The following is a 57386-nucleotide window of genomic DNA, read 5'->3' on the forward strand; positions in this document are numbered from 1 at the left end:
AGGACACCACCAATGCACAACTTATTCCACGTACTTCAGAGACAGGACACTAGCTGTCCTTGACAAAGTGGACGACGCCGAGCAAAGCGGCTAGCCGATCCTTGTCACGTTTTCCGGCACTATGTTAAAATTCGCTGTCATTTCTCTCCGTTTCTGATTCCCTGAGGAGGGGTTGGATGAATTCTCGTGTCAAGAACCTCTTGTTCTGGGTCGTCGTCGGCCTGTTCATGATCCTGCTGTTCAATTTGTTCAGCGTGCCGACGCATGCGCCGGAGGAAGAGGTGATTTTCAGTGACTTCATGGGCCAACTCGACAAGGGCGAAGTCACGAAAGTCACAATCAAAGCCAATCATATCAGCGCGATTCTCAAAGACGGCACCCGAATACGCACGTATTCCGCCGATTATCCCGATCTCGTCAAGCTGCTTCGTGAACGAAACGTCCAGATCGAGGCGAAGCCACCCGATGAAAGCCCCTGGTACATCACGTTTCTCGTGACCTGGGGACCGTTCATCCTGTTCCTCGGGCTTTGGTTCTTCCTGATGCGTCAAATGCAGATCGGCGGGAACAAGGCCTTGTCGTTCGGGAAGAGCCGGGCGCGGCTTTTGACCGAGGAGCGCAAGAAGGTCACCTTCAGCGACGTGGCGGGCATCGACGAAGCCAAGGAGGAAGTCTCGGAGATCATCGAGTTTTTGAAAGACCCGAGAAAATTTCAGAAGCTCGGCGGGCGTATTCCCAAGGGGGTGCTGATCGTCGGCCCACCGGGAACCGGGAAGACGCTGCTCGCGAAAGCGATCGCCGGTGAGGCGGGCGTGCCCTTCTTCAGCATCAGCGGCTCGGATTTCGTGGAAATGTTCGTCGGCGTGGGCGCCTCGCGAGTCCGGGATCTCTTCGAACAGGGCAAGAAGCATGCGCCGTGCATCATCTTCATCGATGAGATCGACGCCGTGGGCCGGCTTCGCGGGGCGGGGTTGGGCGGAGGCCACGATGAGCGTGAGCAGACATTGAACCAACTGCTCGTCGAGATGGATGGCTTCGACACGACCGAAGGGGTGATTCTGATTGCGGCGACGAACCGACCGGATGTGCTCGATCCCGCTCTCCTGCGGCCGGGCCGGTTCGATCGGCAGATCGTCGTCAATCGTCCGGACCTGCGCGGTCGGACCGAGATCTTGAAGGTTCACACGAAAAAGGTTCCCATCGCCGCCGACGTCGAATTGGAGAAGATCGCGCGCGGTACTCCGGGGTTCTCAGGCGCCGATTTGGAGAATCTGGTGAACGAAGCGGCGCTCTGGGCCGCGCGCCAGGACAAGAAGGTGGTCGAGTTGATCGACTTCGAGAACGCGAAGGACAAGGTCCTGATGGGCGCCGAGCGCAAGAGCATGGTCTTGACCGAGTCCGAAAAGCGCACAACGGCTTATCACGAGGCCGGTCATGCGTTGATGGCCAAGCTCCTGCCCGGCACCGATCCGGTCCACAAGGTGACGATCATTCCGCGCGGGCGCGCGCTGGGCGTCACCATGCAGTTGCCGACCGACGACCGCCACAACTACTCCAAGGAATTCCTGTACAACAACCTCGCCATCCTGTTGGGCGGCCGCGTGGCCGAAGAGCTGGTCTTGAATCACATCACGACGGGTGCGGGCAACGACATCGAGCGGGCCACCGATCTCGCCCGGAAAATGGTCTGTGAGTGGGGGATGAGCGAGAAACTCGGCCCGCTGACGTTTGGCAAGAAGGACGAAGAGATTTTCCTCGGCCGCGAGATCGCGACCCGGCGCGATTTCAGTGAACAGGTGGCGCTCGAGATCGACCACGAGGTCAAGCGGTTGGTCATCGAGAACTACGAGCGCGCGAAGAAGATGCTCACCGACCACATGGCGACGCTCAAGGCGCTCGCCGAGGCTTTGCTCGAGAAGGAAGTCTTGGACGCGCCGGAAATCGACGAGATCATCCGGCAAACGGCGCCCCAGGCGATTCCGGTCTGACATCACAGCGGGCACCGTCCGGCCCGTCTCGTCGGCCCTCTACCGTGGCACAGCACCCTGCCGGCGTTCAGTCTCTTCACATCCCTTGGCCCTTCTCCACACCCGCTTCTTCCTGGCGGATTCGCCACCAAGCGTATGATGTGACACAGCCGCGGCTCATGGGCATTCTCAACGTGACGCCCGATTCATTTTCGGATGGAGGACAGTTTGCCGAGCCGTCGGCTGCGGTCGATCGCGCCGTCGCGATGGTGGAGCAAGGTGCGGATTTCCTCGACATCGGCGCCGAATCGTCGAGGCCCGGCGCGTCGCCGATCAGCGAGGACGAGGAGCTGTCCCGATTGCTTCCCGTCGTTCGGGCTGTCTGTCCACGCGTGCGCGTGCCGGTCTCCATCGATACGACGAAAGCCGCGGTTGCTGAGCAAGCCCTTGATCTCGGTGCGTCGATCATCAACGATATTACCGCCTTGCGAGGCGATCCTGGGATGGCTGCGGTCGTGGCCCGGGCCGGCGCGAGCCTTGTCCTCATGCACATGCACGGCACGCCGGCGACGATGCAAGTCGATCCGCACTATGATGATGTCGTCCAGGAAGTGGCCGGGGTGTTGCGGGCGCGACTCAGGGTTGCGATCGAAGCCGGGATCCCGGCGGAGAGAATTGTACTTGACCCCGGCATTGGTTTCGGAAAGAATTTGAACCACAACTTAACCCTCCTTGCGAACCTGAATGCGTTTCGGGAACTCGGCCGCCCGGTGTTGATCGGGGTGTCACGGAAGGGGTTCATTGGGACGCTCGTGAGCCGGCCGGTCGGGGATCGTGTGATTGGGACAGCCGCGGCCGTCGCAGTGGCCGTTGTCAACGGGGCCCGGATCATTCGCGTTCATGACGTCAGTGAGATGCGGGATGTCGTCACGGTGGTTGGCGCGATCTTGGCCCGTGAGGCATTGAATGACGGCAAGCCCGCAGGCGGAGAGGCGAATCACTAAAAGGGAAGCCAATCGAGGAACCTATGCGAAAGCTATTCGGTACGGACGGCGTGCGTGGTGTGGCGAATCTCGAGCCGATGACGAGCGAGACGGCGATGAAGCTCGGCCGAGCCGTCGCCTATCTGTTCAAGCGACGCTCGGGCCGGCACCAGATTGTGATCGGGAAGGATACGCGCCTGTCGGGGTACATGCTCGAATCCGCGCTCACATCCGGCATCTGTTCCATGGGCGTCGATGTGCTCCTGGTCGGGCCGCTCCCCACCCCGGCGATCGCCTTCTTGACGCGCAGCTTGCGTGCGGACGCCGGCGTGATGATCTCCGCCTCGCACAATCCATATCAGGACAATGGGATCAAGTTTTTTTCAAGCGATGGCTTTAAGTTGCCCGATGAACTTGAAGCGCGAATTGAACAACTGCTGATGTCGAATGAGATCGAGCACCTCCGGCCTACGGCGAACGAAGTCGGCAAGGCCTTCCGGATCGACGACGCCGAAGGCCGTTATATCGAATTTGTGAAGCGGTCGTTGCCCCGCGACCTCGATTTTCAAGGGCTGAAGGTCGTCGTCGATTGCGCGAACGGCGCTGCATACAAAGTGGCGCCGAAGGTCTTGCGGGAGTTGGGCGCCACCGTCTGGGTGATCGGCGACAAGCCCGACGGCACGAATATCAACGACGGGTGCGGCGCCGTCTATCCCCAGTCGCTCCAACAAGCGGTGCTCGAACACGGTGCCGACATCGGGATCGCGCACGATGGGGACGCGGATCGAGCCGTCTTCGTCTGCGAGCGGGGGAGGATCATCGACGGCGATCACGCCATCGCGGCGCTTGCCCTTGATTTACACGAACGGGGCCAGCTCAAGCGGCGGACGGTCGTCGGCACGGTCATGAGTAACTTTGGACTCGACCTCGCGATGGCGAATGCTGGCATTACATTGATTCGCACGCCGGTGGGCGATCGGTATATTCTTGAACGCATGGTGGCCGACGGGTTTAATTTGGGTGGCGAGCAGTCCGGCCATCTGATTTTCCTTGACCACAATACGACCGGCGATGGGCTCATTTCCGCCTTGCAGATCCTCTCGCTGATGAAACGAACGGGCCGACCGTTGTCGGCACTGGCCGGCTGTATGACGGCGGTGCCTCAAGTCCTGTTGGGCGTTCCCGTCAAATCGAAGCCCGATCTCGCCTCCCTCCCTCAAGTCCAAGATGCCATCTCTGTCGCGGAGCGGCGACTGAACGGGGCCGGGCGAGTCCTCGTCCGATATTCCGGGACCGAGCCGCTGCTGCGCATCATGGTCGAGGGGCGGGAAGATGCGGTGATTCAATCGGTCGCACACGATCTCGCCGGCATCGTCCGCGCCTGCCTCGGGTGAACGGCTTCGGCTGTTCGCTCGCCGCGGCTACCCCATGTTGCTCCCGCTGACGCTGGCCTTCCTGTTCGGCCTCCTGCTTGGATCCTACGTTCCGTTCCTCCCGCTGACGATCACAGGGATTCTGCTGCTCGTCGCCATGCTGTGCACGCTGCTCGAACGATCTGGGAAGCTGGAGGTGCGACAGGGAGGCACGCTGTTCGGTGTGTTGCTCGCGGGAGTGCTGTACTGGAATGTATTTGCCTGGGCGACGAATGATTCCAGTCTGCTGCGATTTATCGGCGCGCAACCCGTCATGATGAAAGGGATGGTCGTCGAACCGGTTCGTGGTGGGCCTGAGCGGACGGTGTTGGTCGTCTCCGTATCCGAGATACGAAACGAATCAGGAGCGAATCCGGTTCGTGGACGGGTGCGGCTGACCTGGCGTGGTCGCGATCGGGAAGTGTTCCAGGGAGACATCATCGTGATGACGGCGCGCCTGCGGCCGCCCACCGGGATGATGAATCCGGGCGGCTTCGACTACGCCGCCTATTTGGAGCGCCAGGGCATCGAGGCGGTGGCGTCCGTGTCGGGACCAGGACGCATCACAGTCGAGGAACGCCGGGCCGGCCCGCTTTGGTCGGTCCTTCGTTCGATCGACGAGTGGCGGGATCGGATCAGGCGAGCGGCCCTTGTCACGCTGCCTCAACCGGCGGCCGGTATCCTCTTGGGCATGATCATCGGCGAGGCGGATGATGTCCCCCCCGCTATCCGCGATCTCTTCATGGCGACCGGGACCGTCCACATCCTCTCGATATCGGGTTCGCACCTAGGCTTGATCGCGGTGTCCGTTTTTTTCGTGATTCGGGCAGTCACGCGCCGCCTTCCGGAGCGCTGGCTCTTGACCTTGTCACTGTATGTGACGCCCACACGACTCGCGGTCCTCCTCACCGTCCCCGTGCTCGTGTTCTACACCGTGCTGGCTGGCGCGCAAGTGGCCACCGTACGGTCGCTCGTGATGATCCTGCTCTTTCTCCTTGCGGTATGGCTCGGCCGCGACAACAAACTGTTATGGACGCTCGCGACGGCCGCGTGGGTGATTCTCTTGGCCGACCCAAAGGCGCTGTTCGATATTTCCTTTCAGCTCTCCTTCACGTCCGTGTTGGCGATTGCGCTGCTGGCTCCCCGGCATGATGACGACGAATTGCCGGAGCGTGGTCGAGACGAGCGGTGGTGGCTGCGGGGCTGGGCATGGTCGAAGGAGTATCTGTGGCTCTCGATCGGGATCACGCTCGCAACCGTGCCCCTGGTGGCGTATTACTTCAACCAAATGGCGTGGCTTGGCGTGCTCGCCAATTTGCTCGTGGTCCCGTTGGCCGGCTTTGTCCTCGTGCCGCTCGGCCTCGCGTCCGCGATCTGGGCCCTCATCATCGGAAGCACGACCTTCCCGCTTGCCGGCTGGAATCAAGCGGTGAGCGACCTCATCGTCGGCCTCGTCCGGTTGTTTGCCGCCTTGCCGGGAGCGGAGTGGCACGTGGCATCACCAAGCGTGTGTGCCATCCTTCTGTTCTATCTCATCCTGCTCGTCGTCACGTACGCCCGCCGTCCTCGCTGGCTTCGACCGGCGCTCGCGCCGGTCCTCGGTGTCATGCTTCTCTGGTGGGCCTGGTCTCCGCGCCTCTCTGATGGGCATGATCTTCATGTGACGTTTCTCGACGTCGGTCAGGGCGATGCATCCGTGATCGAGTTGCCAGACGGGCAGACGATCCTCATCGATGGCGGTGCGGCTTATGACCGACTTGATATGGGGCGTGCGGTCGTGGCGCCGTATCTGTGGGACCGGGGCATCCGCCGGATCGATCACATCATCGCGACACATCCGCAGCTCGACCACGTGGGTGGTCTGGCCAGCCTCGTGGAGAAATTCGAGGTCGGTGAGTACTGGAGCAACGGCACGGCGCGGGAGGAAGCGTTCTACCAACGGCTGACCTCCGCATTGCAGGCGCATCAGGTGACGGATGGACGGGTCTGGCAGGACATGTTGCTCGTCGAGTCGGGCGGCTGTCGGCTCCGGGTGCTGAATCCACCCCGCGGGGGCAATGTGTTGTTCGTCGCGTCCGCGCATGCCGGCGGGAGCGACCTCAACAATCAGTCCGTCGTCACACGACTTGATTGCGGTCCGCATTCGATTCTCTTTCCCGGCGACATCGAGACACCATCCATCGACCGCTTGCGAAAAACCGACGACGTCTTCAACGCGCGAATCATGAAGGTTCCTCATCACGGCGCGCGGAGTTCCCTCGATCCGGTCTGGATTGCCGAAGCCCACCCCGAGTTGGCCGTGATCTCGGTCGGTCGGACGAATCCCTATGGCCATCCGGCTGGGTCGGTGCTGGCCGCGTTCCAACACCAGCACGTCCGCATCCTGCGGACTGATGAAGATGGAGCGATCCGCATTCATGCGAATCTCGGCTCCCGTGAGTTCATCGTCGAGCGGACGCGGGACGGCGTCATCCGCCGACTGCGGGGCGGCCCGTTTGACGCGCAAGCCTGGGATGTAGAGCGTGACAATCTGACGAAGCTGTGGCGACAATGGGCTTCGCCGGCTTGACAAGGGATTCGTCGAGCCGGTATTGCAGGTTGCAAGAGGTGAACATGGTTCCGACGGTGGAATGGCGAGACGGAGCGGTGCGGCTGTTGGATCAAAGCCGGTTGCCGGAGCACGTCGAATTTCTCGACTGCCGTGATGACCGCGCCGTGGCCGAGGCGATCCGCGAGCTACGCGTGCGAGGCGCGCCTGCGATTGGCGTCACGGCAGCCATGGGTGTCGCGCTTGGCGCGGCCCAGTTGCCGGATGCGAGCGCCGAGGAGTTTGACAAACGCGTGTTGGAGATCTGTGATCAGCTCGCCGCCACACGGCCGACCGCAGTAAATCTCTTCTGGGCCATCGAGCGAATGAAACGGGCCTTAGCCTCCCTCACCAGCGTGCCGGTGCCCGAGCGCAAGCGCCGGCTTGTGGAGGAAGCGCAGCGGATCTTGGAGGAAGATATTGCGATCAACAAAGCGATCGGCCGGCACGGCGCCGCCCTGATTGCCGACGGTCAGACCATCTTGACCCACTGTAATGCCGGGGCGCTGGCGACGGCCGGTTATGGTACTGCGCTCGGCGTGGTTCGGGCCGCCTGGGAGCAGGGAAAGAAGATCCACGTCATTGCCGATGAAACGAGGCCCGTCTTGCAAGGCGCGCGGCTGACCGTCTGGGAGTTGATGCAGGATCACATTCCGGTCACCTTGATTACCGACAACATGGCGGGCGCAATGATGCGGCAACGCCGGATTCATCTGTGCATCGTCGGAGCCGACCGCGTAGCGGCCAATGGCGATGTGGCGAACAAGATCGGCACGTATTCGGTGGCCGTGTTGGCCAAAGCACATGGCATTCCGTTCTACGTCGCCGCGCCGCTCTCGACGATCGATCTTGCCACCGGGTCCGGCGACGACATCCCGATCGAGCAACGCGGCCGCGACGAAGTTCTTTCAATCTTTGGAGGACCACGGATTGCGCCGTCCAACGTCGCGGTCTTGAATCCCGCGTTCGATGTGACACCCGCCGAATACGTCACCGGCATCATTACCGAACGCGGCGTCTTCCGACCGGAAGATCTCGCGCGACAATTCCCCAAGTGAGCATTTCGCATAGGCTGCCTTGAACCGCCGCTCTGCGTATCACTATAATGACCAGTTTTTCCGGCAGAGGAGAAGGAGGATGCGCATCCCATGACTGAGCATACATTGGCCATCATCAAGCCGGACGCGGTGAAGAAGGATGCCGTCGGCGATATCATCCGGCGGTATGAAGCGGCGGGGCTGCGGCCGGTCGCGATGAAAATGATGCGGCTGACCAAACAGGCGGCCGAGGGATTTTACGCGGTGCACCGACAGCGACCGTTCTTTGACAGCCTGACGACGTTCATGGCGTCCGGTCCCGTTGTGGTGCTCGTCCTCGAAGGTAAAGACGCGATCAAGCGCAACCGCGAGCTGATGGGCGCCACCGACCCCGCGAAAGCCGCGCCCGGGACGATCCGCGCGGCGTACGGCACCAACATCGAGTACAACGCGGTGCATGGGTCCGATTCGCCGGACACGGCAAAATTCGAGATTGGGTATTTCTTCTCAGGGATGGAGTTGGGAGGATAGGTTGCACGCCTGCCCGGCAGGTCGGCCACGATGGGCTTCAATCGCGGCAGTCCTGTTTGGGATGGTGCTCTCCTGGCTCGGTGGCTGTGCCGGCCCTGAGCCGTCGGTTGTCCCACCTCGAGAGACCCGCTCAGTCAAGGCGGTCTCACCGCCGAAGGTCATCATTCCCGAGTCCCCCCGCCGGACCCTCGATGGCGAGCCACCGCTCAGCCGTGTCAACGCGCTGGCGATCGCTCCATCACTGATCCCGACGTCCGATCTGGACGCGTGGGCGCAGCGGTTGGCTCGCCGAGGCGTGACCCTCATCCTGCTCGACATCGGGACACAGGGCCGCGCCAATGGCATGACGAGACACGCTGCCGTCACGCAGCAACCCCGGCACGGAGTCTATTTTCACACGGGGTGGGCCGAGACGGTCCGCGATCTGTTCGGGACGCTCGTGCCGGCTGCGCATCAGCATCGGATCGCCGTGTTTGCTCGCGTGTCACTCCGCGACATGCCGTGGGTTGATTCGGCCCTGGGATGGCTGGACCGCGCCTTCGATCCGCCGTCGCGTCGTCTCACCGTCTCTCCTGCCCTTGATGTCTTTCATCCCGCGTATCAGGAGTATCTGGTCGGCCTCTTGACCGACCTTGCAGCCACCGGGCTCGACGGCGTGCTGTTCAGTGATGAGCCGCCGATCGGCATTTACGACGGCCTGACCCCGTTCGCGCTCCGCGGATTCGAACGAGACTTTCATCTGCCGCTCGATTCGCAACGATTGTTTACGGCGGCGGACGCATCGGCTCACGGGCAGTCACGATACCGTCCCGAGTTTTGGCAATGGGTCGGCTGGAGGACCCGGGAACGACTGCGGCTTCTCGATCGTCTCATGCGGGCGATGCGGATGAAGACGCCCGCGATTGATTGTGCCGTGGAGCTCCATCCCGAGGCCGTCACGGATCCCGTCGGGGCGCTCGCGATGTACAGCGAAGATCTGTTGGAGACCAAGCGACGATGCCGGTATGAGGTGCTGACCGTTGCGCCACGCGCGAATCGCCACCTGGTCCTTGCCCCGGTCGTCGAGCAGATGGCGTCGTTAATGGGAAGACCGGAGCGCGTCTGGGTCATGATCGCGCCCGGCTTGACGACGCAACTCGTGCCTGCTGTCTCGCAACCGGATCAACCGGCCGGCCTGCCGGCCGGGGTCGGCCTCGTGTATCTCGACGCCGTGCCGGACGTTCCTTGACAAAGGCGACGAGGTCCCCCTAAGCTCAGATTCTTTGAGACGGCCGCGCGGCCGACCCTTTCTCTATCCCTCTGAGAGGATCCGATGGAACCAGCCGATCTTCGGTATCATAAAGAACATGAATGGATTCGAGTGGACGGCAAGCAGGCCATGATGGGAATCAGTGATTTCGCACAAGACGCACTGGGCGATATCGTGTTCATCGATATGCCGAAGGTCGGCAGCGTGATCACGGCCGGTCAGCAGATCGGGGAAGTGGAATCGACCAAGACCACATCGAGTCTCTATACGCCGGTCAGCGGAAAAATTGTGAAGGTCAATACCGATCTCAAGGATCACCCCGAACTCGTCAATACCGATCCATACGGCAAAGGCTGGATCGCGGTGATTGACCTCTCCGCGCCATCGGAAGTCGACGAGTTGATGACTGCCGAGCAGTACCGCGCCTTTCTGGCGTCAGAGAAAAAATGACGACAGGCAAGCACGTTGCCATCATCGGAGCCGGACCAGGCGGCTATGTGGCGGCCATTCGCGCCGCGCAGTTGGGCGGCCGCGTCACCGTCGTCGAGCAGCAGCGGCTGGGCGGCGTGTGTTTGAATTGCGGCTGCATTCCCAGCAAGGCGCTCTTGTCCGTGGTCGAGCTCGGCGACAAAGCGAAGAAGGCTGCGGAGCTTGGTCTCAAGCTTGGGGGCAGCGTCAGCTACGACCTCGCGCAGATGGTGGCGCGCAAAAACAAGGTCGTGGACGGCTTGGTCAAAGGCATTGGGACGCTGTTCAAGACGTGGTCGATTGAATCGATCACGGGGACGGGACGCCTCGCCGATCCGCATACGGTCGTCGTGTCCTCTGCCGAGGGCGGGGAGCGGCGCGTCGAGGCCGATGCGGTCGTGATCGCCACGGGATCGTCCTGGCCGAATCTCCCGCTCTTTCCAATTGACGGGCGACAGATTATCACGAGCAAGGAAGCGCTCGATGCGACCGAGATTCCAAGACGGCTGTTGATCGTCGGTGCCGGCGTCGAGGGCTGCGAGTTCGCGTCGCTCTATAGCGGCGTGGGGACGCAGGTCACGATGGTGGAACTGATGCCGCGGGTCCTACCGCTCGAAGATGAAGAGGTGTCGGCCTTGATCGCCAGGGAGCTGACCAAGCGCGGCGTGACCGTGCAGACCGGGACGACGGTGGAGAAGGTTGACCGGCGCGGTGGAGCGATCGTCTCAACGTTGAAGGATGGCACGAGCATCGAGACAGATGTGGTCTTGGTCTCCGTCGGGCGCGGATTGAATTCCAAGGGGTTGGGGCTCGAGCAGATTGGCGTGCAGGTCGGGCGGCGCGGGGAAATCATCGTGAACGAGCGCCTCGAAACAAACGTGCCGGGGGTCTACGCGATCGGGGACGTGACGGGAAAAGCCATGCTCGCCCATGTGGCCTTTGCTCAGGGAAAGATCGTGGTCGAGAACATTTTGCTGGGCCCGCGCGAGATCGATTATCGTGTCATTCCTGCCGGCATCTTTACGCTTCCCGAAGTCGGCCGCGTCGGGCTTACCGAGCAACAGGCACGCGAACAGGCGCAGGCGCGGGGAGAAGATCCGGCCACGGCCGTGAAGGTGGGCCGGTTCCGCCACGTTGGATTGGGCAAAGCCCAAGCGACGGGCGACACCACGGGATTCTATAAGGTGATTGCCGATGGGACGACGGGCAGTGTCCTCGGCGTGCACATTGTCGGCTCGCATGCGGCGGACTTGATCCACGAGGCGGCCGCGGCCATGGAGATGGGGGCGGTGGCATCAGACATCGCCGAGATGATCCATGCGCATCCGACGCTCGCGGAAGGGCTGATGGAAGCGGCCGAGGACGTGGACGGGCTTGCGATCCATCTGGCGAGGAAAAAAGAGCCCAGACGGTAGGCGGGGCGGATGGTGGGATGGCACGTGTGGCGATCGTTGCTGTTGAAAATGGGAATGATCGCTCTCGCGGTGTCGGTGCTCGGGTGGATGGGCTGGCAGGAACACGAACAGCCAAGCCCGGAACAGGCCATCACGGTACCTGCTCAGTCGCCTGCCGCTGAACCCGTGACCGCATCAAGAGCCGCTGCCCCGCAGATTGAGAAAGTGGCGGCGCCGCGTGGGCCGGCAAAGCAGGTCATCGGACCCCGGACATCGAAGAAGGTCGATCTGAATCGTGCGACGCTCGAGGAGTTGCAAGCGCTACCGGGGATCGGGCCGGTGCTTGCCGAGCGGATGATCGAGCATCGGCGACAGGCGCGGTACCGGACCGTTGATGATTTGATGGACGTGAAGGGTATCGGCAAGAAACGGTTGGAGCAGCTGCGACCGCTGGTCATCGTAGACGTTGGGCAGGGCGGCGGTGCCCAACCGGCACCGACGTTGGACGCTGGTCCCCGGCACAAAAAGCTATGAGCGAGCTTGCGCGACAAACGGAGCTGATCCTCCGCGGTGCGGTGGAAGTCATCCAGCCTGCCGAGCTGGAGGCCAAGATCAGCCGCTCGTTGAAAGAGCACCGGCCCCTTCGGGTCAAGGCGGGATTCGATCCGACGGCGCCTGATCTCCATCTCGGTCATACCGTCCTGATCCACAAGCTCAAACACTTTCAAGACCTCGGACATCAAGTCATCTTCTTGATCGGCGACTTTACGGGCATGATCGGCGACCCGACCGGTGTCTCCGAGACGCGAGTTGCGCTGACCAAGGAGAAAGTCCAGGAGAACGCCAAGACCTACGAGCGGCAAATCTTCAAGATTCTCGACCCTCAGCGAACCATCGTCGAGTTCAACAGCCGGTGGATGAGTACCATGCGGGCCGAAGAATTGATTCACGTCGCGGCGCATTACAATGTCGCCCGTATGTTAGAACGCGAGGATTTTCACAAGCGCTATCACGAACAGAAGCCGATCAGCATTCATGAGTTTTTGTATCCATTGGTCCAGGGCTACGACTCGGTAGCGTTGAACGCCGACGTGGAGCTGGGTGGCACCGATCAAAAATTCAACTTGCTGGTCGGGCGAGACCTGCAGCGGGATTTCGGGCAAGAGGCGCAAGTGGTGTTGACGATGCCGCTGCTCGAGGGTACCGACGGCGTGCGAAAAATGAGCAAGAGCCTTGGCAACTACATCGCGCTCGAAGATGCGCCCGAGGACATGTTCGGGAAAATCATGTCGATCAGCGACGCGCTGATGCTTCGCTACTATGAGCTCCTGACGATGGAAGACTTGAGTCAGGTCAAGGCGAAGCATCCCATGGAGGCGAAACAGTCGCTCGCCGAAATGATCGTCACTCGCTACCACGGTGTCGAGGCGGCGGGCCGTGCGAGGCAGGTCTTTCAGCAGAAGTTCCGCGAACGCGAGTTTCCAGCCGAGCCGGATGCGCGGGTGACGCTGAGCGCCCAGGACGTCGGCGGCTCGGTCTCACCGATCATTAACATCGTGGAATTGGTCGCGCGGACAAAGTTGGTGTCGAGCAAAAGCGAGGCCCGGCGGCTCGTGGTCCAGGGCGGCATCGAAATCGATGACGTGAAGCAGAGCGATCCGAACGGCGCCCTCGTGCTCGAACCTGGACATGAGTATCGGCTGCGCATTGGCCGTCGAAAATTCGCAACCGTGACGCTGAAGACATGAGACACGTTCGCGTGTAGCTCACCACCGTACGTCCCTTCGTCTTTCTCCTGTTGGAGCCACCGCCATCCGTTTTGGTGTCGCTCGTCCGCCGGTCATGATGCCGCAACCTGCATCGAGGGCTCTGCGGGAGCGGTCCAGAGACCCCCTCGTGCGCATCCTCAGGTTTGCCGAACCGTCTCGACATCCCTCCGCAGGGGCCGCCCCGCACTGACCTGTGCTCGGCCGCTTGGCTGGCTTGCTCTAGCTTCTTGAACGCCCGGCACGAAACGTTCCAACTCGCCGACGGCACCGACCAAGCAGGGATGACTACGCTGAAGAAGCTAAGAAACGTCATCCCAATAGAAAACGGGAGGCCCCAATGCGGTACTACCCACTTGTTCCGGCCCTTCTGCTGGTTCTGTCCGGTTGCGCCACGACTCCTGCCTCCTCCATGGGCGATCCCTCGTTTCGGTCATTAGCTGATGCACAGGCGTACTATGATCGATTGGAGCAACAACAAAAAAGATGTTGACGAATTTTCCAAGCATCAAGCGCGCCGCCTGCCCCCCGGAGCCCGGCCAAGTGCCGGAGGTGCGTTCCAGCGATCAGTCGCGCTTGAGCCAATGACGTGCCGGCCGGTGGGGCGCCGACGCGCATCGATGGCAAAGAAGAAACGGCCGCCCTCTTCATAGGGAAGGTGGTTTCAACGGTAGGGCCAAGGATCAGGCCAACAGCGACCTGATTGCTTTCAGTTCCCTCTTCATAGGGAAGGTGGTTTCAACCATATACGCGTGAGATCGTCCGGTAGTCCCGATACTGCTTTCAGTTCCCTCTTCATAGGGAAGGTGGTTTCAACCTGCTGACGGGGTGAACTACCTGGTAATCCCCGCGCTTTCAGTTCCCTCTTCATAGGGAAGGTGGTTTCAACCAGACGCACGAGCCCACTCAAATCGATATCTACCTCTTTCAGTTCCCTCTTCATAGGGAAGGTGGTTTCAACCTTGACTCGCATACGCTCTCGGTCATGATTCATCTCATTTTCAGTTCCCTCTTCATAGGGAAGGTGGTTTCAACGCGGTGTCTGCTCGCCTTCGCCCTGAATGGCCAGCTTTTTCAGTTCCCTCTTCATAGGGAAGGTGGTTTCAACATTCCGGGCTACGGACTCTGCACCGTCCATGATCGTTTTTCAGTTCCCTCTTCATAGGGAAGGTGGTTTCAACTGTGACACCACGGACCGGCCGTCCGGTTTAGATAGATTTTCAGTTCCCTCTTCATAGGGAAGGTGGTTTCAACTACGTTTCGTCCCCCACGCCCTGGCTGCGTGAACATCTTTTCAGTTCCCTCTTCATAGGGAAGGTGGTTTCAACTGTCGTTGTCATACAGCCACCGCCTGTTCGACGATCTTTTCAGTTCCCTCTTCATAGGGAAGGTGGTTTCAACGCCCAGGTCGATGCCTTGATGGTCAAGGCCGAAGAGCTTTTTCAGTTCCCTCTTCATAGGGAAGGTGGTTTCAACTCTTGACGGTCCAATGCCCTTGGGACACGTAGTCACTTTCAGTTCCCTCTTCATAGGGAAGGTGGTTTCAACTATTCTGGAGATCAAACCACACATACGGGTGGATAACTTTCAGTTCCCTCTTCATAGGGAAGGTGGTTTCAACACGCCGAATCCGCTGTTCCCGTACGCGGATAAAGTCTTTCAGTTCCCTCTTCATAGGGAAGGTGGTTTCAACGATTCGCGTTGGTGGCGAGACGTTGCTCAGCCGACCTTTCAGTTCCCTCTTCATAGGGAAGGTGGTTTCAACTTGGTCCGGAGTCGTGCACTCGTATTTTTCCAACCCACTTTCAGTTCCCTCTTCATAGGGAAGGTGGTTTCAACGGTTTTCCTGCGGCCATGTGCATGGCAAGGTGGAGCCTTTCAGTTCCCTCTTCATAGGGAAGGTGGTTTCAACTACGGAAAAGCCCACCGTTTTATGTGGGAATTTATTAACACTTTCAGTTCCCTCTTCATAGGGAAGGTGGTTTCAACAGCGTATTCCGACGTATGCACGCGGTGTGCTTTTCTTTCAGTTCCCTCTTCATAGGGAAGGTGGTTTCAACTGGACGGGGCGATCGACACGCACGCTGTCGGGGCCCGGCTTTCAGTTCCCTCTTCATAGGGAAGGTGGTTTCAACCGCCATAGGCAAGCACGGTCGGGGTGGCATCCTTCACTTTCAGTTCCCTCTTCATAGGGAAGGTGGTTTCAACTGATGCGCAATTGCGTGCGGCAGAGTTAGCGTACACTTTCAGTTCCCTCTTCATAGGGAAGGTGGTTTCAACGGTGACACGATGGGCCGATAGCCGGCTTTTCGTGTCTTTCAGTTCCCTCTTCATAGGGAAGGTGGTTTCAACGTTTGATCGCGAGACGGGGCAGTGTGACGTACCGGGCTTTCAGTTCCCTCTTCATAGGGAAGGTGGTTTCAACGGGCGATCGACACGCACGCTGTCGAATACTCAGATCCTTTCAGTTCCCTCTTCATAGGGAAGGTGGTTTCAACTGTCTTGCTGTCAGCCCGCCGTTTGATCGCGAGACGCTTTCAGTTCCCTCTTCATAGGGAAGGTGGTTTCAACTTCCATGCGGCCGTTCAGGCGTTTCGCAAGCGCAGAGCTTTCAGTTCCCTCTTCATAGGGAAGGTGGTTTCAACTAAGCTCGTCGCATTTCGTCAGTCCAGACTTGCCTCTTTCAGTTCCCTCTTCATAGGGAAGGTGGTTTCAACACCGTGGTCGCCGGCGCGTGCGTGGACAGCTTGGTGCTTTCAGTTCCCTCTTCATAGGGAAGGTGGTTTCAACAATTGGTTGCCGATCCCGGTAAAGTCGAGCAGAAAGTCTTTCAGTTCCCTCTTCATAGGGAAGGTGGTTTCAACGGCGCTAACATGCCACCGGCTGTGGCGAGCCACATCCCTTTCAGTTCCCTCTTCATAGGGAAGGTGGTTTCAACGGTGTGCGCACGCTCATAGCGAGGATCCTCCTCAACCTTTCAGTTCCCTCTTCATAGGGAAGGTGGTTTCAACGCGTATGACTCCTTGCTGTCCAGTTTCTCCGCGTTCCTTTCAGTTCCCTCTTCATAGGGAAGGTGGTTTCAACAATCCAACTGACGACCAGTGACGCCAAGTTACTCACTTTCAGTTCCCTCTTCATAGGGAAGGTGGTTTCAACTGTAGCCCGTGGTGACCATGGTGAGCGGTTCCCACATCTTTCAGTTCCCTCTTCATAGGGAAGGTGGTTTCAACTGAGGAAATTTTTTCACGCACAGGCTTTTTTTTTACCTCTTTCAGTTCCCTCTTCATAGGGAAGGTGGTTTCAACATTCTGGCATGCCAACAGCCATTGTCATAAATCACTTTCAGTTCCCTCTTCATAGGGAAGGTGGTTTCAACGACCAAACGGCACAGGGTTTCCAGGATAATGACGTCTCTTTCAGTTCCCTCTTCATAGGGAAGGTGGTTTCAACTCAGATCCTTCATCGCGACCGCAAAGTACGCCTTGCCTTTCAGTTCCCTCTTCATAGGGAAGGTGGTTTCAACGGGTTGGACAAAAGAACCGGGCGCCGAAGGATGTCGCTTTCAGTTCCCTCTTCATAGGGAAGGTGGTTTCAACGGCCTGGTGCGCCGATACGGCGACGATTTATCTGCCTTTCAGTTCCCTCTTCATAGGGAAGGTGGTTTCAACACGGAATTGTGGGCCTGTAACAAGGCGGATCATTTCCCTTTCAGTTCCCTCTTCATAGGGAAGGTGGTTTCAACGCCGCCATAGACTGGGCCGCGCGTCGACGCAACGGACTTTCAGTTCCCTCTTCATAGGGAAGGTGGTTTCAACGCTTCGCCAAGTACGTATCAAATTGGCCTTGCAAGACTTTCAGTTCCCTCTTCATAGGGAAGGTGGTTTCAACTTGAAACCGTCCTCGGGAGTGGAACCGGACTGATCCTTTCAGTTCCCTCTTCATAGGGAAGGTGGTTTCAACACATTGAGAATCCCTGCGCGTTCTCGTCCGTCAAGACTTTCAGTTCCCTCTTCATAGGGAAGGTGGTTTCAACTGAGCGTGCGCACGCCTAAAGATCGGGTGGGGTGCTTTCAGTTCCCTCTTCATAGGGAAGGTGGTTTCAACGCGGAAGGAGATTGCGGAAGACTTCAATTTTACAACCTTTCAGTTCCCTCTTCATAGGGAAGGTGGTTTCAACTACCAACTGTACCAAGCCTCCACGTATGATGGCCAGCCTTTCAGTTCCCTCTTCATAGGGAAGGTGGTTTCAACCCCGTTCTCGCGATACTCATCCACCACGGCAAACACTTTCAGTTCCCTCTTCATAGGGAAGGTGGTTTCAACCCGGCGGGAGTGGATCACGCCGCCGATGATTCTCACCTTTCAGTTCCCTCTTCATAGGGAAGGTGGTTTCAACGCAGTCGGGGAAAACCGGTCACGAATCGCCCCAAACTTTCAGTTCCCTCTTCATAGGGAAGGTGGTTTCAACCGCTATCGGGCTATGATCGACTTGGTCTATAACCTCTTTCAGTTCCCTCTTCATAGGGAAGGTGGTTTCAACAATGTGTACGCCGGCCTTGGGTTCAGCCAACGCGCTTTCAGTTCCCTCTTCATAGGGAAGGTGGTTTCAACTACCGTGAGATCGCGGCACGCGACCCGACCGCGAGCCCCTTTCAGTTCCCTCTTCATAGGGAAGGTGGTTTCAACATCAAGGCCCATCTCCCTAGCGACCTCTTCACAATCTTTCAGTTCCCTCTTCATAGGGAAGGTGGTTTCAACGACCCAGAGTTCTTTATGGTTTTGGGCGGTCTGCTCTTTCAGTTCCCTCTTCATAGGGAAGGTGGTTTCAACTGCGTCACACAATCCTCAAACTCATCAGTGCCGCACTTTCAGTTCCCTCTTCATAGGGAAGGTGGTTTCAACGTTCACCGCGAATCAGGGCATGATTTTAGATCTCCGCTTTCAGTTCCCTCTTCATAGGGAAGGTGGTTTCAACTGGGTGTCGCGGTCGGCTGTCCGTGTGGTCGTCAGATCTTTCAGTTCCCTCTTCATAGGGAAGGTGGTTTCAACAGGCTCCAGAAAATAGCGCCTGGCGCGACACGCATCTTTCAGTTCCCTCTTCATAGGGAAGGTGGTTTCAACATTCTCCAACCCTCTCATGAAGGCCAGTCGTGCAGCAGGCTTTCAGTTCCCTCTTCATAGGGAAGGTGGTTTCAACGCTGTACGCGCCTGGGCCAGGAATGCATACAGCTTCCTTTCAGTTCCCTCTTCATAGGGAAGGTGGTTTCAACAATTGGTTTGTCGCGATAAATGGCATCCTGTATCTCTTTCAGTTCCCTCTTCATAGGGAAGGTGGTTTCAACGATACATTCACTAATCGCTGTAAGTATGCGAGACTACACTTTCAGTTCCCTCTTCATAGGGAAGGTGGTTTCAACACACAGTGGCGAGCCACATCCTTCATTTATGACAACTTTCAGTTCCCTCTTCATAGGGAAGGTGGTTTCAACTGTTGACAATGCGCCACCCGTACACATCAGATGTCTTCTTTCAGTTCCCTCTTCATAGGGAAGGTGGTTTCAACTCCTTGCACACGCGGGGAGTCACCACGTGGCACACTTTCAGTTCCCTCTTCATAGGGAAGGTGGTTTCAACCACGTCTTGCGAAAATATGCGTCGGATATTCAGCAACTTTCAGTTCCCTCTTCATAGGGAAGGTGGTTTCAACTGCGCATGAAGCGTATTCCGGTGTATGCGCGCGAGGTGCTTTTCTTTCAGTTCCCTCTTCATAGGGAAGGTGGTTTCAACTCAGAGCGGGCAGGTCAATAACATTCTGTTGTCCGCCTTTCAGTTCCCTCTTCATAGGGAAGGTGGTTTCAACCAACGTGGATGTCCTACTAACGAGTCGTTGATGCACTTTCAGTTCCCTCTTCATAGGGAAGGTGGTTTCAACGACCAAGACGTCATCCCAGAGAAAAAGTCTATTCCTCTTTCAGTTCCCTCTTCATAGGGAAGGTGGTTTCAACAATCCCCAGTGCCAATCCATACTCCGACATCAACCACCTTTCAGTTCCCTCTTCATAGGGAAGGTGGTTTCAACATTCGATGCCGACTGGGAAGCGAATAATCCCCCAACCGCTTTCAGTTCCCTCTTCATAGGGAAGGTGGTTTCAACTCGGAACTGATCGCGGAAGGGCCGCGCCCCACCGGTCTTTCAGTTCCCTCTTCATAGGGAAGGTGGTTTCAACGGAGCGAGGCCAAGGCTTCGCGTTGGCTGAACCCACTTTCAGTTCCCTCTTCATAGGGAAGGTGGTTTCAACAAGGCCGTGCCAACTACGTGCCATGTGACCAACACTTTCAGTTCCCTCTTCATAGGGAAGGTGGTTTCAACGACGAAGAGAAATGGGAGTACGTCCCGTATATGCCTTTCAGTTCCCTCTTCATAGGGAAGGTGGTTTCAACTAAGTTTGCCGGCGATATTCCCGGCGCCAGACAATTGCTTTCAGTTCCCTCTTCATAGGGAAGGTGGTTTCAACTTGTACTCGGTGGCCGCCCGGTACCCAGTAATATTCCTTTCAGTTCCCTCTTCATAGGGAAGGTGGTTTCAACATAGTTGCCAATCTGGCGTGAACGGCTGTGCCAAACTTTCAGTTCCCTCTTCATAGGGAAGGTGGTTTCAACGGAAAGCTGTTCGTCACGCATGATATCGGGTACGCCTTTCAGTTCCCTCTTCATAGGGAAGGTGGTTTCAACTGCCGCACAGTCTCAATTTCTTGTTGTTTCTCTTCGCTTTCAGTTCCCTCTTCATAGGGAAGGTGGTTTCAACGCAAGCCCAAAAATTTGAGGAATGGCGAATTCAGCCTTTCAGTTCCCTCTTCATAGGGAAGGTGGTTTCAACCGCTCGGGAACCCATCAAAATCGTGTAGGAAAATGCATCCCGGCCGGACCGACATTTCGAAAATAGGAGTTCTGCGTAAAACCGGCTTGGGTTTGCGAAACCGCCTATCGGGCCCGCTCTCGGACGCTACACCGATTCGGAGAGTCAAAAGATATCTCCACAATAATTGCGATACTCGCATTCGTGGCACCGGGTACGAACGGGCGTCGGTTCCGGCACACGCTGGGAGACAATCATGTCCCGAATCCTATCAAGAGCGTGTAGGGTGTCGGTTCGGCACGCATCATCAAACGTGATCGGCTCAATCCGCTGCCCGGGAATCAAGTAAATAAACCCCTGACCGACCGCCGTCCCATAGATATTCTCGACCAGCAGGGCGTATCCGCAAAGCTGCCGCACGTGATTCGATCGAACCGGCCCCGTTGATTCCTTGAAATCGACCGGATACCAGCCGGTGGAGGATTCGATCAATAAATCAAGCTTGCCGGAGAGGGCCAGGGATTCCGACACGAGCCACATGTGAAAGTGTCGCCGGCCGTCCGGCAATCGGTACCGCTTGACGGTCCGCCGCTGCTCCAATGTGTCGATCCTTGCTTCGGCGGATCGGCCGTGCTCCATCTTAAATGTGGCCTTGCGATCTGCCGGCATGACGTACTGGTAGTACACGACGCGCGGGCAATACTCATACTGCTTCAGGTCGTTGACCCGCAGCATCAATTTCGGCGGTGCTGCCACCATCTCCCTCGGCATTGTCGATCTCTCGCTGGTCTCGAATATCTTTTTCACAGACCGGCTGCAACAGAATTTTCCCCGGGCCGCGGCCCAGTGTCTCGTCCAACCGAAGGAACAATTCTTCACGGCGGTTTCGCGTGAGGTACCCGGCAAAAGCGCTGAATTGAATGCGCGTTAGCCCATAGTCCTTGCACACCTCGGCGATCCGGGTGCGGACGGCATCGTCCGGGATGTCATACAGGACGTACGTCTGAACTTCATCCAACGGTCATCACCACTTAAAGGTGAACGGCGTATAGGATCCCTCCCGGCGCAGAAAGCTGCACAAGGATCGTGCCTGCATTTGAATGATCGACTTGATCTGGTACTTCTTGCCTTTCACCGACTCGGTCGACTCCAGCCGTTCCAAAATCTTGGCGGCGTAGCGTGCGCGGGTGTCCTCATCCAGCATCCCATCTTTTATCGTGACCGCTTCACCGAGATTCACGTGTGCAATGACCGTGCGATCGACCACCGGTTGCCGAAACTCCTCCACGAGGTCCAGCACGAGAGACGGTTTGCCGGGCCGGTCCACATGCAGGAAGCCGGCAAACGGTTCCAAGCCCGCATTCAGCACCGCACCCCAGACCTGGGAGTAGAGAATGCCATAACCGTAATTGAGCAAAGCGTTGACCACATCGGTCGCCCCTCGGTGCTCGCGGCCCATGAATTCCATCCGTTGGCTGATAATGTCTTTCACCCCATCCCAGTACAGGCGTCCCGCCGTGCCTTCATAGCCCATCAACGAATCCCGCACATCATCGATGCGGAGACCGGTCACCTGACCGATAGCAGGCTTAAGCGCCTTGATGTGGTCGGCCACGCGATCCACGCGCGCAAATCGCTCGGGATCGGCCTGCTTCAAATATTTGCCGAAATAGCGCAACAGCCGTTCCTGATTGATCAGCTTGCCGGTGACAATCAGCTTGGCAAAGGCCACGCCGCGCTCGTCATCGAGAGCCGCTAACTGCTGGCGTCGTGAGATCACCGTGGCCGTCAGCATGGGAGAGGAAAGCATCGCATAGGGCTTGCCGCCGCTCGTAAGGAAACTCAGCCGGATGCCCCGCTGGCACAGCTCTTCAATTAAATCCGAAGACAGCGTCACGCCGCGCGAGGCTACGACCACCTCGCTCAAGCGAAACAAGGGGAACTCATAGACGACGGTCTTGTTCTGCCGCACCAGCAGCCGCTCGCTCTTTTTGGACAGAAACATGCCAAAGCCGGACAAGACCACCTGCGACGTGTCGCCGGTCTTCACCATCCGGATGCCGTCGTTGATGATCCGCTCCTCGCCGTCGGGCGGCTCGGTCTCAATCGGCACCACCACCGCCTCCGGCTTGCCGGTGAAGAGATTGATCTGCGCCGGAGGCAATTCGCGGGCAGGTGTCGGCCGTTCCGGATGAACACGGGGGAGGGAATCGGGCTCTGCCATAGGCTCAGTCATGGAGAGATCGCAGAGTGTAGCCAAAAGTAACGGAATTGACGACTGTTATCGGAATCGTTACACTATTTTCAAAACGGGAGCATAGTGCCATGGCTGTCACACAACTCTCTGGAAAGGGCCAACTCTTGATTCCCAAGCAGTTGCGGAAGAAGCTGGGGTTGAAGCCCGGGGGCAAAGTCCAACTCGCTGAAGAGGAAGGGCGCCTCGTTCTTACGGCAGTCCCTGCCGATCCGATCGCCGCCGCCACAGGATTTCTCAAAGGCAAATTCTCCCTGACCCAAGACTTACAGCGCGAGCACCGCGATGAGGCCCGGCGTGAGCGAAAAGCTCGTGCTCGATAGCTTTGCGCTGGTGAGCCTCTTTCACCGGGAAGCCGGGTGGGAGCGCGTGCAAACTGCGCTGTATGGCCAAGAGAAAGCGCGAACCCGTGCCTTCCTCAATTGGATCAACTGGGGTGAATTCTTCTACATCGTCAAGCGCCGAGTCGGTGCCGCCAAGGCCGTGGAAGCCCTGTACCTGCTGGAGCAACTTCCCATTGAGCTGTTCCCTGTGGACCAGTCGCTCGTCAAAGCCGCGGCCGAGATCAAAAGCGATCATGCCGTCTCCTATGCCGATGCCTTCTGCATCGCCACCGCCCAACGCGTCGACGGGACCGTGCTGACCAACGATTCAGGGTTCCGCACCGTTGAACATCTCATCAAGATCCGGTGGCTCACCAAGTAGGGTTCGCCGTCACCCCACGCGACTTCCGGTCCGTCTCCACGGGCGGCAGCGCCGCGCCGGAGAAGGGCGGTGCGACATTCCTTGTCTTCCAGACCAGCCGGGCCGATGATGGTTCGCTGTTGCCTCGCCTCGCTGCGGGCCACCGGATTTGACCACGAGCAGGTCCACATCGCTGTCCGGTCCGATTTGCCCATGGGCGGCATGCGCACTTCAACAATGCGGCGCACGATTTCGTCGAGCGACTCTGTCAATTGGCATGCCGTGCATTGACTGTTAACCTCCGCGAGAGTTCGAGCAGCAGCAGCGCCTGCTCGCGCTCAGGCAGGCGGGCCGCGCCGTCGAAGGCGAGCACCAAAATGACTGGAACCCAGGGCGGCCGTTCCGGTGCCACCGCTAATCCTCTGGCTTTGCGCGGACCCGAAACGGATTGATCACCGTAATGTCGGGAATCTTTTTGAAGTCCCGTTCATTCTCCGTGACGATGGTGCTGACTCCATGTTCCAACATGCACGCCGCGATCAGCGCATCCCAGTATGGCGCTCCTGTCTGCTCGACGAGCCCAATGGCTGCCATCATGGTCTGTGCTTGTCTGTCGATCACGAGCCAGCGGCCTGAACGAAGGATGTCGGAGAGAATCATGCGAGCGCTCGCGATAGAGATTGGATGCTCGACCTTCTTGGTCACGGCAACGAAGAACTCGGACAGGTTCTGAAGAGTGAGTACGCCACCCCCTCGATCCCAGACTTCATCAAGCAGAGCCCGAGCGACGTGGCGCTTGGCCCGCTCTGATACGTCGTAGGCGTAGACGAGGATGTTCGTATCAATAAGCCTATTGTCCACGCTCATGCAGCTCTTCTCGCTTCCTATACCGGAGCTTCCCCATCGCAAATCCCTTTTCAAGCAAGACCTTCTGGCGGCTGATGATGTCCTCCTCTTCTTCCTCTGTGGCTTTCACCAGCACCAGGGCCTCAGTTCCATCCGCTACATCTGGTTTTTCCTTGAGCACCACGGTGCTCCCTTTGACGATGCCCTTATAGGTTTTCATGGCGTGTTCTCCCTTGCCAGCCAAAGAGCGTGCTACGCATTATCGCCCAACGCCTACCGTTCGTCATCTCATTCCGCTTGGGTCCAAGCCTGCCGCCGCCAGCGCTCCAGCACCAGCAGCGTCGCGCCGGAGAACGGCAGTCTGTCCGTTCCTTCCAGAAGAGCCGGGCCGATGATGGTTCGCTGTTGCCTCGCCTGGCTGCGGGCCACCGGATTTGACCACGAGCAGGTCCACATCGCTGTCCGTGCCACGCGCCGCGCATCCGAATAAAATGATCCGGTCCGGCCGCGCGACTGCGACAACGCGGCGAATGATCTTGTCGAGAATGCGCTGATCAACCGTCAGACATTCACCTTCCCCATACACCGCTGCCTCCCTTCAGCTCATCGATGAAGAACGCCGCAACTTCAGGATGGATGCGGGGGAGGGGAGCAGGTTCAGGCGCGGGCGCACTCATGGTTAGGCTCTTGTGACGGGAGAAGCGTCAGCCGACCAAGACGACATCGAATGCCAACTGCTCCGCGACCTCATGTTGTCGTCTGTCGGCGGTGATGAACGGAATCCGGAGGCGCGACAAGCTCTGAAAGAGCAGCGCTGACGCGACATGGATGGCATCCAGTGTCCGGAGCGTGGTCCCGGCGACGAGTTCCTCCGCCTTGTTCAACACCAACGGATTCACCTCGACCAATTCCCAGTAGGCCCGGTCATGTTGCATGCGCGACACAATGGCTTGAAAGTGTCGCTCCGCAAGGTCCCCCTCTGTACGGCGCCGAGACAACGACGACAGCATCTCCACCGGAGCAAGCGCGGAGACGAGGAGGCGATGGCGGCGCAGCAGGGCACGGGCGTGGGTTGAGCCCGGTTCCTGAAGGTACCGTTTTACCAGCACACTGGTATCAACATACGCCCAGGCGGCCGGCATTACGACGCGTCCCGTTCTTCACGAAGGGTGCGTGAAAGCGGCGCTCCCCTGACCGGGCGCGGCCTCCATGGCGGCAAGGGTCGTGATGTTGCGGCAGCCCGCAACAGGCCCTCCGCTTCCAACCGTCGGATCACGGCGTCACCCTTGGCCAATGGCTCCAAGGGCTTGATCACCGCAATGGGTTTGCCCCGTTCCGTCAACACCACCTCACGCCCGCTCTTGACCGCCTGGACCGCTTTCGAGAAGTGCTGGTTCGCCTCCCGTAACCCCATGCGCATCAGGCTGTCCCTCCAAATGTAGTAATGTCACTACAATAGAGGAACAAGGCGACACCGTCAACCAGTGTTGTGCCAGTCGCTCTCGATGCGGGACGCCCGCCTTGACAACCAGAAGATCAAGATCACCGTCCGGTCCCATCTCGCCACGCGCGGCCGAACCGAACAAAATGATCCGCTCCGGCCGCGCGACTGCGACAACGCGGCGAACGATCTTCTCGAGAATGCGCTGATCAACCGTCATGCCGTGCACCGACCGTCATCCTTCTCGATAGTTCGAGAAGGAGCAGAGCCGCTCCGTCGAAGGCGAGCAGGTACGGGCCGCCCTCGAAGACGGGCAAGGGGCCAATCAAAGATCTCACAAACAATTCTTCATGTGCTTAAATCCAAGGCTCTTTTATGCGATTCCAAACTTGACAGGAGAGCCCTATGCTTTGTCCGTTGTGGCTACCAGTAAAGATGGAAACGCCTGCTCGAAACTTCATTCCGCTCTCCCAAGTACAAGGTAATATGTCCCATTCCATTTGCTTACCTCGGAGACGCGAACGAACTGGCACGTAGTGAACGAGCATCTGTCCGGGTAGAAGTTGCTGTTTGGGTAGAGAGCCCATTTCTGCAATAGGCACTAAAGCCAAAGTCTCTTCGAGGCCGGTTGCGGTAGCCCTCGTGAGTTCTACGATTTCTGGTTGTGAATAATAGGCGATTTGAAGGCCTCCCTTCTTTGCTAGCGGGGCTAGACGACCCCGGACCACAAGAGAAAGATTCTCTAATTGCCCACGTTCTCGGGAGGCCATGATAAAAGTGATGGCATCCGCCAAAGTTTCTTCCACAACAGCCAGCTTCTTGCCTTCATTCCGTCCAGCAGACCAAACCGTTGCCTCGTAGTTGAAGATCGAGCCGAGATGCGAACGAAAGTGCCGACGGGAGATTTGAGATTGATGGGGATATGCGCCTAATGCAAAGGCTCTTTCGTATCCGGATATGTCTTGCAGTCGTCTTGCATCTAATCCAAGGGAGTTGCCTTCATGCCAACGATGCTGGCCTACAAGCTCGGCAAGACAACCAGATGCTCCAGTCGGCGGCAAAAAGGGGTAGCTGGACCATGTCACGTTGGACTTGAGGGCATTCCGAGCCATCAGCGGCGTGAGGAGTGTCCCTCGGAGCAAGAGCACAAAGAGAAGATCGTTATTCATCTCCACCACTGCTTTCTTCTTTAATCGATTCGTCCGCCGCTACATTGGAGTCGTCTCCGGCTGCTCCAGCACTTTCTGTGCCGCCTCCTTTTTTCTGAATGGCTTGGGCATATCCTCTGACCTCTGTTTGAAATTGAGACCGCCAACTTGAATCTGCAAGGTTCTTCTGAGCCTCCATCTGTTTCTGCCGCAGGTAGCCCAGAGCCTGGCTCCCATAGTAGCGTTTCATGAGTTCGTCAGAACCCTGGTGGACAACGAGGAAGTTTTCCTGTGTTTCAATCGTCAGCTCGATGTTTCCTCCTTTTGCTGTCAACTTCTTCTCGCCTGACTCGACGGCAAACCCTTGCTTCTGTAGCTGGGCTTGAAAGGAGAGGAGACAGACTGGACTATTCCGGGTTGGCATGAAAAGTTCAATGGCTTTCTTATAATCCGCTTCCCAACCAGCAACCTTAGGAGCGGAAAGAGGAAAAATGCCGACTGGAGATTCGTCTACCACCAGCACTGGCTCATGATTATGCTCTACAAACCGCATTCCCCCTTGAGCCCGTGAAGCGGCTGTATAGCGGTTGGCGTTCAGATTTTCCAAAAAAGCGTGAGCAAAGACACCGATCTCCCAATCAAGCACGTGAATGAGGGATGTATAGAGAGGGAAATGTGTCCCGGCAACAATCATCTCTTCTTCATGTATACCGGCAGCGCGAGCCGTGGTTTGTGATTTTTCATCCACTTGGTTTCTCGAATGCCGGTTAAGGCAACGAGAGGTCTCCTCAAATGAGACCGACGTGGCATAGAGCACACGAGACTTGGCGTTGATTCCCTTGACTTCACTTCCCTGTTCCTGGGTGGTTCCCGTAAAACCGTAGAGCCAGCAGATCGGGCACACACCGCAGAGCTTTGGGATGTAGCAGTCACCACCGTTCCAGCCGACGCGGTCGCGAAACTCATGGATTGTTCGCCGATCCACACCGCGGCGTTTCGTTCCCGCCCATATCGCTTTCTCTACACCGCCATTCGGACCCAGAACCGTATCTTTCTCCGTTATGGTCGTGGCAATGTCGGTGCCGTCGCCGAATCGAACCTGGCCGGTAACTTCTAATAAGGCGCTTATAAGCACCGTCTTCGTTCCAGTGGCATTAACGCCTGTGTGTTGGGTTACGGACAACTTGCCACTTCCACCGGATAGGGTCGCGCCGCTTTGTCCTTCTTGTCTCTTGGGCCGAGCCATTTCGTTTGCCTCCTTTGCCTATCTGATCGATACGTTACGAACATTCAACATTAAAAGAGCGAGGGTACGAGCTTGCACTTCACCAAGGAACTTGGCCCAGAGACCTGGATCTTTACCGTGTTTTTCTTGAAAGCTCTCAATCTTAATTTCAAGGGTGGTCTTCGGATGTTGATCTCGAAACACTGCCCATAGCCTAGCGGTTTCTTCAGCCGATTTGCCTTCAACGGTGGGCTTGCTTCCGTAGAGTTTCTTTAGAGATTGCGATTTGGCCAAACCGTCACCGTCCCGCTCTGCTGAGTCGGCCTCTTGACAAATAGCATAAAGGAATTTTGCCACACGGCCATCCTTAAAATCACGGACAATGAGGACCGTGTATTTGCGCGCTATGCCTGAAACAGCGGACCCACTTTTACAAACTTCCCTCTGAACAAGTGGGCAGACCAAATCCAGGAGGTAGTTCGAAAACTCAATCACGTCCCCATAAAAGTCAGAACTCATGGCATTCCCTCCGAGTCCCAGTGCCAGTTTGATTGCATATTGCGGAATTCCTATGAATTCTCTCTCGAAAGCCCGAAGTCCTCTACTCAAGACATTGCGTTCAAAGCCTTTCTCTGGTTGCTGTGCCTGCGTAGCTAGATAAAGCGCAGAGAATGGGCGCCCCTCAATGAGCGCGCGAGTAACTCGTTGAGCAACAACCTTGCGGTCTTTGGTCTCGTAGTGCCTTGGCATGCGGGCGAAGTGCGACAAGCCAATGGCCACATGAGGGTAAATCTCCGACCAGAAGTGAGGTTGGCTCCCCTCGATCTGGACCCGCATCGGCCGGTCAAGGTGCTGAAGCAGCGGCGTGTGACGCCGCAATTCAACGTAGACCTGCGTCTTGGAGTCCATCCTTCCCTGCCGGGAATTCTTCGACAGCAAGAGATAGCGGCTGGGAAGAATCGAAAGTGCCCCAACCCGATTCAGGGTTTTTAGTGCCACCGCACCGGAGATTCCCTGCAGGTGCTCGTGCAAGGCGAAGAATTCGAGGAAGTTGTCGGAAGGAAACTCAACTACGCTCGTGTCGCTATTCGGATAAATTGACGAGAGGTAGGCGACGAACGCACAGTTGCTGCAAAGCCTGGGCTCGACGAACGCTGTTGGAGACTCGTACCAGCGTTTTTTGGACTCAGGTAAGAAGCTCGCCGTGCCCTTTAGCAGGTCAGATCTCGCTCCGCACACGACGCAGCGACTGCCGGACGCCAACGTAAGCGCGGAGACAGTCATCGAGGCCGACGATGCTTCGAGTCGTGTGAGGCTGAATGGCGGTGAGAAATTTGAGTCCGGCCCACCCAGAACACTGATGTTGCCGAGTGGGGGAACTCGGAGAATCGTTCTTGCTCCGGGTGGGTCGGGCTTGTTGACGAACCGGAGGGCAAACCTCTTCTCTTCCGGCACATTTCTCAAAATCGTCACTGGCCAGCCGAAGATCGCGATGTTGTTGCGGTCAGTCTTTCTTGCCAGGTACCAGGCGACGACGTTCTTGCAGGTCTCTGAAACAGCAGCGTTGACCTCTGCCAATGCTTTGTCTTCCTTGTTCTTGAGGAACGCAATAAGATTGTCTTTGCGAAATGAAGAGGACAGATCGTCCAGCAATTCCTTCCATTGCTTCAATTCTTCGTCGTTCAACGATACCGGCTTCATCGCGGCAAGATGAGATACAAGAGACGAAATCAGCTTTTGGTCCCTATCGTTGTTGTCTAGGGTGCGCGCCACCCATCGGTCCAGTTCACGAGTGCCAGATCGGCGCCGCTCCAGTTTACTCAATGCCTCTTCAACGCCCTTGTCGATCTCGTCCGCCCTCGCGCTCGTGTCCTTGTCGTCTGTTCGCGGCCAAACAGCATCTCGCCGTCCAGCTTTGCGGTTTCTGCCGCTTCCTTCGCCGCGCCACAACCCTCGCACATTTCGAAAGGCCATCGGCTTGACGGCATCCTGCGCCGCTTTGACCATCAATCCAGCAATGCCGCAGGCAATGCTCATGGGGTCTGATCCGTTCAAGCCTTGCCTCCAAAGGTGTTCGACGGTCCAATTACCTTCGGCAGTAACCGACAAGCCGCTTCTCCACCCTTGGATATCGTCCCGGGAATAAAAATCGAGCCGCATGCCACCTTGAGTTTGGAACTCCCGCTCGTGGCGCGGCAGGATTTCCAAGAGAACCCGGAAGAGTGCGCTCCGGGCGAGAGGGTCTGTTATGGTGATCGCCCCGATATTCCCCACAGCCGACAGAGCCGCTTCGATTCCGTCGCGAAGCGCGTCCTCCGCAAGCTTGGAGTTTTGGAACTCATCCCAGACTTGCTCTGCGTCGTCTGGAAGCGGTGAAGCTGGCTCGGCCGGTTGCTCGGGAGCCCAGAGCAACGCCATACCTTCGGTCACTTGAAGCGGAACTGCCGCGTGGCAGTGATAGATGTGCTTCAGTAGCAGCCCTGTGAACACGCCGTAGGCTATCCGCATCCGAGGCTCCACCGGGACGGGCACTGTCAGTAAGTGCGTCGGGGGCGGGACCGATACATGATTTGCTTGCGTGGACGTATTCCGTAGATATCGGATGAAGAACCCGTCGTCATCCCGAGCAAATAGCCCTGCCGCACGCAATAGGTTGCGAAAGTCCGCTTCGGCACGATCTCCAAGATGAGGCTTCACGGTCAATGCAGCAGCCACGGCCTTGCGCGGCGCATCGGCGTGTGCGAGCAGAGACCAGATGATTAGTTGAATGGCTTCCTGACGGTTCATAATCTGGCCCTTCGCGCGCGCGGGCGTCTGCTCGCCTGCTGTTGCGGATCTGTCGCCGATGTACGCGCGCCGGCTACCAACTGTCTCAGGTCCCAATCCACCGCCACGGGGTAATATCTCACGAGCAGTTCTTTCTCACGCACATCTCCAGTCTCGCCCGGCAACTTGGGCCGTTGCAGGTGTACAACACCGACTTGAAGGTCGTGGTCTGAGCCTCGCGCAGCAGTCTCGATAGCAACCTTGATCTCCACGTCACCGAAGAAATCCACGCGCTCGGGTTTCTCCAACCCACCCTCGAGGTGCTGAACGACGTGCTCCGCCCAGCGAGATCCGGCGTGGTCGGCGACGATAAGCCGGTAAAGGTCGCGCGCGATGCTATCGCCGTGTTGGGCGCATGCGCCAATGATGCGATCGGGTTGGAAAGAGTGGTGCAAGCGAACAAGGTTGAGAACATAGTCGCGTTGCGCTGGGTCTTCAGCCAGAACGACTGAGCCGTCGCGGTACGGGAGCAGGTCGCCGTCTGTAGCCTCAGCAGCGTGGTTGCCAAACGGAGGATCGAGGTCAACTCGGACCTCGCTCACAACTTCGTCATCAAGTCGCACGGGCCAAAGTCGTCTTCGCTTCGGATCATTAACAAATTTCAAGAACCCCTGGGATGCATCCCAGGCCGAGAGGCTCCTGGAAACCCGCCCGTTTCCATAGAAGTCGAGCAGCAGATCCTCCTCGGACGGAGCAGACTTGCGGCCGCATGCATGAAAGAAGTCGTAGCGGGCACCGACCTTCTTGTGGACGTCATGGAGGACAGCGCCAGCGTGCTGTACCTCGGTTGCGTCGGGGAAAAGCCAATCGAGCATTTCAACGACGTGGCGCACATGTTCTTCGACGGAGATGAGCACTAACTTGCTGAGAATGAACGGGTCTTTCACGCTCCGCACCTGGATGATCTTGCCCGGAACAAAGATTTGAGGATATGGGTTCGGGGTGGTCACGCTGTGCCGCCTTCCGCCGACTGGTCTTCATCATTGGGCTCAAACCAGTAGAGCGGCAATTCGTATCTCCCTTTCTCCTTTCGCAGGAGCACCTTACGGGCTCTGAGCTGAGGTGAAGGCGAGAAGACCTTCGGCTCTTGGTCTAGCTTTCCAAATCGAGGCAGGTAGCAGAGACCGATGTTGGGGTCCTCGTAGGGCCAGGTGCTGTTGTGCTCCACCTCAGTGCCTTCACGCCGACTACCCATGATCAGAATCAGTGGCAGCCCCAATGCGTAGATGGGCTGCACTTTGTTCTCGTCTTGCTTGCGGCTGCGTGCGCTGACGCCGGCTAGTCTCAAGGCTTCGATGAGCGTCCTGTCTTTGGACCCTCCCACAGCAACGCGCTGCGTGTACTGACTCGCCTCGTTGTACCCTTCGAATACCCATGCGCAGTACGGCGCAATATCTGCAGCACCTGAGAGTGGCAGCAATAGCTTCTCCTTGAGGTCTTTCGCACGCCAGAAGTCGCGGGCAGGAATTCCCGCAATATAATCTTTCCCATCTCGCTGCTCGCTGTGGACAAGCGCGATAGACGGTTCCCAGTCTCGCGTAATGACCACACCCTTTTCCCAAAGCTCCTGGTTCTCTTGAACGAAGTCATACACGTATCGGTACAGACTCTGATCCTGGAGATATTCGAGGCGAAGGTGAATCCGACTCAAATCTGGAATGGAGTTGTGCTCGTTCAGATCCTGCTTTACTTCGGCATCAATCGAGCTGCCCACAGCTCGATCCTTGAAAGCTTCCCACAGCACTCGGCCACGCCGTCTCTGGCCGCCATCGTCGTTGATCAAATAGACCTCGCCGGACTCGCCCGGACGGCGGGCGCAACGGCCTATGCGCTGTACGAAGCTGTCGCACTCGCATAGGTCCGTGATCATAACGTCCGAGGATACGTCGACTCCCATCTCCATCGCGGACGTCGTCACGAGGATGAATGGTTCACCCTTCTTGAGGCTGCCATCTGCGTTCGGCTTCCAGCCTTCATCGAGTTCCTTCAAGCGCTGAAGAACTTCCTTCCGATACTCCGACATCTGATGGCCATGGTAGGTGAGAATATTGCCTCTCACCCTGCCTGCACCATCTGCTTGTGCAACAGCAGCCTGAGGAGGCCTGCCTGGGCGTACTTCAAAGTCGTGAACCAACCGCTTCCAAACCTCGTGAAGGGTGCGTCCTTTGGCTCGGTCGGTATCGCGAGGCGGCACAACGGTGTCGAGAACGATGATCACACGCTTGCCTCGGTTGAAAGCATCGAGCGCTTTCTCGACGATACTAGAGGAAGCAATGCATCCTGCGTAGGACAGTCTCCCGGATCTGGATTCATTGTCCGCAACCTTCTCGAAGAACGGACCTTCGTCCGTGCTGCGGGGGAAATAGCGGCGATCGGCGTCTTCAAGCGCGTCGATGAGAACCGGCGGAAGGGTGGCCGAAAGGAGAACCGTTTGAACGCTGCGCTCGTATGTCAACTTCTTGAGCAGGAACCAGAAGTGGGAAAAGGCGACCTGCTCGTATGCGTGCGCCTCATCCAGGATCAACGTAGTACCGCGTGTGTCGCCGAATCCGATGCGGTAGGGGTAGAGATAGCTCCATCGCTTCTTTCCATAGCCGAAGAACCGGTACAGGAATTTGTCAAGGCTCGAGAGGATCACATCGGCACGATAAAAGGTTCTGTCGTCCTCGTCGCCGGTGTCGACCACAATTGTTTTGCCAGCTGCAAGATGTCCGACGCGCGGCAGCTGATCCTGAAGCAGTGCCTTGGTCGGGTAGAGCGCGATGATTCGGCGGCCGGTCGCGAGGGCTGGCAGAAAGGCTGCCTCGGTCTTGCCGCTCCCGGTTCCTGCAGAGATGAGCACATTGAGTCCGTCTACAATGCCGTGCCAAGCCTCCCGCTGAAATGAATGCGGTTTGGTGATACCTGCTGTCCGGTATGCGGAGATAATATCAATCATTAAGCGTCATCTCCGTCAGCCTCTACTTGAACAAGTTGCTCCTCAGGATAGGTTCCATCTCGGTTCTTGCGAGCTTCTGCTTCCAGCCACGGGCCTGCATCCAGGACATCGCTTTTGACAGAAGCTCTGATCGCTCCATGGTGGTGCTTTCAACCTCTACGCGTCAGTCACAACCGTATACCGCCCGTTTCCCCACACCGCATATTTCCCCACGTGGGTAGACCGTTTTCCGTTCACCGTTACCCGTTCACCGTGATCGGTCGTCGGAAGACGGACAACAGGTTATCTGTGAACTGTTTTCCGTAACCCGTCGACCGCTAACGGATAACAGTCAACGGGCAACGGAAGACGGCCATCGGTCGACGGGCAACAGAGAACGGGCAACCGGCATTTAGTCCTCCACGGCATTCTTGGCGCCTGCGCGCGTGGGTTCCAGGCCGATGGCGCGGGCCAGCTCCCGGTGAATCCGCGCGACGCGCTCGACTTGGCCTTTCGCCGGGAAGCGTTCGTAGAAGCCGTCGGCCCGGAACTGCCGGGCCAGGTCTTTCCATGGAGCCAGGCGCTGCGCCCAGCGCGTGAGGCGCTCGCCGGCTGCGCCGCGATCCTGCGCGGCCAGATCGGCGCAGACCCGCACCAGGGCCTTGATCGTCACGGGCTTGGTCACCATGTAGCTCGCATGCCCCCAGGCCTCGCCCCAGACCCGTTCCGCCGCTTTGAAGAAATCGCGCACGAGCCCGTAGAACCGCATGGCTTCCTGGGCGCCGGTGCCTTCCTTCGCGAGCCGCTTCCAGTCGCGGGTCACCCAGCGGTGCAGCTCGTTGAACAGTTCAGCCTGGAGAATCCACTTCTCCTGTTTGCTGCGCCCGCCAAGGCGGTTGATCCGGTAGCGGAGGGGGCTGTCCGGCTCGCTGTAAAGGGACTCGACGATCCGCGCGGCGAATTTCTTGTCCGGGGCCGCCCAGGACACGCGTTCATAGAGGTCCACCAGGTGGCTCTTGTTGATGCGTGTCGGCGTTGAATTGATGATGACGAACATCTCGGTGGCAAAGTCTTCGCTGCGGCCGTCGAAGATGATGCACGGGATGTGAATGGTCCGGGCGTCGTCGGGATGCGTGTGGTGATAAAAGTGCAGCGCGGCCAGGCGATGCTGGCCGTCGATGATCAGGTAGTCGCCGCCGGGTTCCTCCAGATGGCCGGCGTGCTGGAAACTGCCGACCGGTTCGAACCGGAGCCGCTCCGGGGTGAACAGCAACACGGTGCCGGGGATGGGCGGCTGGCTCACCGCGGTTTCGTAAAAGTTCGTGATGGCCCGCACCTTGGCGCGCGAGAGCTGCCGCTGGAAGGCCTTGTCGCTGCGCTCGATTTTGGCAATGAATCGTTCGATGTCGTCTTCTTCGGAGGCTTCCTCCGGCACGATCTGTTCGCCCTCGCCATAGAAGCGGCTCATGAAGCGGACTTTCCGAAGCAGGTCCTCCGCCGGATACGCGACGAAGTAGAATAGGCCATCTTCTGACGGACTTGGGTAGCCAGCATGGCTGCATCTCCTTAAATGAAAGAGGCTGTTCCTCCTCTACCACAGGCGCGTGACATCCGAGGTCACAAACCGTGAACCGTGATCCGTCTTCCGTAACCCGTAACCCGTAGCCCGTTTACCGTGAACGAACAACGGTCGACGGCTCACGGACAACGGCTCACTCTGCGATCTCATACCGCCCATTTCCCCACACGGCATACTTCCCCACATGCGTGTACTGGCCCAGGACCAAGAGCGGCAGAAATTCTTCGAAGTCCCCTTCATACGTCACCTCGCCGACGAAGCCGCCCATGTCGTGGGCGTGGCCGGTGCGCCAAGATTTTCGGTCGCGGTCTTCCTGATCGGAAGCTCTCAGCTCCGGGTTATGCGCCGACTGATCTCCTCTATGAATTCACGCGCTGCCGAGATTCCTGCACGAGCTTGCTCATCTGAAATGGCGGTGAGGCCGTAGTCGCCTTCAACACGATCTTCGAATCCGTCGCGGAGGTGCTGAAAAAGTTGTGGGGGCAGCTCGCCGCTTTTGACGAACTGCTCATTGAACGCCGCAATGACGGCTGAGTGTTTGGACCGGCGGATGTCTCTCGTGAGGAGCAGCGCCTGGGCGGCATAGAACATGCCGTAGTACGCACGAGACACGGCGAAGTCATAATCGCCGCCTTCAAGGAGCCGCTCTGCGGCGTGAAGACTGCGCTGCGCCTTGTCCAGGAGTTCCTGGATTTCCTTGTGGTTCATACGGCGATGCCTTCCTCCCGGATGTTCCGAAAAATGGAATAGTCGCCGCGTTCTCTCTTCAGGGCTCGATCAACGGTCAGGAGCGAGAGGATGATTCCCGTGTCCATCGAGACTTCTCCGGCGATGCGCCGAATGCGTTGTTTCTCGGGGAACGACACGGTTTCCGTCTCGACCTCCAAGAGCACATCCATATCGGAGTCCGGTGCCGCCTCGCCTCGTGCCCGCGAGCCAAAGAGAGTCATGTGAATGTTCCAGTTCGGGAACTCTCGTGTGAGACGTGTTCGAAGTTCGCCAAGGGCTTTTCGCTCGAGTGGTGAAAGCTGATCAACCGTTTTCATGCGGCCTCCCGCTCCGGTAGCGGCCACCAAGGGCAAAAATAGTCGAAGAGACGGTCTTATTGATCTTTAAATCTCCCTCAGATACTGTTTGTATGTGAGACCAAAAGCTGGTGGCGCCGACTGAAAGGCTTGGAGGCACCGTATGAACCAAAAAGAACTTCTCTCTCCCCCTCGATTCGTTCAAAACGAACGGGGAGAAATTGTGGAAGTCATCGTCTCCGTTGAGGACTACCGGCGCTTTCTGCGGACGTTGGCTGCACATGCCGACTGGGAGAGCCTCCCTTCCTATTTGCAAGACGCGATTGATCGTCTGCTCGCCGAAGAAGCAAGGGCTGAAGAGGGACCCTCCAAGCCGCTCCAAGATGTGCTGAGCGAATCCGGCAGGCACTCCTGATGCCCTATACTGTTCTGCTCCGACCGGCAGCAGAACGGGACCTCAAGAAGCTTCCTCTGGGAGTCCGATCTCGAATAAAGGAGGTTCTTCTCGGTCTTGAACAAAATCCCCGCCCTCCCGATATGACAAAGCTAACCGATAGCAGCAATCTCTGGCGTATTCGTTCCGGCGATTACCGCATCCTTTTTGAAGTCGATGACATGACGCGGACTATCCTTGTTCTGCGCATTGCGCATCGCAGAGAAGCTTACCGGTAGCACCTCGTGTTCCCACAAGCCTAGGTACCTCTCGATCTTTACTAAAGTATTTCATACCGCCCATTGCCCCACACCGCATATTTCCCCACATGCGTGAACTGCCCCAGGATCAGCAGCGGTAAGAACTCCGCCACCTTGCCCTCGTACGTCACCTCTCCCACAAACCCGCCCATATCATGGGCGAGACCGGTCTTCCAGGACCGGCGGTCCCTGTCTTCCCAACGCAGATGCGAGTGCACGGTGCGAATCGCTTCGGCCCGTTCGCCGAGTGCCTTGAAATCCACATCCAGCGAATCGTCGCAATAGAAATAGGCAAGCGCGTTGATGCGGTCGCGCAGGCGCTTGATGAGATGGTGGAAGTCGGGGCGACTGACCAGTCGGCCGTCGGCTTTGAGCTGCGTGGGGGTGGAGAATCGGATCGTTATTCGTTCACCGTTATTCGTGAATCGTTCGGCAGCGAGGCGGCAGGAGTCCTTGTACGTGATTCGGATCGACGAAGGGCGCACCAAGTTGTTCGTGCCTGAATAGACTTCGGCGATTTCGTGTCCATCCTCGTTGAGCAGCACGACGCGCGCGATGCGATAGCGGCCCCGGCCGAGCCCGATCCCATGATCGCCGAGCTCGCGGAACGTGACGAGGAAGTAGGGGAAATATTCAATTGCGAGGCCGATGAGGACGAGATCGAAATGGAGGGAATCGCCGGGCAACGTGCTGGTTTCACCGCCGTTCGGCGGCCGCAGTACGAACGGTCGCGGAATATCCTGATTCAGGCTCAAGCGATCGCTCCCCGGCGGGGGACTCGGTTCGAAAATCTGCCCGTACGGGCACGTGACTTTCATCCCGCAGGTCTGCCGGCAGTCGGCTGGCATGGGGCAGACGAGCCGCTTGAAGATCGAGCCGAACGCGCCGCGGAGGGAATTACCCGGATTTTTTGGATGGAGGGCGAGCCGCTCTTCCGCTTTCAAGTCAAATCGGAAGACCGCCAATGAGAACGTCTGGAGCATGCCCTACGGCTCGGGAGACTGTAGCGGCGCACTCTAGCACAATACGGGTTTCTATGGAATATGGACCTAAGGCCTAAAGCCGTATGCCGCCACTGGCATGCCGTGCCTCACGGAGGGAGAGGGAGCGGGTCAGATTGCGGAGCCCTTTCGCCGGAAGAGGTCGTGCTGATGAACTGGATCCGATCGAGAAACAACATGCCTGCAAGTGTTCGACTTCGTTCTAAAAGGCGAGCGCCTCGAAGCCGGATGTGATGAGCGTCGTCGGCCATCCCGGGTTGCGCGTACCCGCGAATGAGCAAGCATGAGAGGCCCGCCATACGGCCGCGGACCGGTGGCGATCCACTGTGAGCACCTGACAGATGACGGAAACGCGCTAAAGTTGGCGACCGGAGGGGGCAGCTGAAGCGCTGGAAGGTCGGGTGCTTGAACAAGACGGTCGCCAAAGAGCACGAGGCCATTATCAAAACCAAACTGCTGACGGGCGAGATGCCGAGCTCCTGGAAAGGCACGCGCGCAATCGTGACCTTCCGCGAGTGGGCCGCGGAGTATGTGGGGCTCGAGCAGATCAAGCGGCTGAAGGGATTTCCCTTGCGAAAGCTGTATGTGGAGAACTTGGTCTGGTTCTTCGGCGGGAAACCTCTTGGCGCCATTACCCCGGAGGACGTCCTCCGGTATCGCGCGCAGCGGGTTACTATACCAGGAGGGTCTGTCCCGACTGTCAGGCCATCGTCAGGCTCGCCGGCTGCCGGTAGTGTGGCTGGACCCGGGATGGATGCGGCGCGCCCGTGTCCGAGCAGAGGATCAATTATGATCATATGATGCAAGTTGGTGGCGCGATAATCGAGCGGCCCAGGGGCCGAAGTTCAATCCCCAGAATGAACGGGATCGGATTGACAGTCACGAGGACTGGGAACGGCTGAAGCCGTTCTTGGCGTCCCATCTGCGGCGGTTCCTCACCCGTCCCGTAAGGATGTGGGACCGCGGTGTGGCGAATTGCTCGCCTTGGAATGGCCCGATGAGGATCTGAAACGCAAAGAGTTTACGCTGCGCAAGACCAAGAACGACGAACTCCGGACGATGCTGATGATGCCCGCCGTCTATCAGGTATTCGTGGAACTCTGGAAGGATAGGCGACTGGACACTACTCGCGTGTTCCTGTATAAAGGAAAGCTGATTCACCGCATCGGGACGGCGTTTCGCAATGCCTGTCTCGGGCTCCACAAGATCAGCGAGAGCGGGCGTAGCTCAGTGGTAGAGTCCTAGCTTCCCAAGCTAGTTGTCGTGGGTTCAAATCCCATCGCCCGCTCCATACCGCGCTTGCGAGTACCGATGCGCTATTGATATGCGCAGTCGGATAAACCCTCCGGTGGCTTTCCTTCAATTCCCGCTTGGCCAATGAATTGCGGCACTGATCCTTCTCTTTGAACACACGGATAACACCTCCAGTCTACTCCCTTCATTCCCTCTGACGGGAGCGACGAGTGATCGTCCATGACCACCTCCTCTTAAGGTGGTCCTTCACTCTACAGTTCGAGGCTACGTAAAATGAGCTCGTTGAAGAAAGGCGGTGTCGATGCGCTTCGGTGGGCCGGTGGGAATGAGCGGCTCTCGATCGTGAACGAGTGAAGCCGCGGTCGACGTGGGGACGCTTATCCTGAAAATGTCTTACTGATCAGCGGAGGAGGCAGGCGATCTGATTGCGGTCGCGGCGGACACGCGATCCAATTCTTCCCGCAGCCGCTTGATCTCCTTTTCGAGCTCGATCATCCTCAGTTCGCGCCCCACGACGACATCGGCAAATTCTTCTAACTCACGGTTCTTCTCTTGCAGGGCCCGGTTGGCTTCCTCCAATTCCCGCGTCCGATCCTTCACCCGCTGTTCGAGTTGCTGATGCGCTTCACGTAGCTGTTCCTCGGCGTGGCGGCGCTCGCTCAAATCTCGCGTGACCTTCGCATATCCCTGGAGACGACCGGCGCTGTCCCTCAGCGCGGTGATGACGACGTCCGCCCAAAACCGTGATCCGTCTTTGCGCACGCGCCAGCCCTCGTCTTCGACCCGGCCGTATTCGGCGGCCTGGCTCAGCAGCCGGCGCGCCTTCTGGGCCTGTCGATCTTCTTCGGTGTAGAAAAGAGTGATGGGCTGCCAGATGACTTCGTCGCGCCGGTAGCCCTTTAGCAGTTCCGCTCCTTCGCTCCACGAGACAATGTGCCCGGTCGTATCGACGAGAAAAATCGCGTAGTCCTTTACCTGTTCGACCAACAGTCGGCATCGTTCTTCACTTTGCCGAAGGGCTTCCTGTGTCTCTTTTTGAGCGCTGATATCCCGAATGGCGGTGACCCGTACATTGCGTCCTTGGTAAGGCATCGCCTTGCCGCGGATTTCTGCCGGGAATCGGCGGCCATCCTTCGTTTGGCAGATCGCTTCGTAGGGCGCTTCATATCCAGACAAGTTCATCCGCCTGACCAGCTCGCGTTGGTCTGACGGATGAAAGTCCGGTGCATGCATGGATGCGATTTCGTCAAGGGTATAACCGAACATCCGCAGAAAAGTGTCGTTGACCTCTAGAACGCGCCCGCCTTCGGTCACCGCGATCGCCTCAAAGGTTGCATCCGCCAGTCGGCGGAAGCGGTCCTCACTCTCACGCAACGAGGCTTCGGTCTTGTGGCGTTCCTCGATCTCTCGTTGCAGCGCCTGCACCGCGCGCTCGAGCTGCTCGGCTCGCGCCTGCATGGCCTGATCGTGCGCCGCAACCTGCCGCCCCAGGCGGCGTCGTTCAAGGGCGCGCTTCAACCACGCCAAGAAATATTCGCGGTCGAGCGGCTTCTGCATGTACGCGTACGCGCCGCTGCGCAGCGCCTTGACGCCGAGATCGCGATCGCCGTGGGCCGTGATCAACAGCGTCGGGATATCCGGCCACCGCTCAAAGACCGTGCTCATAAACGCCAAGCCGTCCATCTGCGGAAGCATGATGTCGCTCACGATCACGTCATAGTCGCGGCGCGCGATGAGCTCCAAGGCCTCCTCCGCAGACACGGCCCTCTCCACCCGCGTCTCGGGAAGATGGAACAACAGCATGTCCGTCATGAATTGGAGGAAGTCAGGGTCGTCGTCGACCAACAGGAGAAGGGATTTCTCGATCTCAGGAGAGGCGGACATACTTGGGTACTGTAGAGGAAAGCAGCGAACTCATTCAAGCGGGAGTCGTGCTTCAGCAGTAAGGCGCACGACGAGTGTTCGACTGTAGTGAGGCGACGTAAGAGATAATCAGAGCGGCAAGAAGGTGGTCTATGCACCGCACGACGTGCGGAGTGGTGGAGCGATCGCCGGGGACGACTGATTACGGCTCACTCCCCGTGGATTTGAGCCGTTCATGCAGCCGGCGAATCTCTTCTTTCAGTCTGATCATCTCCAATTCGCGTCCCACGACCACTTCTTCGAATTGCTCCAGCTCGCGCAATCGTTCGGACAGCTCTTCGTTCAGCTTGCGAATCCGCTCGTCCTTCTCTTTATGGACGGTCATATCACGGATGATCTTGCCGAACGCGCGAATCTCATCGTGTTGGATCGCCACGGTCACGCCGGTGACCCACACGCGGCCCCCATCCTTGCGCTTGAGCCATCGATCATCGGACGCGCGGCCCCGCTGTCGTGCGTCGTTGAGTTCACGCTCTGGGATGCCGGCGGCGACGTCTTCCGGGAGATACAGGGTGGACAGCGGCTGGCCGATGATTTCGGCACGGTCATATCCGAATAACCTGGCGGCTCCTTCATTCCAAGTCGTGATAAGCCCGTCGCGATCGAGTAAGAAGATTGCGAAGTCGCGGACGTGACGGATGAGTAGTTCGTACAGGTCTTCCCGCTCTGCCTGGCTATCATTAAACCGCCGCATAGCTGTACTTGACCATGCCGGCGCGCGGCGTCGCCAGCAGAAGCCTTTCACCTGACAGGGCCGACGGCGCCTTACGTAACTGAAAGCCCGCTCGGCGTGCCGAACCGTTCGTCCCGCACGCCCGGGTGCTGACACGGGTCGTCATGATCCCGCACGGCGAAGCGGCCGCGCGTCCGATAGTGTCTCGTGCCGAAATCCTGGCACAGTGCGACCCGTAGCGGCCGTGACGGTCACTTCACGGCAAAGGAGTGACGCTATGGAACGGAACGAAGAAGCCATCGCTATCGCGACCAGCATTTTCATTGCGGGGTTCTTTTTGGGAATTGGAACCGGCATTCTGCTCGCGCCGCATGCCGGTGGACAGGGTGGACCGCGATTAAGACGGATCGCGACGGATCTCCTCGGCGACGCGACGAAGGCCATTCAGGGCTCGACAGAGTCGGCGTCCGGTACATGACGCGCCGATCATCACCAGTCGGCAGTCCATTGAACAACAGGAGTCATAATGAAGAGTATTCGTGTGTTTGGACCGCTTTTGGTCGTCTGGACGGCTGCGGCCGGATGTTCCGCGATGGGGGAAGCCGACCGGGTCGATCAAACGTTGACGCGGAAGATGGACGCACTTACGGCTTCTCTCAAAACCGAATTGCGCGACATGCGGAACGACTTACGCAATCAAGAGCGCCGGCATGACGAGATGGCCAAAGTTCTCGATTCGTTGAAGACGGTCATCTATTCGAATACCGAATCCCTCCGGCGCTCCAATGAAGGGCTGGAACGGGAGACGAAGGCGCTCATACAGAGCATGGCCGATGAGATCGGCGTCCGGGCGCAGTTGGCCAAAGATCATGAGCAGGTCCAGCGGACGATTCAAGGTCTGACCAAATCCGTCGAGACGCTGACACCGCTTGCCGGAGAGCTCGATGCGCAGGTGAAACAAGTGACAGGCGTGCTTCAGGAAAACTATCGGTCAGAGTTACGGCTCCTCAAGGAACGGCTCCGGCTCCTCGAAGAAATGACGAAACAGCCGGGGGACGGGCACGTGCAAGCCGGCCCGCATGTCGGAGAGCAAGGCGGCAAACCGCCGCAAGAGAGCCGCGTCAGGACCGAGAAAGACAAGTGACAGATCCTGTTTTTCGTTGAGCCCGGTCATGCTCGGCCGGACATCGTGTCCTTCAAGTCCACCGCTGTCAGCATTCTCGGCCGTAGCCGGCTCGAGCGTCCGATCAGCCGACTGGTTCGCAAACAGCGCGCACACAGCATTGTCGAGGTTCCACCCGATGAAAGCCTGGTGTAGAGGGCCCCGGTCGTCCCACGGCAACTCTGACACAGCCATTCCTCCTTCGGTTAACCGCTTGGTCTAGCATCCGTTGTGCCATTCTCCGGCAGATTGCTTTTCTGAAGCGTCGCGGATTTGTTATGGCGCGTCGTGAATGCAGCCGAGCCGGAATGAGGTATCGCGGGACATCGTGTGTCTGACATTTGGAAAAGTCCTAGCACAGCAGTTCTCGGACGCGCCGGATGAGCTCATCGGCGAATGCCTTCGTCGTCGCATGCCCTCGTAGGTCGGCGGTGCGGACTCCACCAGTCACGACGGCGAAGACCGCGGTCTCTACCGCCCGGCTGGCATTGCTGCGGTTTCGTCAATGTAGGAGAGCAACGACGCACCGGCCAATCTCATCGCCACGGGAGTGGCGGCGTTCTCCGAAACAATGATGGCGCGGGAATCACGAGCGGCGTCTCCGCCTTTTTCAGAAGCAGGGCAATAGGTCGCCGGTCGTTTGCGGAGCACCATGAGCGAGGCGATCGTTCTTGAGGAAGGGCGGGGCCGGCCCGCGACGAAGGCGCGTATCGCCGACTCTATCAGGACCCGCCCGCTCTCCCTCTGCGTGCTTGCCGCGCTTGCCGTCATCAGCTGGTTACCCCGCATGGAAGGGCCGCTCGATCTTCGGTGGGACGGCGGAGCCTATTACGTGCTCGGCACGTCGTTGGCAGAAGGCAAGGGGTATCGGCTGTTGAATGAGCCCGGTGAGATCGAGGCGGTGCAGTATCCGCCGCTGCTGCCAGCCATCGTGGCCGCCCATCAGCTCGTGCTTGGGACGAGCGATCCTACTGTTGTCGGCAAGTGGCTGCGACTGTCTTTTTTTGTGATCTATGTCGGCTATGTGTTCGGAGCGTATGCGCTGCTGCGAACGTTTCTCCCCGAACCGTATGCATTGGGCGCGGCGCTCGTCGTCATCCTGAATCTGTTCACGCACTTTTTGTCGGACCTGTGTTTCGCCGAACTGCCCTTTGCACTGATCAGTACGCTGTTCGTGTTGGCCAATCGGAAACCGGGCCTCCTGCCTCAATTGCTCGCGAGCGTGTGCGCCGTCGCGGCGTATCTGTTGCGAACGATCGGCATCGCGCTGTTCGTCGCCTGGATCGGTGAAGCGCTGCTCACGCGCCGCTTTCGGACCGCGGCTTTCCGTATGGTGGTGGCGGCGCTGCCGGTGTTCGCATGGCATGCCTATATTCATGCCGTCGAGTCGAGTCCCAGCTACACCCATCCGGCCTATGCGTATCAGCGGGCTGAGTACCTGTTCTACAACGTGAGCTATTCGAAGAACATGTCGTTGCGGGATCCCTTCACGCCGGAGCGCGGCCACATCTCGGCTCAGGAACTGTTGCAACGGTTCGTCGAGAATCTGGTCCGGATGCCGTTCAGTGTCGGAGAAGGGGTCAGCGCGCGGATCGGATATTGGGAGTACTATCTCGCCGCGGTCTTGGAGCCGACAGGATTGCGCGGCATTTGGCGAGTGTGGACCTACGGGCCGCCTCTCCTCCTCGGATTGTTAGGTCTGACCGTTATGGCCGGCCTGTTCCTTCTGGCTCGGGACGGCGAGAAACTGATTCCCCTGTACGTGTTATTGGTGCTGGCCGCCCTGTGCCTGATCCCCTGGCCTGTGCAGTGGCCCCGGTATTGGGCGCCCGTCGTCCCATTCTTAGCGTTGGGATTGTATCGAGCGGCGATGGCACGCCCGATGGATTATGAATCCCGCGGCGCGAAGCTGTGGCGTATACTGGCCCATCTATTTGTCGGCCTGACTCTTGTGTTTCAAGTGCTCGCGCTTTACACGGCCTATACCCGGCAGATCGACAAGGCCGAGTACCGGGATCGAAACGGTCAGCTCGTCTCATCACGGTTGTTCTTTTACAAAGAAGACGGCTACAGCGAGCTCGATGCGGCGCTCGATTGGTTGAGGAGCCACGCACGGGGAGACGAGGTCATTGCCGCCTCAATGCCGCATTGGGCGTACATCAGAACCGGCTTGAAGAGCGTGATGCCGCCGTTCGAGCAGGACCGTGACAAGATGCAAGCGCTGCTGGACTCAGTCCCGGTCAGCTATGTCGTCGTGGACGGTACGCCGATCAACTTTACGCGTCGGTATACGCTTGCTCTTCTGAAGGAGGATCCGCACCGCTGGAGGCAGGTCTACTCCATCGTCGGCGGCTCTTCTGATCCGGATCGATTCGTCGAGATTTACCAGCGCGTCGGTCGATGATGGTGCCTGCGATGGAGCCACGATGAAATTGCTCATCGCCATTCCGGCGTTAAACGAGGAAGACAGCATCGACAGTATCATCGTCCGATCGCTCGCCGCGCGGGAGACGATCATCAATGACTCCCCGGTCACGGAGGTCGAGGTCACCGTCGTGAGCGATGGCTCGACCGACCGGACCGTCGAGCGCGCGCGGAAATATGATGGCCGGATCAATCTGATCGTCTTCGAGCGCAACAGGGGATACGGTGCGGCCATCAAGGAAGCCTGGGCGCGCTCGGATGCCGATCTCCTCGGCTTCCTCGACGCCGACGGCACCTGTGACCCGGTGTTTTTCGCCACGCTGTGCAACGTGCTGGTGAGCGAAGCGGCCGACGTCGCGCTGGGATGCCGCATGAACAGGAACAGTCGAATGCCGTGGCTGCGGCGCATCGGGAATCGGCTTTTCGCGTCGATCCTGACGGTGCTCTCGTCCGCGCTCGTGAGGGATACGGCGAGCGGCATGCGGGTGGTCCGGCGCCAGAGCCTGGGGAAGCTGCTGCCCTTGCCGGATGGGCTGCACTTCACCCCGGCGATGAGCGCGCGGGCGCTCCTCAGCCATGCGCTGAAGATCGTCGAGGTCGACATGCCGTATTACGAACGGGAAGGCGAGTCCAAGCTCCGGCCCGGGCGAGATGGGCTTCGATTTTTGCGCGCGATCATCGATGCCGCGTTCCTGTATCGACCGGCCAGGCCGTTGGCGATCCTCGCCCTCGTGTGGCTCGCCGTGGCGACGAGTCTCATGATCACCCCGACCATCTACTATGTTCAGCATCGCGCCGTGCAGGAGTGGATGATCTATCGCTTCGTGGTGAGCCACTTGGCCGGGACCTTGGCGTGTCTGTTGCTGTCGGCCAGTTATCTCACGGGAAAGATGGTCGGCCTCGCGTTGCCCGATCAGAGGATGGTGCAGGACCGGCCGAACCTGCTCGAGTCGTTCTTCACGAGCCGCCTCGTCTGGCCGGCAGTGATCGGCTTGCTCATCGGCGGCGGGCTGTTGGTGCTTCCCAGTTTCCTCGAGCTCGTGCGCACGGGCGCCACGTATGAGCATTGGTCGCGATTCATCGTGATGTCGTTCTGCTGGACGACCGCATTCATCATCGTCGTCACGTGGCTCATCGATTATACGTTGGGATTGATCCATACCGAACGGATCGTGACCAACGCGGCGGCAAGCCCCGATGGGAGGAGTCAAACCATCGGCGTGCGGCAGGCACTGCCCTAAATGGGCTCGAACACCGCGACCACGGCTGCCCACAGCTTGACCTCTTCCACCACCCGCATGTGCGCCCGCAGCCAGTCTTCCTCAGGCGCGGGTTCGCCCACCGTGTGAATCTTCACCAAGAAGATCCGGCGTCCCGACGCCAATTGGGCAATATCGTCGGGCACGTGCCGCTGTTTGAGTTGGCCGACCCATGAGAAGAGGGCGATCGGTCGCTCCAGGTAGCGAGCCACGCCCAGCACTCCGGAGGGGATCGAGTGGATGACGACGAGATCGCGGTCATGCACCCGTTCGTCGAGGAGTGCCGCAACCTGCCGAAATGGTTCCCACCCGCGTACCGACTCCGTGAGGACCGACCAGACCCCGGGCAGCCAAACCAGGAGGATGAGCAGGAGGAGAAACCGGCGCAGCTTTCCTTCCAGTTGGCCGAGCACCATCCCGATGAGGATTAACAACGCGGGCATTCCGGCGATCGCGTAACGGGAAAGGGCGGTGGTGTAGGTGTTCATCACACGGTCGAACGCGAACGGGCCGAGACACGCCGTGAGCAGCCACAACCACAGAAGCTGCGCGCGCCGCGCGAACACGCGGGATCTGAGAACAGTGAGACCGACGACCGCCACTGCAAGGAAGACGATCGCCGCTGCATATCCCACCCAGGCACGGCTCCTCCATAATCGATTGTTCGGTGACAGAAAGGTCCACGGTAACTCGATCGTCGCGAGCGAGCGGCTGGACACCGTCGGCATCCGCAACCAGTCCTTGGTGACGCGCCAGAGAGAGAGGCTTTCCGAAAGGTGGACATACCACGGCGCGACCAGCAAGACCACGGCGGTCATCATGCCGATCAACGACAAACGAGGAAGCCGCCCGGGCGACATCATCAGCCACATGCCGCACGCGATCATCACAAAGCCGAAGAAATAGTGAGTGAGCATGCCGGCCGCGGCGACGAGGACCCACCCCGCGAGAAACGGCATGCGTCCGCCATGGCCGGCCAGTTTGAGGGTGAACCACGCGAGGGCGAGCGCCAGGAACCAGAGCAGGGAATACATCCGGCCTTCCAGCGAGTAATAGATGGAGACCGGAGATGCGGCAAACAGCACGAGGGTGGGTAGTAACGCGGCTTGCCCCCCAATGCTCCGCGCGATGGCGACCATGAACGGCACGCCCGCGAGTGCCCAGATAACGGAGAAGCTGCGCAGGGCCGCGTCCGTGGTCCCCACGATGCGCGTCCACCAATGGAGCAGCAGATAGTAGAGCGGAGGGCTCGTATCCGAGAGAAACACGGCCCGCGTGACGCCCGTCATCCGGACAGGCGGTACGTGGTGCGCCAGATACCGTTTGTACTCTGTGGCAGGGAGCGGCGTTGGTGACTCGGCATAATCGCCGAGCTGCGGATCGGTCTTCGATGGCGGCTGCTCGAGACTATGCCCCGTCGCCATGGCCAGCGAGAAGACCTCATCGGCCCACAAGCCCTGCCGATCGAGCACGACCAGGCGGAGGACCGCAGCAACGATGAACACGAACAGGACGCCGAGGAGGAAAAGGCGGCGGTCGGTGCGCCGGGCTATGAGCGCGCTATTCACCGGGCGACGGGCGACTGCGGCGGTGCCGTATAGTCGCTCCGCCAGGTGCTTCGGACGTCGCCATGCCTCGCGAGTCCCTTGTACGGTCCGACCCGCAGCACACTCGCGAGCCAGAGGTTCCACAACACCTGGAAGTATCCTCGCCCTACGCGCACCAACCGGAACGACGAGGTGCCCATGTCCGGTGTCCGGTTGATCCACGAGATCGGTACTTCTTTGACCGTATAGCCCATGACGAGCGGCTGCAGCCCCGTCTCCGCGTTCACAGCGAAGGACGGCTGCGTGAGAATGAGCCGTTGTACCACCTCGCGCTTCTGAAGCTTGAGATTGTTCGTGAGGTCGCGAAAGCTCCGCAACAGGACCATGCGAGCCAAGAGGTGAAACGCGCGGTTCGCCACAATTTTCGAAAACGGGTAGTTCAAGAGCACGCTGTGCCGCGAAAACCGGCTGCCCACCACGACATCGTAGCCGTAGAGAGCGGCGGCATCCAGCATATCTCGTATTTCCGGCAATAGATGTTGAAAGTCGCAATCCATCGACAACACATACCGACCCGTGGCCGCGCGATAGCCGTCACGAATCGCCAAGCCGACGCCATTCGGTGGCCGCCGATAGATGGGCTTGATTCGCCCGTCCGTGGCCGCGAGTCGTTCGATGACGGCACGCGTGCCGTCGGTGCTGTTGTCGTCAACCGGAATAATCTCGTGCAGGTACTCATCGAACAACGTCGTCAACCGTCTGACGAGCGGCTCGATATTCATGTCCTCGTTGTGGCAGGGAATGACGACGGACACGGCGCGCCGCAGGGCTTCGTGCTCGAAAAGGGAGACGCGCGGCGGCTCGACCACGCGCGGCGGTTTCTGGCAACTCACGAGAATCGAGCCGGCCAGCGTGCGCACGGCCGGGGCGTTCTCCAGCAGGATGGACAAATTGCGAAACAGCCACATGAGGGCGTAAGGGATCGGCCGAAAGACAAAGTCGTTGTAAACGGCGGAGACGCGGATAAAGCCGATCTCGGAGATCAGCTCGTAGAGTTCGGGGCGGCTCAGCAGCTGACGGGGATCGGGGACACCCAACCAGCGTGACAGTCCGCGGTGCAGCTTCAGCACGGGATTCCAAGGATTGCTCTCGTAGAAGAGCGCTTGTCCTCCCGGCTTCAGCAGATCGTAGACCTGCTGCAGCATCCAGGGGGAGTTCGCGCGATCGAGGAGGTCCATCGCAACGATGAAATCGAACTGCCGGCTGGCCAATAGGCCCGGAAGCGACGACAGCGCCAGATATTCGACCGAGGACGGAAGCGCCTGCGGCCGGCCCGGATGGCCGTTGAACGTGATGCACGTCAGCGGGTTTTCGCCACGCGAGACGGCCAGCAAATGCTTGGTGAAGCGGGCTTGCCCGCAGCCGAGTTCGAGGATCGTCTGCGTGGGGAGCAGATGGACGCGGTGCCGAAACGTCTGAGCGCGCCAGAGGAGCCGTTCATCGACGATGGGATCGCGCTCGTCCCAATAGCGGTCGCGAAAGCGTTCCCGGATGGCCAATGTGTCGATGAAGGTCTTCACATCACGCGTGATAATGAAGCGCTGGCTCGTTCCTGCCAGGAGGCCACGATTTCACGGAAGATCGTGTCGAGGGATTTCGTGACGGCCCAGCCAGGGTAATCCCGCTGGACACGGCGGAGGTCGCTGATGTAGCAGATGTGATCGCCTTCGCGGTTCGCCTCCTGATACTCGGCCCGCATCCGCTTGCCGGTCAACTGCTCGACGATATCGAAGGCTTCCAGGATCGAACAGGAGTTGGCGCGGCCGCCACCCACGTTGTAGACGGCGCCGCAACGGGGCTGTTCGTAGATCGCTTCGATCAACCGCGCGACGTCGTAGCTGTGAATATTGTCCCGGACCTGTTTGCCTTTGTACCCATAGATCCGGTACGTGCCGCCCTCGAGCTGCGTCTTGACGAGGAAGGAGAGGAAGCCGTGCAGTTCCACGCTGGCATGGTTGGGTCCGGTGAGGCAGCCGCCGCGCAGCGAAGTGGTGTTCAGGCCGTAATAGCGCCCGTACTCCTGCACCATGACATCCGCCGCCACTTTGCTCGCGCCGAAGATCGAATGTTTGGATCGATCGATGCGCATCTCTTCGGAGATGCCGCAATAGTCCTCGGCGCGGGCGTATTCCCAGCGCGTCGCGAGTTCGGTCAACGGTAATTCGTTCGGTGCGTCTCCGTAGACTTTGTTGGTCGACATGAAGACGAACACGGCCCGGGGGCTCAATTGGCGGGTCAACTCGAGCAGGTTGAACGTGCCGACGGCGTTGACATCAAAATCATCGATGGGACGACGCGCGGCTAAGTCGTGGCTCGGTTGCGCAGCACAGTGGACGATCAGATCGAAGGGCCCCTGTTGAACGAACAGTTCGTGGAGACCCTGACGGTCGCGGATGTCCAAGTCGTAATGACGAAACCGCCGCGTGAGACCGCGCAATCGCTCCAAGTTCCAAGTCGTATCGCCGGAGGGCCCGAAAAAATCGGCGCGCATGTTGTTGTCGATGCCGATGATCGAACTCGCTCGGGGGTCGAAATAGCTGACCAACTCTGACCCGATCAGGCCGCTTGAGCCCGTCACCAGGAGTTTCACGCGTCCCCTCTCATCGGTATCCGCGGATCATGCTGGAGGGCGAGTGATGATGGATCGCATCTAAAGCCTCTAGGCATAGGGCAGCGACTCCTTTCCCATTACGCGTGAGATCTTTCCCCCGATCAACTTCAACAGTCCCTGGCGATAGAAGCGAAGCAGAATCGACAACGAGGCCGCCGCCCGGCGCCATCGTCCCTGGCGTGCTTCGGACACCATCTGCCAGACGAGCGGGGGACCGCACGCATCCTGATATTGGCGGACGCCGGCTCGAAAGGCCTTTTCGTAGACCGGATGTCCCCGGACATAGGGCCATTGCGCGCGCATGGCGGCAATCCCACTGCTCAACATCAGGCCCCATTGCTGTGACATTTGGGAGGGGTGCCGCCGATATTCCGCGATGCATTGATGATGACACCGAATGGGAAAGCGCCGTGTGATATGAAGCCAACAGTCGCGGTCCTCACTGCCCTCGAACGTGCGATCCTCTTTGAATCCTCCCACCGCCGTCATCGCCTCGCGCCGTACCATCACACTATGAGGCGGCGTGATGAATCCGAAGCGGAGTAAGGCGGCGTATTGGTCGGGCTCCGTGGAGCACGTATGGCGGTGCCAGGTTCCCTCCGCTCCGAACCAGCGGAAATCGCCGCAGACGAGCGCGAGTTCCGGGTGTTCGGAGAACACACGCAGGCAAGTCTCGAAGTGGTGCGGGAGCAACCGATCATCGGCGTCGAGGAAGACGAGAAACGGGCCGGAGCTGTGACGGACGCCGGTATTGCGACTGGCGCCCAGACCCTTGTTTCGATCATGCTTGACGTATCGCACCTGCGGATACTGCCGCACGACGTGAGAGGTCATATCCGGGGACGCATCGTCGACGACAATGATTTCGTGGTGCGGGTATGTTTGTGCGAGCACACTCTCGATCGCTTCCCGCAGGAAGTGACCCTGGTTGTAGCAGGGGATAATGACGCTGACGGACGGCGGTACTGTGTGAGCCTGCGGACCTCCCGCGTGGCCTTCCCGGTCTTGCTGCGACGCCGCGTGGCGCGACGTCGCCTGCGACAGGGGCGACGGGGGTACGCCTGAAATCGGAGGTGGCGGCAATCAGTCTCCTTTTCAAGTCCGAGCGAAGATAGGCTATCGTACCGAGTTGTCACGAACATACCCTCTTTCTAGGTATCTTTGTGCCGGAGCGTCGCCTACAGCCCGCGCGTCATTGTGAGCCGCACACGGCCGGGAGGGAAATGTCTGCTCGGTCAAGTTATAGAGGCGCGCGGATCCGGCTCTTGACTTGCGCAGACGGCGCCTTATCTACCCGGCTGCGGGAGGAATGGACGCCCGGGGGGAATGATGTTCTACCGGGGGTCAAGGACGTGAGGATGGTGTGCAGGCCCGGCCCAGACCGGGAAGCCTAAAGTCCTTCCCTACGGCTCCACCGTTACCTGACGCTCCTGAGGGAGCGTCCTCCTCCCCGCAATTCTATGGCGCCGGTTCCCATCATGATGTCTGCCCGATCTGTTCCGGTGTGCCGCTCCGTGCCCTAGCGCGCGGGTCGTCGCCTCTCTTGATCCCCTGTGATTCTTTCATGTGATTCTTTCAATGGAGGCCTATGCTGACAGACCACTCTGTCGGATCGGCAGTGTTGCGGTCGGCTGCACCGCTGTTGGCAGAACTGCAAGCGGCACGGTCCGTGTCCGATCTTCGACGGTTCGTACGCCGGTTGCGCTGGACGGTTCCGGCTGATTACTTGGCGACGCGGACGCGTGCCGACCGGCAGAATGGGATGAGAGGTCTTCTTCCTTTGTGGACGTATCCCACGAGCGCGACACTACAGTGGGACGATGGGTCGGATTTCATTATTCAATTGAGCAACGGCACGCTGGCCCGGTGGGACGCCGCTGAAGAGTCGTGGAAAACGTGCTCCCGCAGTGAGCTGCTCTGGCGGCAATTTCGAGCGCGATGGCTCGTGAGAAGAACGGGGGCTCGCAGGTCGGCCGGGGATGGGCCGATGTCTCCGTCCAGCTCGAGCTCGACGGGAGAGCAGGCGGTCGCCGCCTCTATTCGCGAGAGCGGCGGTTCTTGTAGAGCTGCGCGGCTTGCCACGTGAGGGCCAGCAACAGCGGCCACCATACCAGATAGGCCACCGCCACCGTCGCCGCCAAGGCGTGGACGGCCCCGGTCCAGAGGGCCGGGCGGTCGCGATGCTCGTACCACTGCTTCAGGTGCTGGACGCCGAGCAAGGCAATCCATCCGGCGAAAATGTACATGAGAATTGTGAGAACGGTGTCCAGTGCTGTCATCGGGAAGCGCGGGAAGATCGCTGGTATTGTACGCTCCTCTCCCGCGCTTCAACCACGAAGAAATCGGCTCATTGGATCCAGTCAGGCCGCTCGCATTGGGGAGAAAAAGCCGTCACGATGAACGTCCCGCTCGCTCCCTCTCAGGAGCGAGCTTGTCTTGCCGTGTGGACGGCGCCCCGATCTGGGCGCGGAATCGGAATTCCCGCTAACCGCCGCCGTTCCTCCTCTTGAAGTCGCGCCTGCTTGATGGCCTCCAATTCGAGATCGACCAATTGCAGCTCGAGGTCCAACACGGCGTCGTCATCGAAACGAAGCCGCTGGGTCAACGTCACCCGCGTGCGTTGATCTTGCCACGTGGTCTTCTTCTCAGTCTTCTCAGAGAGAAACCCCGCTTCCGGACGGTAGTCGGTGCTCTCGCTGGTCGGCGCTCCGTACAGCTCCTTCAGCAGTTCGATCATCCGCTCCCCTCGCCTCGGCAGCCGATCGGCGTTGTACAGGATCGTCACCTGCTCCAGCCGATCACCGACGAAGTCATAGTCGAGCCGTCTAAGGTACCGATTGGCCGGCCGCTCGACCACGTGGCGAAGCTCCACGCCGGTCTGGGCGACCTTCAAGCTCGGAACCGTCTGCGTTAGGTCGTGAAACGTCATGCCAAGTTGGGCATGCTCGAAGCTCCGCGGTAATGACTGCGTCTCGGCGCTCACTCCACTCACCGGCGCGCCGAGGATCAGAAGCGTGCAAAACATCATGAATGCCGCAGTACGCATGGTCTGTCCTCCGTCGCTGTCCTCTGTTAAGCCGCGGATCGGACGTGACGCTTTTCAGTGACGTCAACCACAACCGGTCCCGTCACGACCCGCGTCATGAAATCAGTCGTGTGGTGCCCCGACGGCTTTGTCGCGAGGGCCAGAATCTCCATCTGCCAGCGATCGCGCTGCGCCCGCTCTCGCGCCAACCGCCTGGGACGGTCAATCGAATACCATCGAGGCGGCGATTCGACGGTGAAAGCCGGCGTCGTGGCACTCGATACCTTGACGCCGAAGTCGTACCCCTTCGCGTCGGCGCGACGTGCGAGCCATTCCCCGTAGCGCTTCGCGTACGGGGTATGGGCGATCTGCGCGAAGAGAGTATGGTCCTCGATGGTCCGCGCTTTCGCGTTCATGCCGCCATCTGCTCACCGACAGGACCCGACGCCTTCCTGGCCTTCGCCCGCTCGTCTTTCCAACTCGCGATCGCGCCGAGGAGCCATACCAACAGCACGATCATGGCCACGACAAGACTGAACAGGTCTCCGAGTGTCATGTGACTCCTTGTCATTCTCTACTGACGACTGTCTAGTAATCCCGCCGCACGCAAAGTCAATCCCGCCTTGACGCAGGCTGGCGTGCCTTGACTCCGCCCACGGACGTGCTACTTCCCAGGTCCGTGATGCCGCCTAGTCATGTACGGCGAGGTACGGAGGTGCAGGAGCACAATGCAGTCGCCTTGGTTGTTCGTCGCCGGGTTATCTGACACGATGAGCATGGAGCAACTGCAAACGGTCGTGGCGCGGCATGCGCGAGTCCGGGCCTGTTACAGGTTGCGCGATACGATCGGGCGACGGCTGAAATGTGCCTACGTTGAATTGGAGCAGGCCGACGGCGCGTGCGTCATGCTCAACGCCGAAGCGCTGGCGGGCCGTTATACGTTTCGCGTGATGGCGACGGATCCGCCGAGTTGGGGCACGGGGATCACGGAAGAGTTCGAGGACCGCTCATGGCGGCGCGACAGTGACCACGTGGAGAGTGCAATGCCGAGCCAAGACGGCTCGGCGTGATGTTGGCGGCCACTGGTTAAGCCACCCGGCGCTGTGCCTGGCCGGCCGGCAGTTGCCGGCCTCGCTGACGAGCATCCCAAGACGACGCGGCCATGATGACTACCGTGACGCCAACGAGAAAGATCATCGTGGAGTCGAGGATGAATTCCATCGGTCTCACCTCCCGGCGATTCGATCGTCGAAGACTCGTCACACGGCACGAGGCCTCGTGATCGAGTCACGCATGCGTCATGCGGCAAGTTCGACGGCAGGGAATCGTAACACGCGACCACGTAACGGATCGTCAGCGCGATAGCCGCAATTCACACACTTCCATTCTTCGAATCGTACAGTCCCATCGATGTAGGATTCTTCAATCAACAGTCCGCCGCATTTCGGACACTGCATCCGTTCCTCCTTTCGCTCCAACACGGTCGACAGGGCAGCTATGATCCTGTGACGTTGAAGACAATAATCCTCCTTGCACGGACTTCAAGAGCCACGACCGATGGCGAACGGCCGAGAGGCGGCGAGCGGTCGGCCGTGATCGTCTAGACAACCTGACCTCATCGCGTTAGTAGTGCACGGTGGGCCTCGGTGCGTTTTCCCGGACAGCTCCTCATCTTTCCGCGCTGACCATCGGCGCGCTGGGCATCGTCTACGGCGACATCGGGACCAGTCCGCTCTACGCGCTCCGCGAATGTTTCCATCCGGATCACGGGGTACCGGTGGACGACGCGAATATCCTCGGCGTGCTGTCGCTCATCGTGTGGGCGCTCGTGCTCGTGGTGACGGTGAAGTACGTCCTCTTCGTCATGCGAGCCGACAACGAAGGCGAAGGCGGCATCTTTGCCTTGACGGCCCTTGCGCTGCATCATCACCCGTCGGTCCGTCCGGGCGTGCTCGGGGTGGTCGGCGTACTGGGATTGATTGGCGCATCTTTCCTGTACGGCGATGGCATTATCACGCCCGCCATCTCGGTGCTGAGCGCGGTGGAAGGGCTGGAGATTGCGCTTCCCACGGTGCGGCCGTACATCGTCCTCGTGACCGTGGCGATTCTGACGGCCCTGTTTCTGATTCAGTATCGCGGGACCGGTCGAATCGGCAGTGTATTCGGGCCCATCATGCTGCTGTGGTTCCTCACCATTGGTATCTTGGGCTTCATCAGCATCGTCCGTACGCCGCGCGTCGTGCAGGCCGTCAATCCCGTCTACGCCGCGCAGTTCCTGATACATCACGCTGGGCAGGGCTTCGTCGTGCTGAGCAGCGTGTTTCTTGCGTTGACCGGAGCGGAAGCGCTGTACGCCGATATGGGGCACTTCGGCCGGCGACCGATCCAACTCGGCTGGTTGCTGATTGCCTTGCCCGCGCTGCTCTTCCAATACTTCGGACAAGGGGCACTGCTGCTCCGTGATCCATCGGCGGTGGTGAACCCGTTCTATCATGCGGCGCCTGACTGGGTGCTGTATCCACTGGTCGCCTTGGCGACGTCCGCGACGATCATTGCGTCCCAGGCAATGTTGACTGGTGTGTTTTCGTTGACACTCCAGGCCGTGCAACTCGGGTATTTCCCGCCGGTCGACATCCGCCATACCTCGGAACGACAGATGGGGCAGATCTATGTGCCCGCGCTCAATTGGCTCATGGCGGCCGGTACGTTGAGTCTTGTGTTGGCGTTCGGGTCGTCGAGTCGGTTGGCCTCGGCCTATGGGATTGCCGTCTCCGGCACGATGGTCATCACGACGCTGTTGATGTACACCGTCGTCCGGCACATCTGGCGCTGGCGACCGTGGACGGTGCTGGCCGTCATCGCGGCGTTTGCGTCGATCGACGTCACTTTCTTCCTGGCCAACGCCGTGAAGATCCCGCACGGCGGGTGGTTTCCCCTGGTGCTCGGCGCGTGCCTCTTTACCTTGATGACCACCTGGCACCGGGGTCGAGCGATCGTCGTGCAGCACATCAACACCCAATTCCCGCCGTTTGATCGGTTCGTCGAACAGGCGTTGGCCTCGTGCCCGGTCCGGGTCCCGGGCTGGGCGGTCTTCATGACGACGCGGTCGGATGTCACTCCACCGGCATTTCTCCAAAACGTCAAGCACAACAAGGCGCTTCATGACCATCTGGTGTTCCTGACCATTCTCACCGAAAAGGTCCCGCACGTATCCTGTGACAAGCAGATCGAGGTGAAGCCGATCAAGGACTCAATTTGCCGGGTGCTGATCCGGTATGGATTCATGGACCGGCCCGACGTGCCGCAAGCCTTGCGCGACTGCCGGACTCAAGGACTGGAGATCCCGCTCCACGACACGACCTTCTTCCTCAGCCGTCTGACGTTTCTGGCCACGCCCAAGCCCGGGATGGCGCTCTGGCGAGAGCACCTGTTCGTCTTCCTCGCCCGCAATTCTCAGCGATCCAGCTCCTACTTCCGGATTCACCCGGACCAAGTCATCGAGATCGGTCTCGTGTTGGAAATCTGAACATCCCGAAGGAAGGCGGCTGACCACCAGCAC

52 protein-coding genes, 1 tRNA gene, 3 pseudogenes and 1 CRISPR repeat array are annotated in these 57386 nt (G+C 59.0%); of the genes and pseudogenes, 24 read left to right on the plus strand and 32 right to left on the minus strand.

Features of this window, described 5'->3' with window-relative positions; translation table 11 throughout:
- Window positions 1-176: 176 nt before the first annotated feature.
- The 11 genes from ftsH to tyrS all read left to right on the plus strand — a co-directional run bounded on the left by ftsH (window position 177) and on the right by tyrS (window position 13376).
- A complete protein-coding gene (ftsH, locus tag AC1U7K_RS17630; protein WP_480253084.1) occupies window positions 177-1988 on the plus strand; it encodes an ATP-dependent zinc metalloprotease FtsH in 1812 nt (603 codons plus the stop codon).
- Window positions 1989-2128: 140 nt separating this feature from the next.
- Window positions 2129-2971: a dihydropteroate synthase gene (gene folP / locus AC1U7K_RS17635; RefSeq protein ID WP_480253086.1), complete on the plus strand. Its 843-nt coding sequence runs from the start codon at window positions 2129-2131 to the stop codon at window positions 2969-2971.
- Between the two features lie 23 nt (window positions 2972-2994).
- Window positions 2995-4344, plus strand: coding sequence for a phosphoglucosamine mutase (gene glmM, locus AC1U7K_RS17640; protein WP_480253087.1), 1350 nt, complete (start codon window positions 2995-2997; stop codon window positions 4342-4344).
- A 34-nt stretch (window positions 4345-4378) separates the two neighbouring features.
- Complete coding sequence (locus AC1U7K_RS17645; RefSeq protein ID WP_480253089.1) at window positions 4379-6931, plus strand: DNA internalization-related competence protein ComEC/Rec2; 2553 nt, start codon at window positions 4379-4381, stop codon at window positions 6929-6931.
- Window positions 6932-6975: 44 nt separating this feature from the next.
- Window positions 6976-8007: an S-methyl-5-thioribose-1-phosphate isomerase gene (gene mtnA / locus AC1U7K_RS17650; protein ID WP_480253090.1), complete on the plus strand. Its 1032-nt coding sequence runs from the start codon at window positions 6976-6978 to the stop codon at window positions 8005-8007.
- A gap of 90 nt (window positions 8008-8097) precedes the next feature.
- The gene (gene ndk, locus AC1U7K_RS17655) at window positions 8098-8517 is read left to right on the plus strand and encodes a nucleoside-diphosphate kinase (protein ID WP_480253091.1); all 420 of its coding nucleotides are present in this window, start codon (window positions 8098-8100) and stop codon (window positions 8515-8517) included.
- 61 nt (window positions 8518-8578) lie between these two features.
- Window positions 8579-9745 carry a hypothetical protein gene (locus AC1U7K_RS17660; protein WP_480253093.1) on the plus strand — a complete coding sequence of 389 codons (1167 nt, stop codon included), beginning with the start codon at window positions 8579-8581 and terminating at the stop codon, window positions 9743-9745.
- Between the two features lie 84 nt (window positions 9746-9829).
- The gene (gcvH, locus tag AC1U7K_RS17665) at window positions 9830-10216 is read left to right on the plus strand and encodes a glycine cleavage system protein GcvH (RefSeq protein ID WP_480253094.1); all 387 of its coding nucleotides are present in this window, start codon (window positions 9830-9832) and stop codon (window positions 10214-10216) included.
- The gene (gene lpdA, locus AC1U7K_RS17670) at window positions 10213-11649 is read left to right on the plus strand and encodes a dihydrolipoyl dehydrogenase (RefSeq protein ID WP_480253096.1); all 1437 of its coding nucleotides are present in this window, start codon (window positions 10213-10215) and stop codon (window positions 11647-11649) included. Before gcvH ends, lpdA begins: the two co-directional genes overlap by 4 nt.
- A gap of 9 nt (window positions 11650-11658) precedes the next feature.
- Window positions 11659-12162: a ComEA family DNA-binding protein gene (locus AC1U7K_RS17675; protein ID WP_480253097.1), complete on the plus strand. Its 504-nt coding sequence runs from the start codon at window positions 11659-11661 to the stop codon at window positions 12160-12162.
- Window positions 12159-13376, plus strand: coding sequence for a tyrosine--tRNA ligase (gene tyrS / locus AC1U7K_RS17680; RefSeq protein WP_480253098.1), 1218 nt, complete (start codon window positions 12159-12161; stop codon window positions 13374-13376). The genes AC1U7K_RS17675 and tyrS overlap by 4 nt, the downstream gene beginning before the upstream one ends.
- 724 nt (window positions 13377-14100) lie before the next feature.
- A CRISPR array of direct repeats spans window positions 14101-20271; the repeat unit is 37 nt; unit sequence CTTTCAGTTCCCTCTTCATAGGGAAGGTGGTTTCAAC.
- Window positions 20272-20415: 144 nt separating this feature from the next.
- Here the strand turns inward: tyrS and cas4 are convergent.
- Genes cas4 through cas1 form a run of 3 tightly spaced genes read right to left on the minus strand, consistent with a single transcriptional unit; the run spans window position 20416 to window position 22474 of the window.
- Complete coding sequence (gene cas4, locus AC1U7K_RS17685; protein WP_480253100.1) at window positions 20416-21009, minus strand: CRISPR-associated protein Cas4; 594 nt, start codon at window positions 21007-21009, stop codon at window positions 20416-20418.
- Window positions 20954-21268: a CRISPR-associated endonuclease Cas2 gene (gene cas2, locus AC1U7K_RS17690; RefSeq protein WP_480253102.1), complete on the minus strand. Its 315-nt coding sequence runs from the start codon at window positions 21266-21268 to the stop codon at window positions 20954-20956. Before cas2 ends, cas4 begins: the two co-directional genes overlap by 56 nt.
- 6 nt (window positions 21269-21274) lie before the next feature.
- The gene (gene cas1 / locus AC1U7K_RS17695) at window positions 21275-22474 is read right to left on the minus strand and encodes a CRISPR-associated endonuclease Cas1 (RefSeq protein ID WP_480253104.1); all 1200 of its coding nucleotides are present in this window, start codon (window positions 22472-22474) and stop codon (window positions 21275-21277) included.
- A gap of 101 nt (window positions 22475-22575) precedes the next feature.
- On the opposite strand from cas1, the gene AC1U7K_RS17700 reads away from it, so the two are divergent.
- Complete coding sequence (locus tag AC1U7K_RS17700; protein WP_480253106.1) at window positions 22576-22827, plus strand: AbrB/MazE/SpoVT family DNA-binding domain-containing protein; 252 nt, start codon at window positions 22576-22578, stop codon at window positions 22825-22827.
- Window positions 22802-23209 carry a PIN domain-containing protein gene (locus AC1U7K_RS17705; RefSeq protein ID WP_480253108.1) on the plus strand — a complete coding sequence of 136 codons (408 nt, stop codon included), beginning with the start codon at window positions 22802-22804 and terminating at the stop codon, window positions 23207-23209. The genes AC1U7K_RS17700 and AC1U7K_RS17705 overlap by 26 nt, the downstream gene beginning before the upstream one ends.
- Window positions 23210-23456: 247 nt before the next feature.
- Here the strand turns inward: AC1U7K_RS17705 and AC1U7K_RS17710 are convergent, their stop codons facing one another.
- The 15 genes and pseudogenes from AC1U7K_RS17710 to AC1U7K_RS17780 form a co-directional block, all read right to left on the minus strand.
- Complete coding sequence (locus tag AC1U7K_RS17710; RefSeq protein ID WP_480253109.1) at window positions 23457-23600, minus strand: hypothetical protein; 144 nt, start codon at window positions 23598-23600, stop codon at window positions 23457-23459.
- A 2-nt stretch (window positions 23601-23602) separates the two neighbouring features.
- Window positions 23603-24055 carry a PIN domain-containing protein gene (locus AC1U7K_RS17715; RefSeq protein WP_480253111.1) on the minus strand — a complete coding sequence of 151 codons (453 nt, stop codon included), beginning with the start codon at window positions 24053-24055 and terminating at the stop codon, window positions 23603-23605.
- A complete protein-coding gene (locus AC1U7K_RS17720) occupies window positions 24039-24254 on the minus strand; it encodes a hypothetical protein (RefSeq protein ID WP_480253113.1) in 216 nt (71 codons plus the stop codon). The genes AC1U7K_RS17715 and AC1U7K_RS17720 overlap by 17 nt, the downstream gene beginning before the upstream one ends.
- Window positions 24255-24738: 484 nt before the next feature.
- Window positions 24739-25176, minus strand: coding sequence for a type II toxin-antitoxin system VapC family toxin (locus AC1U7K_RS17725; protein ID WP_480253115.1), 438 nt, complete (start codon window positions 25174-25176; stop codon window positions 24739-24741).
- The gene (locus AC1U7K_RS17730; protein ID WP_480253117.1) at window positions 25176-25454 is read right to left on the minus strand and encodes a type II toxin-antitoxin system Phd/YefM family antitoxin; all 279 of its coding nucleotides are present in this window, start codon (window positions 25452-25454) and stop codon (window positions 25176-25178) included. The genes AC1U7K_RS17725 and AC1U7K_RS17730 overlap by 1 nt, the downstream gene beginning before the upstream one ends.
- Window positions 25384-25695: a nucleotidyltransferase domain-containing protein gene (locus AC1U7K_RS17735; RefSeq protein WP_480253119.1), complete on the minus strand. Its 312-nt coding sequence runs from the start codon at window positions 25693-25695 to the stop codon at window positions 25384-25386. Before AC1U7K_RS17735 ends, AC1U7K_RS17730 begins: the two co-directional genes overlap by 71 nt.
- 136 nt (window positions 25696-25831) lie before the next feature.
- Complete coding sequence (locus AC1U7K_RS17740; protein ID WP_480253121.1) at window positions 25832-26644, minus strand: hypothetical protein; 813 nt, start codon at window positions 26642-26644, stop codon at window positions 25832-25834.
- Window positions 26637-27869 carry a hypothetical protein gene (locus AC1U7K_RS17745; protein WP_480253123.1) on the minus strand — a complete coding sequence of 411 codons (1233 nt, stop codon included), beginning with the start codon at window positions 27867-27869 and terminating at the stop codon, window positions 26637-26639. The genes AC1U7K_RS17740 and AC1U7K_RS17745 overlap by 8 nt, the downstream gene beginning before the upstream one ends.
- 18 nt (window positions 27870-27887) lie before the next feature.
- Window positions 27888-30635, minus strand: coding sequence for a hypothetical protein (locus AC1U7K_RS17750; protein ID WP_480253124.1), 2748 nt, complete (start codon window positions 30633-30635; stop codon window positions 27888-27890).
- Window positions 30632-31624, minus strand: coding sequence for a hypothetical protein (locus AC1U7K_RS17755; RefSeq protein WP_480253126.1), 993 nt, complete (start codon window positions 31622-31624; stop codon window positions 30632-30634). Before AC1U7K_RS17755 ends, AC1U7K_RS17750 begins: the two co-directional genes overlap by 4 nt.
- A complete protein-coding gene (locus AC1U7K_RS17760) occupies window positions 31621-33612 on the minus strand; it encodes a DEAD/DEAH box helicase (protein ID WP_480253128.1) in 1992 nt (663 codons plus the stop codon). The genes AC1U7K_RS17755 and AC1U7K_RS17760 overlap by 4 nt, the downstream gene beginning before the upstream one ends.
- Window positions 33613-34003: 391 nt before the next feature.
- Window positions 34004-35101 (minus strand): annotated as a pseudogene (locus AC1U7K_RS17765) (DGQHR domain-containing protein); the annotation flags it as partial.
- Between the two features lie 202 nt (window positions 35102-35303).
- On the minus strand, window positions 35304-35537 hold the full coding sequence (gene cas6, locus AC1U7K_RS17770; RefSeq protein WP_480253326.1) for a CRISPR system precrRNA processing endoribonuclease RAMP protein Cas6: 234 nt from the start codon (window positions 35535-35537) through the stop codon (window positions 35304-35306).
- Complete coding sequence (locus AC1U7K_RS17775; protein WP_480253130.1) at window positions 35498-35878, minus strand: HEPN domain-containing protein; 381 nt, start codon at window positions 35876-35878, stop codon at window positions 35498-35500. Before AC1U7K_RS17775 ends, cas6 (AC1U7K_RS17770) begins: the two co-directional genes overlap by 40 nt.
- Window positions 35875-36216 carry a nucleotidyltransferase family protein gene (locus AC1U7K_RS17780; RefSeq protein ID WP_480253132.1) on the minus strand — a complete coding sequence of 114 codons (342 nt, stop codon included), beginning with the start codon at window positions 36214-36216 and terminating at the stop codon, window positions 35875-35877. Before AC1U7K_RS17780 ends, AC1U7K_RS17775 begins: the two co-directional genes overlap by 4 nt.
- A 142-nt stretch (window positions 36217-36358) precedes the next feature.
- Here AC1U7K_RS17780 and AC1U7K_RS17785 point away from each other — a divergent pair, with 142 nt between their 5' ends.
- Complete coding sequence (locus AC1U7K_RS17785) at window positions 36359-36610, plus strand: hypothetical protein (protein WP_480253133.1); 252 nt, start codon at window positions 36359-36361, stop codon at window positions 36608-36610.
- A complete protein-coding gene (locus tag AC1U7K_RS17790) occupies window positions 36610-36867 on the plus strand; it encodes a type II toxin-antitoxin system RelE family toxin (RefSeq protein WP_480253135.1) in 258 nt (85 codons plus the stop codon). The genes AC1U7K_RS17785 and AC1U7K_RS17790 overlap by 1 nt, the downstream gene beginning before the upstream one ends.
- A gap of 41 nt (window positions 36868-36908) precedes the next feature.
- Here the strand turns inward: AC1U7K_RS17790 and cas6 (AC1U7K_RS17795) are convergent, their stop codons facing one another.
- The gene (gene cas6 / locus AC1U7K_RS17795; protein ID WP_480253136.1) at window positions 36909-37871 is read right to left on the minus strand and encodes a CRISPR system precrRNA processing endoribonuclease RAMP protein Cas6; all 963 of its coding nucleotides are present in this window, start codon (window positions 37869-37871) and stop codon (window positions 36909-36911) included.
- A gap of 423 nt (window positions 37872-38294) precedes the next feature.
- On the opposite strand from cas6 (AC1U7K_RS17795), the gene AC1U7K_RS17800 reads away from it, so the two are divergent.
- The 3 genes from AC1U7K_RS17800 to AC1U7K_RS17810 all read left to right on the plus strand — a co-directional run bounded on the left by AC1U7K_RS17800 (window position 38295) and on the right by AC1U7K_RS17810 (window position 39180).
- Window positions 38295-38690: a hypothetical protein gene (locus tag AC1U7K_RS17800; protein WP_480253138.1), complete on the plus strand. Its 396-nt coding sequence runs from the start codon at window positions 38295-38297 to the stop codon at window positions 38688-38690.
- Between the two features lie 153 nt (window positions 38691-38843).
- Entirely contained in the window at window positions 38844-39134 is a 291-nt protein-coding gene (locus AC1U7K_RS17805) for a site-specific integrase (RefSeq protein ID WP_480253140.1), read from the plus strand.
- A tRNA-Gly gene (locus tag AC1U7K_RS17810) sits at window positions 39106-39180 on the plus strand. Before AC1U7K_RS17805 ends, AC1U7K_RS17810 begins: the two co-directional genes overlap by 29 nt.
- Before the next feature lie 607 nt (window positions 39181-39787).
- Here AC1U7K_RS17810 and AC1U7K_RS17815 read toward each other — a convergent pair.
- The 3 genes and pseudogenes from AC1U7K_RS17815 to AC1U7K_RS17825 form a co-directional block, all read right to left on the minus strand.
- A pseudogene (locus AC1U7K_RS17815) lies at window positions 39788-40166 on the minus strand (PAS domain-containing protein); the annotation flags it as partial.
- Between the two features lie 30 nt (window positions 40167-40196).
- Window positions 40197-41027, minus strand: a pseudogene (locus AC1U7K_RS17820) (response regulator); the annotation flags it as partial.
- Window positions 41028-41208: 181 nt separating this feature from the next.
- On the minus strand, window positions 41209-41760 hold the full coding sequence (locus tag AC1U7K_RS17825) for a PAS domain S-box protein (protein ID WP_480253141.1): 552 nt from the start codon (window positions 41758-41760) through the stop codon (window positions 41209-41211).
- Window positions 41761-42016: 256 nt separating this feature from the next.
- Here AC1U7K_RS17825 and AC1U7K_RS17830 point away from each other — a divergent pair, with 256 nt between their 5' ends.
- The 4 genes from AC1U7K_RS17830 to AC1U7K_RS17845 all read left to right on the plus strand — a co-directional run bounded on the left by AC1U7K_RS17830 (window position 42017) and on the right by AC1U7K_RS17845 (window position 46566).
- Window positions 42017-42217: a hypothetical protein gene (locus AC1U7K_RS17830; protein ID WP_480253143.1), complete on the plus strand. Its 201-nt coding sequence runs from the start codon at window positions 42017-42019 to the stop codon at window positions 42215-42217.
- A 48-nt stretch (window positions 42218-42265) separates the two neighbouring features.
- Window positions 42266-42883 (plus strand): hypothetical protein, encoded by a 618-nt coding sequence (locus tag AC1U7K_RS17835; protein WP_480253145.1) that lies wholly within the window; start codon window positions 42266-42268, stop codon window positions 42881-42883.
- 670 nt (window positions 42884-43553) lie between these two features.
- Window positions 43554-45305 carry a hypothetical protein gene (locus AC1U7K_RS17840; protein WP_480253146.1) on the plus strand — a complete coding sequence of 584 codons (1752 nt, stop codon included), beginning with the start codon at window positions 43554-43556 and terminating at the stop codon, window positions 45303-45305.
- A 22-nt stretch (window positions 45306-45327) separates the two neighbouring features.
- Window positions 45328-46566, plus strand: coding sequence for a glycosyltransferase family 2 protein (locus AC1U7K_RS17845; RefSeq protein WP_480253148.1), 1239 nt, complete (start codon window positions 45328-45330; stop codon window positions 46564-46566).
- On the opposite strand, the gene AC1U7K_RS17850 is transcribed toward AC1U7K_RS17845, so the two are convergent.
- The 8 genes from AC1U7K_RS17850 to AC1U7K_RS17885 form a co-directional block, all read right to left on the minus strand.
- Window positions 46563-48152, minus strand: coding sequence for a glycosyltransferase family 39 protein (locus tag AC1U7K_RS17850; RefSeq protein ID WP_480253150.1), 1590 nt, complete (start codon window positions 48150-48152; stop codon window positions 46563-46565). The genes AC1U7K_RS17845 and AC1U7K_RS17850 overlap by 4 nt on opposite strands.
- Complete coding sequence (locus AC1U7K_RS17855; RefSeq protein ID WP_480253152.1) at window positions 48149-49711, minus strand: glycosyltransferase; 1563 nt, start codon at window positions 49709-49711, stop codon at window positions 48149-48151. Before AC1U7K_RS17855 ends, AC1U7K_RS17850 begins: the two co-directional genes overlap by 4 nt.
- Entirely contained in the window at window positions 49708-50781 is a 1074-nt protein-coding gene (locus AC1U7K_RS17860) for an NAD-dependent epimerase/dehydratase family protein (RefSeq protein ID WP_480253154.1), read from the minus strand. Before AC1U7K_RS17860 ends, AC1U7K_RS17855 begins: the two co-directional genes overlap by 4 nt.
- Window positions 50782-50850: 69 nt before the next feature.
- Window positions 50851-51885, minus strand: coding sequence for a glycosyltransferase family 2 protein (locus tag AC1U7K_RS17865; RefSeq protein ID WP_480253156.1), 1035 nt, complete (start codon window positions 51883-51885; stop codon window positions 50851-50853).
- A gap of 953 nt (window positions 51886-52838) precedes the next feature.
- Window positions 52839-53081, minus strand: a complete 243-nt coding sequence (locus tag AC1U7K_RS17870; protein ID WP_480253158.1) for a hypothetical protein — start codon at window positions 53079-53081, stop codon at window positions 52839-52841.
- A gap of 140 nt (window positions 53082-53221) precedes the next feature.
- Entirely contained in the window at window positions 53222-53848 is a 627-nt protein-coding gene (locus AC1U7K_RS17875) for a hypothetical protein (protein ID WP_480253159.1), read from the minus strand.
- A 26-nt stretch (window positions 53849-53874) separates the two neighbouring features.
- Window positions 53875-54243, minus strand: coding sequence for a hypothetical protein (locus tag AC1U7K_RS17880; RefSeq protein ID WP_480253162.1), 369 nt, complete (start codon window positions 54241-54243; stop codon window positions 53875-53877).
- Complete coding sequence (locus AC1U7K_RS17885; protein ID WP_480253164.1) at window positions 54240-54383, minus strand: hypothetical protein; 144 nt, start codon at window positions 54381-54383, stop codon at window positions 54240-54242. Before AC1U7K_RS17885 ends, AC1U7K_RS17880 begins: the two co-directional genes overlap by 4 nt.
- Window positions 54384-54603: 220 nt before the next feature.
- Between AC1U7K_RS17885 and AC1U7K_RS17890 the strand changes: the two genes are divergently transcribed.
- Window positions 54604-54897 carry a hypothetical protein gene (locus AC1U7K_RS17890; RefSeq protein WP_480253166.1) on the plus strand — a complete coding sequence of 98 codons (294 nt, stop codon included), beginning with the start codon at window positions 54604-54606 and terminating at the stop codon, window positions 54895-54897.
- 16 nt (window positions 54898-54913) lie between these two features.
- Here the strand turns inward: AC1U7K_RS17890 and AC1U7K_RS17895 are convergent, their stop codons facing one another.
- Together AC1U7K_RS17895 and AC1U7K_RS17900 are read right to left on the minus strand one after the other, a co-directional pair.
- Entirely contained in the window at window positions 54914-55048 is a 135-nt protein-coding gene (locus AC1U7K_RS17895; RefSeq protein WP_480253168.1) for a hypothetical protein, read from the minus strand.
- 77 nt (window positions 55049-55125) lie between these two features.
- On the minus strand, window positions 55126-55284 hold the full coding sequence (locus tag AC1U7K_RS17900; protein WP_480253170.1) for a hypothetical protein: 159 nt from the start codon (window positions 55282-55284) through the stop codon (window positions 55126-55128).
- Window positions 55285-55463: 179 nt separating this feature from the next.
- On the opposite strand from AC1U7K_RS17900, the gene AC1U7K_RS17905 reads away from it, so the two are divergent.
- The gene (locus AC1U7K_RS17905) at window positions 55464-57353 is read left to right on the plus strand and encodes a potassium transporter Kup (protein WP_480253172.1); all 1890 of its coding nucleotides are present in this window, start codon (window positions 55464-55466) and stop codon (window positions 57351-57353) included.
- The last annotated feature ends 33 nt before the right edge of the window (window positions 57354-57386 follow it).

Source organism: Nitrospira sp. Vd2 (assembly GCF_979581665.1).

Bases quoted from the DNA above. Each gene is read 5' to 3' on its own strand.
- AC1U7K_RS17750 (WP_480253124.1), bottom strand. From the start codon at position 30,635: ATGAACCGTCAGGAAGCCATTCAACTAATCATCTGGTCTCTGCTCGCA.
- AC1U7K_RS17900 (WP_480253170.1), bottom strand. From the start codon at position 55,284: ATGCAGTGTCCGAAATGCGGCGGACTGTTGATTGAAGAATCCTACATC.
- gcvH (WP_480253094.1), top strand. From the start codon at position 9,830: ATGGAACCAGCCGATCTTCGGTATCATAAAGAACATGAATGGATTCGA.
- AC1U7K_RS17790 (WP_480253135.1), top strand. From the start codon at position 36,610: ATGCCCTATACTGTTCTGCTCCGACCGGCAGCAGAACGGGACCTCAAG.
- AC1U7K_RS17890 (WP_480253166.1), top strand. From the start codon at position 54,604: ATGGAGCAACTGCAAACGGTCGTGGCGCGGCATGCGCGAGTCCGGGCC.
- AC1U7K_RS17675 (WP_480253097.1), top strand. From the start codon at position 11,659: ATGGTGGGATGGCACGTGTGGCGATCGTTGCTGTTGAAAATGGGAATG.
- AC1U7K_RS17780 (WP_480253132.1), bottom strand. From the start codon at position 36,216: ATGAAAACGGTTGATCAGCTTTCACCACTCGAGCGAAAAGCCCTTGGC.
- AC1U7K_RS17740 (WP_480253121.1), bottom strand. From the start codon at position 26,644: ATGAATAACGATCTTCTCTTTGTGCTCTTGCTCCGAGGGACACTCCTC.
- AC1U7K_RS17660 (WP_480253093.1), top strand. From the start codon at position 8,579: ATGGTGCTCTCCTGGCTCGGTGGCTGTGCCGGCCCTGAGCCGTCGGTT.
- AC1U7K_RS17845 (WP_480253148.1), top strand. From the start codon at position 45,328: ATGAAATTGCTCATCGCCATTCCGGCGTTAAACGAGGAAGACAGCATC.
- AC1U7K_RS17645 (WP_480253089.1), top strand. From the start codon at position 4,379: ATGTTGCTCCCGCTGACGCTGGCCTTCCTGTTCGGCCTCCTGCTTGGA.
- AC1U7K_RS17875 (WP_480253159.1), bottom strand. From the start codon at position 53,848: ATGCGTACTGCGGCATTCATGATGTTTTGCACGCTTCTGATCCTCGGC.
- AC1U7K_RS17730 (WP_480253117.1), bottom strand. From the start codon at position 25,454: ATGCGCATGGGGTTACGGGAGGCGAACCAGCACTTCTCGAAAGCGGTC.
- cas4 (WP_480253100.1), bottom strand. From the start codon at position 21,009: ATGGTGGCAGCACCGCCGAAATTGATGCTGCGGGTCAACGACCTGAAG.
- AC1U7K_RS17785 (WP_480253133.1), top strand. From the start codon at position 36,359: ATGAACCAAAAAGAACTTCTCTCTCCCCCTCGATTCGTTCAAAACGAA.
- AC1U7K_RS17735 (WP_480253119.1), bottom strand. From the start codon at position 25,695: ATGACGGTTGATCAGCGCATTCTCGAGAAGATCGTTCGCCGCGTTGTC.
- AC1U7K_RS17870 (WP_480253158.1), bottom strand. From the start codon at position 53,081: ATGACAGCACTGGACACCGTTCTCACAATTCTCATGTACATTTTCGCC.
- AC1U7K_RS17725 (WP_480253115.1), bottom strand. From the start codon at position 25,176: ATGCCGGCCGCCTGGGCGTATGTTGATACCAGTGTGCTGGTAAAACGG.
- AC1U7K_RS17895 (WP_480253168.1), bottom strand. From the start codon at position 55,048: ATGGAATTCATCCTCGACTCCACGATGATCTTTCTCGTTGGCGTCACG.
- glmM (WP_480253087.1), top strand. From the start codon at position 2,995: ATGCGAAAGCTATTCGGTACGGACGGCGTGCGTGGTGTGGCGAATCTC.
- AC1U7K_RS17825 (WP_480253141.1), bottom strand. From the start codon at position 41,760: ATGCGGCGGTTTAATGATAGCCAGGCAGAGCGGGAAGACCTGTACGAA.
- ftsH (WP_480253084.1), top strand. From the start codon at position 177: ATGAATTCTCGTGTCAAGAACCTCTTGTTCTGGGTCGTCGTCGGCCTG.
- AC1U7K_RS17830 (WP_480253143.1), top strand. From the start codon at position 42,017: ATGGAACGGAACGAAGAAGCCATCGCTATCGCGACCAGCATTTTCATT.
- AC1U7K_RS17700 (WP_480253106.1), top strand. From the start codon at position 22,576: ATGGCTGTCACACAACTCTCTGGAAAGGGCCAACTCTTGATTCCCAAG.
- mtnA (WP_480253090.1), top strand. From the start codon at position 6,976: ATGGTTCCGACGGTGGAATGGCGAGACGGAGCGGTGCGGCTGTTGGAT.
- AC1U7K_RS17775 (WP_480253130.1), bottom strand. From the start codon at position 35,878: ATGAACCACAAGGAAATCCAGGAACTCCTGGACAAGGCGCAGCGCAGT.
- ndk (WP_480253091.1), top strand. From the start codon at position 8,098: ATGACTGAGCATACATTGGCCATCATCAAGCCGGACGCGGTGAAGAAG.
- AC1U7K_RS17885 (WP_480253164.1), bottom strand. From the start codon at position 54,383: ATGACACTCGGAGACCTGTTCAGTCTTGTCGTGGCCATGATCGTGCTG.
- tyrS (WP_480253098.1), top strand. From the start codon at position 12,159: ATGAGCGAGCTTGCGCGACAAACGGAGCTGATCCTCCGCGGTGCGGTG.
- AC1U7K_RS17745 (WP_480253123.1), bottom strand. From the start codon at position 27,869: ATGGCTCGGCCCAAGAGACAAGAAGGACAAAGCGGCGCGACCCTATCC.
- cas6 (WP_480253136.1), bottom strand. From the start codon at position 37,871: ATGCTCCAGACGTTCTCATTGGCGGTCTTCCGATTTGACTTGAAAGCG.
- AC1U7K_RS17880 (WP_480253162.1), bottom strand. From the start codon at position 54,243: ATGAACGCGAAAGCGCGGACCATCGAGGACCATACTCTCTTCGCGCAG.
- AC1U7K_RS17715 (WP_480253111.1), bottom strand. From the start codon at position 24,055: ATGAGCGTGGACAATAGGCTTATTGATACGAACATCCTCGTCTACGCC.
- cas1 (WP_480253104.1), bottom strand. From the start codon at position 22,474: ATGGCAGAGCCCGATTCCCTCCCCCGTGTTCATCCGGAACGGCCGACA.
- AC1U7K_RS17835 (WP_480253145.1), top strand. From the start codon at position 42,266: ATGAAGAGTATTCGTGTGTTTGGACCGCTTTTGGTCGTCTGGACGGCT.
- AC1U7K_RS17760 (WP_480253128.1), bottom strand. From the start codon at position 33,612: ATGATTGATATTATCTCCGCATACCGGACAGCAGGTATCACCAAACCG.
- lpdA (WP_480253096.1), top strand. From the start codon at position 10,213: ATGACGACAGGCAAGCACGTTGCCATCATCGGAGCCGGACCAGGCGGC.
- AC1U7K_RS17720 (WP_480253113.1), bottom strand. From the start codon at position 24,254: ATGAAAACCTATAAGGGCATCGTCAAAGGGAGCACCGTGGTGCTCAAG.
- AC1U7K_RS17840 (WP_480253146.1), top strand. From the start codon at position 43,554: ATGAGCGAGGCGATCGTTCTTGAGGAAGGGCGGGGCCGGCCCGCGACG.